Source organism: Streptomyces sp. NPDC026246 (genome assembly GCF_055567995.1).
Map to the genome: position 1 here is coordinate 165,190 of NZ_JBVHPJ010000004.1, position 55,440 is coordinate 220,629.

The window sequence follows — 55,440 nt, forward strand, 5'->3', positions numbered from 1 at the left end:
CAGCTCCACGGCCTCGGCGAGCCGGGCCCGGTCCTCGTCCAGCATGACGGCGTAGGCCGAGAACTCCTGCCCCAGCGTCATGGGGACCGCGTCCTGCAACTGGGTGCGGCCCATCTTCAGCACGTCGCGGAACTCGACGGCCTTGGCGGCGAACGAATCCTGCAGGACCGCCATCGCGTCGAGCAGCCCGCGCACCGCGAACACCGTGGCGACCTTCACGGCGGTCGGGTAGACGTCGTTGGTGGACTGGCCGAGGTTGACGTCCTCGTTGGGGTGCAGGTGGCGGTAGTCGCCCTTGGCATGGCCGAGCAGTTCCAACGCCCGGTTGGCTATGACCTCGTTGGCGTTCATGTTGGTGGAGGTGCCCGCGCCGCCCTGGATGACGTCGACGACGAACTGGTCGTGCAGCTTGCCGGCGCGGATCTCCCGGCACGCCTCGACGATCGCGGCGGCCTTCCGGGGCTCCAGCAGGCCGAGTTCCTCGTTGGCGAGGGCGGCGGCGGCCTTCACCGCGGCCAGCGCGTCGACCAGGTGCGGGTAGGCCGAGATGGGCGTGCCCGTGATGGGGAAGTTCTCCGTGGCCCGCAGGGTGTGCACACCCCAGTAGGCCTCGGCGGGAACGTCACGGTCGCCGAGCAGATCGTGCTCGGAACGGGTGGCGGCGGTCATGAGGGTGAGGGATCCCTTGTCTGAGAAACGGGGTGGGTGGACGTGCGCCCCTTCGGGGGCGCGGGGAACCGCGCGAGCGGCCACGGCAGCCCCGCGGCCGCCGGACCGGAGGGCCCGGCACGTGCTCAGGCGCAGGCGGCACCGGCGGCGGACTCGAGCAGGGGAACGGGCCGCACACGCCCGACCTCCCGCCCACCTCCGAGCAGCGGCTCACCCTCGAACTCCTTGAGCAGCCCGGGGTCGACGCCGGCCCGGACCAGCGCCGCGGCGGCCACCGGCACCCGCGCCCGGTTCGCCCCGTCGGCGATCTTCACCGCGACGGCCCGGCCGTCGGCCAGCGCGGCGACCTGGACGCCCTCGAAGCCGTCCTTGGACAACAGCCCCGGCACGGCCCGCATCAGCGCGGCGACGTCCCGGCCGGAACCGGAGGCCATCTCGGCGTGCTCGCGCATGGCGTCGGCGACGCGGGCCTCGGGCGTGCCCGGGGCTGCCGCGACGATCCGCGCGGTGGCCCGCGCCAGTCCGTGCAGGGAGATGGAGAACAGGGGCGCGCCACAGCCGTCGACACTCACCCGGGCGATGCGCTGCCCGGTGAGGTCCTCGACGATCTCGGCGACGGCCTGCTGGAGCGGGTGGGCCGGGTCGAGGTAGTTCTCCAGCGGCCAGCCGTTGAGCGCGCAGGTGTAGAGCATGGCCGCGTGCTTGCCGGAGCAGTTCTGGGCGAGCCGTGAGGGCAGCCGGCCGGCGCGCACCCAGGCGTCCCGGACGGCCGGGTCGTACGGCAGGTCGGGGACGTTGCGCAGGTGGTCCTCGCCGAGCCCGGCGAGTTCGAGGATGCGCCGGGCCCCGGCGAGGTGGCGTTCCTCGCCGGAGTGGCTGGCCGCGGCCAGCGACAGCAGTTCGCCCTCCAGCGGGAGTCCGGCCCGGACCATGGCGACGGCCTGGACGGGTTTGATCGCCGAGCGCGGGTAGAAGGCGGCCTCGACGTCTCCGATCGCGAGCGTGACCTCGCCGCCGGCGTCGAGGACGACGACGGAGCCGTGGTGGACGCCTTCGACGATGCCGTCGCGTACGAGGTGGGCGACGGGGGCGTGTGCGGGTTCGCGGACCAGGGGTGCGTCCGCGGGGGAACTGCTGAACATCACTGCCTGCTTCTTCTGGAACGGCGCGTCGGTCACGTGCCGGATCCGGTGGTGGACGTGCGGGCGATACGGCCGCGGACGGCGAACCATCCGGCGACCAGGGCTCCGGCGATCAGCGGCAGGCACAGCACGGTGGTGCGTCCGGCGCCGCCGTCGGCGTACATGAGGACCAGGACGGAGGCGAGGAACGCCAGCGTCACGATCTCGGTCCAGGGGGAGCCCGGGAGGCGGTAGCCCGGGCGGGTCAGCTCGCCCTTCTGGGTCCTCTGCCAGAAGAGCAGGTGACAGATCATGATCATGCCCCAGGTGGCGAGGATGCCGAGGGCGGCGAAGTTCAGCACGATCTCGAACGCCTCGGCGGGCACGACGAAGTTGAGGCCGACGCCGAGCACGCAGATGCCGCTGGTGAGCAGGATGCCGCCGTAGGGGACCTGGCTGCGGCTCATCACGGAGGTGAACTTCGGTGCGGATCCGGCCATGGCCATGGAGCGCAGGATGCGTCCGGTGGAGTACAGGCCGGAGTTGAGGGAGGACATGGCCGCGGTGAGGACGACCAGGTTCATCACGCCGCCGGCCGCCGGGACGCCGATGTTGGACAGCACCGTGACGAAGGGGCTCTCCCCGCCGGTGTACTTGTTCCACGGCAGCAGCATCGACAGCAGGACGACGGAGCCGACGTAGAACACGCCGACCCGCCACATGATCGAGTTGATCGCCTTCGGCATGATCTTCTCGGGGTTCTCGGTCTCGCCGGCCGCGACACCGACCAGCTCGACGGAGGCGTAGGCGAACACGACGCCCTGGATGATCAGCAGCATGGGGAGCAGGCCGTGCGGGAAGACGCCGCCGTTGTCGCCGATCAGGGACGGGCCCGGGCTGTGGCCGTCGACGGGGTGCTGGGTGACCAGCAGGAAGATGCCGATGCACATGAAGACGACGAGCGCGCCGACCTTGACGATCGCGAACCAGAACTCCAGCTCGCCGAAGATCTTCACCGAGATCAGGTTCACGGTGAGCACCACGGCGAGCGCGACCAGGGCGATCACCCACTGCGGGACGTCGGAGAACATGCCCCAGTAGTGGGTGTACGTGGCGACGGCGGTGATGTCGGCGATGCCGGTGGTCGCCCAGTTCAGGAAGTACATCCAGCCGGCGGTGTAGGCGCCCTTCTCCCCCATGAACTCGCGGGCGTAGGACACGAACGCGCCGGAGGAGGGCCGGTACAGCACGAGCTCGCCGAGGGCGCGCACGACGAGGAAGGCGAACAGGCCGCAGACCGCGTACGCGATGAACAGCGAGGGGCCGGCGTCGGCGAGGCGCCCGCCGGCGCCGAGGAAGAGGCCGGTGCCGATGGCGCCGCCGATGGCGATCATGTTGACGTGCCGGGACTTCAGGGACTTGCTGTATCCCGCGTCACCTGCGTCGACATGGACGGAACGTTTCTGCACCTCGTCGTGCAGGGACTGCTCGCTCAACGCTCGACTCCGCCTTCCGTGGGTCCGTCCGCCGTGCGCGGTGAGCGCACGATGTCGGTGAGGGTCGTCTCGACACGGTCGAGGTGGTGTGCCATGGCCGCCACCGCGTCGTCCTCGCAGCCGTCGCTCAGCGCCTCGACGATCGCGCGGTGCTCGCGGTTGGACTGTTCGCGGCGGCCGCCGAGTTCGTTGAGGAAGGCCGACTGGCGGGCCAGGGCGTCCCGGATCTCCTCGATGACCCGCCGGAAGACCGGGTTCTGGGCCGCCTCGGCGACGGCGAGGTGGAACAGCGTGTCCATCGCGACCCACGCCGTGGTGTCCGTCTCCCGCTCCATCCGGTCCATCAGATGGGCCAGATGATCGAGGTTCTCCGGAGTGCGGCGCAGAGCGGCGTACCCGGCGACGGGGATCTCGACGTGGCGGCGCACCTCCATCAGGTCGCTGGCCGCGTAGTCGCCGAAGGTCGGGTCCTCGACGGCGCCGGCGACGACGAAGGTGCCCTTGCCGGTGCGGGACACGGTCAGGCCCATGGTCTGCAGCGCCCGCAGCGCCTCGCGCAGCACGGGTCGGGATACCTCGAGGGTGCGGCACAGCTCGGCCTCGGACGGGAGCTTGTCGCCGATGGCGTACTCGCCCCGTTCGATGGCGCCGCGCAGGTGCGCCAGGACCGCTTCCATGGCGCTCACCCGCCGCACGGGCTGTCCGGCTGTCCGGCTGTCTGACAGGTTCACGGGGGAGATACTCCGGGCCGACCGTCCGTGCTGTCAAGAGCGAGGCCCTCAGCTGTTCAGCACACCCGCTCCGAGCAGGCCGAACAGCAGCAGGCCCACGACGATCCGGTAGATCACGAAGGCGTCGAAGGAGTGCTTGGCGACGAACCTCAGCAGCCAGGCGATGGAGGCGTACGCCACGACGAACGACACGGCCGTGCCCACGACGAGCGGTGCCGCGCCGACGCCGGTGCCCAGGGCGTCCTTCAGCTCGTACAGGCCGGCGCCGGTCAGGGCCGGGATGCCGAGGAAGAACGAGAGCCGGGTGGCGGCGACCCGGTCCAGGTCGAGCAGGAGTGCCGTGGACATGGTGGCGCCGGAGCGCGAGAAGCCGGGAAAGAGCAGCGCGAGGATCTGGGAGCCGCCGACGAGCATGGCGTCCTTGAGGCCGGTGTCGTCCTCGCCGCGCTTGTGGCGGCCCGTCCGGTCCGCCACCCACATCACGCCGCTGCCCGCGATCAGCGAGCCGGCCACCACCCACAGCGAGGCGAGCGGCCCCTGGATGAGCGGCTTGGCGGCGAGCCCGACGGCGACGATCGGGAGGGTCGCGAAAAACACCCACCAGGCGAACTTGTAGTCGTGGTGGTACCGCTCCTCGGGGTCGCGCAGGCCCCTCCCCCAGGCGGTGAGGATCCGCGCGATGTCCTTGGAGAAGTACACGAGCACAGCGGCGATGGCACCCACCTGGATGACCGCCGAGAACCCGACCACGGCGTCGTCGTCCACGGGGATGCCCATGAGCCCCTCGACGATCTTCAGATGACCGGTGGAGGAGACCGGCAGGAACTCGGTCACCCCCTCGACGGCTCCGAGGACGACGGCCTGACCGACGCTGATGACGCTCATGGGGTCCCGTTCTGCTCGGGGGCGGGAGCGGAGGGAACCGTCTTACTACACCCGGGCGAGAACCGATCGCAGGGACGCGCCCCTCACAGGCGCACCAGCGCCGCCCCGGCGAAGGCCGCGGCGACGCCCACCGCCACACTCGCGGCGACGTTCAGGGCCGCCCACGCGCGCGCCCCGGTCTCCGCCAGGCGCAGGGTCTCGTAGGAGAACGTCGAGTAGGTCGTCAGCGCCCCGCACAGGCCGGTGCCGAGCAGGAGCTGCAGCTGGGCCCCGGCGCCGGTGAGCAGGCCGAGGACCAGACAGCCGGTGACGTTCACCGTGAAGGTGCCCCACGGGAGGACCGAGTCGTGCCGGGCCTGGACCGCCCGGTCGGTGAGGTAGCGCAGCGGGGCGCCGACCATCGCGCCGCAGACGACCAGCAGCCAGTTCACGGCGACTTCTTACCCTCCGTGTCCGGTGTGCCGGGGCCGTCCCCGCCTCCGCCTCCGTCTCCGTCTCCGTCTCCGTCTCCGTCGTAGCGGATCACCTCGCACGCGTCGACGGTGACGAGCCCGTCGGTGACGAGGTCCCGCAGCTGCGGCAGGAAGGCGCGCACCCGCGGGGCGGTGTCGACGACCACGACCGCCACGGGCAGGTCCTCGCCGAGCGAGAGCAGTCGTGCGGTGTGGATGAGGGAGGAGGCGCCGAAGCCCTCGACGCCGCGGAAGACGGAGGCGCCCGCGAGTCCCGCCGCGTGGGCCCGGTGGACGATCTCCGAGGAGACGGGCCTGTGGCGCCAGGTGTCGTTCTCGCCGACGATCACGGTGAGCCGCAGGGCCGCGCCGGTCGATGCGGTCATGACTGCCTCCTTGCGATTGCGGCGCGGATCGCCGCGTTCCGGGCGGAGCGGGTCGCCGCAGCGGCGAGCCACACCGCCGCGAGGGCGGCGAACGGGGTCGCCGCGAGGTAGGCGAGTCCGGTCGCCGCCCGGCCGTCGTCGATCAGCTCCCGGACATCCACCGCATAGGTCGAGAAGGTGGTGAACCCGCCGAGGACGCCGGTGCCGAAGAAGGGGCGGACGAGCGGGTGGGCCGTGCGGACCTCGGTGATCAGCACCATGAACACGCCGATCACGGCGCAGCCGGCGACGTTCACCCAGAGCGTCGTCCAGGGGAAGGCGCCGTGCGGCGACGGCCAGGTGAGGCTCGCCGCGTACCGGGCGGCGGCGCCCGCCGCCCCGCCCAGCGCCACCACGGCGACCACGGGTCCCGGGACGTGCCGGAAGGACGGCCGGCCGGGGCCGGCCGGGCGGCTCGGGTGCTCCTGAGGGGCTGTCACGGCCGGTGTGTCTCCTACTCGCCGGGGCCCACATGTGCGGGCGTGTGCCGTCGCAAGTAGGGACCGTTGGCGGCTTCAGGCCGCGGTTCGGGTACGGCGGGCCCCACCGCCGCGCCGCGGTGGGCGCCCGCGGCCGCGTTCAGGTTAACCCCGGCCCCGCCACGGGTCACGTCGAGGCCGGCCGCCCCCCGGGGCCGGCCTACCAGCCCTTCTCGAACATCCGGGCCACCTCGGCGATCCGCATGTCGTCCCGGTGGTAGCGCACCACGCCGGCGGACCGGGTCGAGCGCAGCAGGCCGGTCGCCTCCATGAGCCGCAGATGGGTGAGGGCGACCGGCGCCGCCAGCGCGAACCGCTCGGCGACGGCGCCCGCGGTGACCCCGTCGGCGGCGGGTCCGGGCTCCTTGAGCCAGGCCAGGATGCGCAGCCGCGTCTCGTTCGTGGGAGTCCTCAGCATGTCGTGCCCCTGCCCCGCGGCTACGCCCTCGCCGCGCCTTCCCACTGTCTCGCAGCCGCGACGGCCCTGTCCGTCACTCGCCATCGTTGACCGATACCGAACTGCCCCGGCTCACCCCGGAGTTCTGATCACGCGCGCCGGGTGCCCGTGCCACCGGGTCCTGGCCGGCGGCACGCGCACGGGAGAGGTCAACGGCGCGCCAGGGCCAGCACGCTGAGACCGAACATCGCGACCCCCAGCGGGAGATGGACGGACGGCACGTGGGCGATGCCGAGCGCGACCTGCGCCGACGCGAGGAGGAGGAAACCGGTCGCGTGCCCGACGGGCCGCACGGGGCCGCCGCCCGGCTTCCAGGCCAGGACCGCCGCGAGCAGGTACAGCATCGACGCCCCGTACATCACCCGCGCCCCGACGCCGTGCAGCAACTCCCCGTGGGAGGAGGTCAGCAGCAATCCGGCGGAGACCGCCTGGAGGAAGATGGTCAGCGTCTGCAGGGCGATCGCGAACTGCAGGAAGGAGATGCCGCGCGGTGCCGTCGCCTGTGTGGCCATGCCAAGTCCCCTGTTCCGCCCCGTCGTGCAGCAGATCGGTAAGGTCTCACCAGCCCGACGACGCGGGCGCGCGAAAGGTAAGGCGAGCCGGTGGCCGGGGGGCATCCGATGACGGGGACGGACACGGACGGGACGGCCGGTGAACGGCGCCGGCTCCTCAACGTCGCCTACCGCCTGCTGGGTTCACTGGCCGAGGCGGAGGACGCCGTGCAGGAGGCGTACGCCCGCTGGTACGCGATGCCCGCGGGCCGGCAGCGGGAGATCCGTTCCCCCGGCGCCTGGCTGACGACCGTGACCGGCCGCATCTGCCTGGACGTGCTCGGCTCGGCACGGGCCCGGCGCGAACGCTATGTCGGCGCGTGGCTGCCCGAGCCGCTGCCCGACCGGGCCGAGTGGGACCACGGCCGGGCCACCGACCCGGCGGACCTGATGGTCCTGGACGAGTCGGTGACCATGGCCTTCCTCGTCGTCCTGGAGTCGATGACGCCCGCCGAGCGGGTGGCGTTCGTCCTGCACGACGTCTTCCGCTACCCCTTCGCCGAGATCGCCGGTGTCCTCGGCCGGACCCCGGCCGCCTGCAAGCAACTGGCGGCCTCCGCCCGGCGCCGGGTGGGCGCCGCTCCCGCCCCCGCCGCGGCCGGTCAGACGGACGTGGTCCGGCGGGTGCGGCGGGCGTGGGAGGACAAGGACATCGCGGCGCTCGTGGACGTCCTCGACCCGGCCGCCGTGATGACCGCCGACGGCGGTGGCCTGGCCGGTGCGGCGTTGCGCCCGGTCGAGGGCGCCGCCCCCATCGCCCGGTACATGGCCGGGATCGCCGACCGGGCGCCGGGACTCGAACTCCTGGAGCGGTCGGTCAACGGGGTGCCCGGGCTGGTCGCCCGGCGGGCCGGTGCCGTCGTGACCGTCGCGTCGTTCGACGTCGCGGACGGGCGGGCCACGCGGATCTGGGTCGTGCGCAATCCCGAGAAGCTGCGGCCCTGGGCGCGGGCCGGTTAGGCCGCTCTCGACGTCCGGCCGCCGGGGCCGCCGGCGGACGCCGGGGCGAGCACTGCATGCACACTCATGGAACGCGCCTGCCGGTGTTACCGTGCACCTATGGCAGCGACAACGGCCGGTGTGCGGCTCGAAGAACGGTGGCGGGACATCCTGTCGGCGCACGCGCGCACGATGTGCGAGATCGACCGGGAACTGCATCCGCACGGCCTCGGCGCCTCCGACTTCGAGGTGCTGGACATGCTCGTCACCGCGGCACCCAAGGAGGGCGAGCAGTGCCGGGTGCAGAACCTGGTGGGGCGGGTCCATCTGAGCCAGAGCGCGCTGTCCCGGCTGATCGCCCGGCTGGAGAAGGACGGACTGGTGACGCGATCCGTCTGCGTGGAGGACCGGCGCGGGGTGTGGGTGTCCCTGACGGACAAGGGGCGTGCCCTGCACGCCGAAGTGCTGCCGTTGCAGCGGGCCGCACTGGCCCGGACCCTGGGCGAGTAACGCCCGGGCCCGGACGGGCCGGCGCCCCTACGGGCGCGCCAGCAGGGTGCGCACTCCCTCCGAGGTGAGCGTCAGGCGGTGCTCCGAACTGCCGTCGATGGTGAGCGACAGGTCGTCGGCCGGCCACTGAGCGGCCAGGGCGCCGAGCGGTACCAGACGGTAGCGGGACACGAACGGCAGCAGCCCGGCCATCTCCATCTCGGAGGTGAACACGGGCACCACGGGCTCGCCGCCCGGCTGCTCCAGCACGGGCAGCGCCACCGCCGAGGGGTTGGCGGCTTCTCCGTCGCTCGCGTCGTCGGGCACGGGGATGAGCACGTCGCTGTTGGCGAGCGCGTCCAGTGCCGCCGCGTCCTCCGTGTTCTCGGCGAGGACGTCCAGAGCCCGCTGGGCGGGCGTGGGCGTGGGGTCGTTTGCAGGTGTCTCCATGGCAGATTCCCTGGTAGCGGCGGTCGTGCGTCCCGCCCGGGCCATGATCCGTCCCGGGCGCGTTCCTGCTCGCGTACCCGAACGGGCCCGCCGCAACCCTTGCGGATCTCGAGGGTTCGAGGGCCGGACTACGGTCGCCCTGCGGCGAAGGCGCGGCGCCAGGCGGATTCCCGGAGCAGCCGCAGGCCGTTGAGGCCCACCAGGACCGTGGACCCCTCGTGGCCCGCGACGCCCAGCGGCAGCGGCAGGTCGCCGGCGAGGTCCCAGACGACGAGCCCGGCGATGCACACCCCCGCGACGACGAGGTTCTGCACGACGAGCCGGCGTGCGCGGCGGGACAGCGCGACGACGGTGGGTACGGCGGCGAGTTCGTCGCGCACGATCACGGCGTCGGCGGTCTCCAGGGCGAGATCGGACCCGGCCCGGCCCATGGCGATCCCGGTGTGGGCGGCGGCCAGGGCGGGCGCGTCGTTGACGCCGTCGCCGACGACCAGCACGCGGCGTCCGGCCCGCTCCAGTTCCTGGACGGCGGCCAGTTTGTCCGCGGGCAGCAGCCCGGCACGCACGTCGGCGATGCCGGCCTCGGCGGCGACCCGCGCCGCGGCCCGGGCGTTGTCGCCGGTGAGGAGCACCGGGGCGGCGCCGGTGAGCGCGGTCAGTGAGGCGACCGTGCCGGCGGCGTCGGGGCGCAGCCGGTCGGCGATGCCGAGCAGTCCGGCGGGAGCGCCGTCCACGACGACCAGCACCGCGGTGCGGCCGGACTCCTCCAGGTCCGCGGCCGTCGCCGCTGCCGTGTCCGCGAGGCGGGCGGGCGCGCCGACCCGTACCGTACGGCCGTCGACGACGGCGCTCACTCCGACGCCGGGCGTGGAGGTGAAGTCGTGGGCGGCGGGCACGGGCAGGCCGCGTTCACGTGCGGCCGCCACGACCGCCCGGGCCAGGGGGTGCTCGCTGGGCTGCTCGGCGCCGGCCGCCAGGGCCAGCACCTGCCCCTCGTCGAGGCCGGACCCGGGCAGGGTGCGGACCTCGGTGACGCGCGGGCTGCCCTCGGTGAGCGTGCCGGTCTTGTCGAGGGCTGCCGCGTCCACCTGCCCGAGCCGCTCCATCACCACGGCGGACTTCACCAGCACGCCGTGCCGTCCGGCGTTGGCGATGGCGGAGAGCAGGGGCGGCATGGTGGCCAGGACGACCGCGCACGGGGACGCCACGATCATGAACGTCATGGCGCGCAGCAGCGCCTCGGTGAGGTGCTCCCCGGCGGCCAGGGGCACGAGGAAGACGCCCAGGGTGGCGGCGACCATGCCCAGCGAGTAGCGCTGCTCGACCTTCTCGATGAACAGCTGTGTGGGTGCCTTGGTCTCGGACGCCTCCTGCACCATGCGGACGATCCGGGCGATGACCGAGTCGGACGCGTCGCGCTCGACCCGGATCCGCAGGGCGCCCGTGCCGTTGAGCGTGCCCGCGAACACCTCGTCGCCCCGGTCCTTGGCCACGGGCAGCGGTTCACCGGTGATGGTCGCCTGGTCCACCTCACCGGCCCCGTCGAGCACCCGGCCGTCGGCACCGATCCGCTCACCCGGGCGGACGAGGACGGTGTCGCCGACCGACAGCTCGTCCACGGGCACGGTGTGCTCGGTGCCGTCGGGGGCGAGGCGGGTGGCGGTGGCGGGGGCCAGGTCGAGCAGTCCGCGGACGGAGTCGGCGGTCCGGGCCGTGGCCAGGGCCTCCAGGGCGCCCGAGGTGGCGAAGATGACGATGAGCAGGGCGCCGTCCATGACCTGCCCGATGGAGGCCGCGCCCAGGGCGGCGACCACCATCAGCAGGTCGACGTCGAGAGTCCGGTGCTTCAGCGCCTTGAGGCCCTCCCGGCCCGGCTCCCAGCCACCCGACACGTATGCCAGGGCGTACAGCGGTCCCCACGCCCAGGCGCCGGCGCCGGTGAGCTGGAGAGGCAGTGCGAGCAGGAAGCAGGCGGTGGCCAGCGCGGCCCAGCGGGCTTCCGGCAGCGTGAGCAGCCGGGTGCGCCGCCGCGGTGCGCTCCCGGTGCGCGCGGGCTCCGCCCGGCCGGCGGGCCGCGGCGTGAGGGTGGAGGTCATGGGGGTCCTTCGGGCGGGGACGCGTGCGCCCCCACCTTACAGGAACACATGAAGACCCATTCATGCCTTCATACGCCGTCGGCGGCCGTCTGCCTCTGACCGAGGGACGGCCGCCGTGTGCGCGGCTCAGGTGTCGAAGTCCACCGTCAGTTCGTCCGACACCGGGAACGACTGGCAGGTCAGGACGTAGCCCGCGTCGACCTCGGCGGGCTCCAGGGCGAAGTTGCGGCGCATGTCGGCCTTGCCGTCGGTGACCAGGGCCCGGCAGGTGCCGCAGACGCCGCCCTTGCAGGCGAAGGGCAGGTCGGGCCGGGTCTGCTGGGCGCCTTCGAGGATGGAGCGCTCGCGGGGCAGGGCGGAGGTGGTGGAGCGCCCGTCCAGGGTGATGGTGACCTGGCTGACCGGCCCGGAGGGACCCGCCTCGGTGTGCCGGACCTCGCGGACGGGTTCGTCGTCGGCGTAGAACAGCTCCTGGTGGACGCGGTCGGCGGGGACGCCGAGGCCGGTCAGGACCTGCTGGGCGGAGCGGACCATGCCGTGCGGGCCGCACAGCCACCAGTGGCCGGCGGACTCCACGTCGACCAGCGCGTCGACGAGCGCCGACAGCCGCTCGGCGTCGAGGCGGCCGGACAGCAGCTCGGCCTCGCGGGGTTCGCGCGACAGCACGTGGGCCAGCTGGAAGCGCGTCGGGTACAGGTCCTTCAGGTCGGCCAGTTCGTCCGCGAACATCACCGTGCCGGTGCGGCGGTTGCCGTAGAGGAGGGTGACGCGCGAGCGGGGGTCGGCGGCCAGGACGGACTCGGCGATGGAGATCATGGGCGTGATGCCGGAACCGGCGGCGATCAGGACGTGATGGCCGGGGGCCGTGAGGTCGGGGGTGAACGCCCCGGTCGGCGCCATCACCTCGACCTGGTCCCCGGGGCGCACCTCGTGCACCAGCCAGGACGAGAACAGGCCCCCGGGGACGACCCGCACGCCGATGCGCGGGGCCGTGCCGGCGGGTGAGCAGATCGAGTAGGAGCGCCGCTCGTCGCGGCCGTCGATCTCGCGCCGCAGGGTGAGCGACTGACCGGGTGCGAAGGCGAACTCCCCGGCGAGGTCCGCCGGGATGTCGAAACCGACCGCCACCGCGTCCTCGCACAGCGGGCGCACCTCGGCGACCCGCAGGGAGTGGAAGACCGGACGTCGGCGGGCATGCGCGGGCACGCCCGGGGCGGGGGCCGGCTCCATCAGGTCCTCCATCAGATCTCCTTGAGGTACTCGAACGGCTCGCGGCAGGCGAGACAGCGCCACAGGGCCTTGCACGAGGTGGCGGCGAAGCGTGAGGTCTCCTCGGTGTCGGCGCTGCCGCAGCGGGGGCAGGACACCGAGCGGCGGGTCGGCGACAGCACCAGCGGCACCGGACCGGCGGTGTGCGCGGGGGCGGCACCGGGCGGGGCGATGCCGTGCTCGGCGAGCTTGCGGCGGCCCTCGTCCGTGATCCAGTCGCTGGTCCACGGCGGGTCAAGGACGGTACGGATCTCCACGCGCGCGTACCCGGCGTCACGCAGCCGGGCGGCCACCCCGGCGCGCATCTCCGCCATGGCCGGGCAGCCCGAGTAGGTGGGGGTCAGGCTCGCGACGACCGTGCCGTCCTCGGCGAGCGACACCTCGCGCAGCACGCCGAGGTCGGCCAGGGTGAGCATGGGCAGTTCCGGGTCGGGCACCTGCTCGGCGATCCGCCATGCCCGCCGGGCGTCGAGCAGCGTCGTCACCATGTCGCCTCCGGGTGCGCCCGCGCCACGCTCTGCAACTCGGCCAGCAGAGGCGCGAGATGCTCGGTGTGCTCGCCGGAGCGGCCCGAACCGGGCAGGGGCCGGTAGACCGGCATGGGCAGTCCTGCCGCCTCGGTGACCTGGCGCAGGACGGCGACGACCTCGTCACGCACGTCGTGGGCGGTGAACAGCTCGCCGAGGTAGGGCGCCACCTGCTCCTGCGCCCTGCGCATCCGCCGGTGCGACTCCTCGGTGCCGTCGCCGAGGCGCACGGCCCATTCCGCGGCGTACTGCCGGTGGTAGGCCAGTTCCTTCACGCCCTTGGCGGCGATCGCCGCGAGGACCGGGTCGCGGTGGCCGGTGAGCCGCTGGAAGTGCGCGAGCCGCCAGCTGGAGAGCACCAGCAGCCGGACGATCGAGAACGCGAAGTCCCCGTTGGGCAGTTCGGCCAGACGGACGTTACGGAAGTCGTCCGCGTCGCGGAAGTAGGCGAAGGCGTCCTCGTCGCGGCCGGTGCCGTCGACCTGGCCCGCGCGGGAGTAGAGGAGACGGGCCTGGCCGAGCAGGTCGAGGCCGATGTTGGCGAGGGCCACCTCCTCCTCCAGCTCGGGGGCGCGGGTGGTCCACTCGGCGAGCCGCTGGGCCGCGACCAGGGCGTCGTCGGCGAGGTCGACGCAGAGGCGGGCCAGTTCACCGGCGTCCACGCCGTCCGGGACGGTGGTGTCGACGCCGTGCAGGGGGTCCTCGAAGCCGGTGCCGTAGGCCCAGCGGGTGTCGTCCTCGTGTCCCTCGGCGAGGGTCAGGTAGACGTGGTCGTCGCTCATGCCCTCTCCTTCAGATGTGCGGGACGTCGTCGGGGATGTCGTAGAAGGTCGGGTGGCGGTAGACCTTGTCGGCGCTGGGCTCGAAGAAGGGGTCCTTCTCGTCGCGCGTGGAGGCGGCGATGTGCTCCGAGCGCACGACCCAGAGGGACACGCCCTCGTTGCGGCGGGTGTACAGGTCGCGGGCGTGGGTGAGCGCCATGCGGTCGTCGGCCGCGTGCAGCGAGCCCACGTGGACGTGGTTCAGGCCCCGCTTGCCGCGCACGAACACCTCGTACAGGGGCCAGTCCTGCTTGCCGGCGGTCATGCCACCGCTCCCTTCCGCGTCCGGGACGCCTGCTTGGCGGCGTGGGCGGTGGCCGCCTCACGCACCCAGGCGCCCTCCTCGTGGGCCGTGCGGCGCCGGGTCATGCGCTCCTCGTTGCACGGTCCGTCGCCCTTGATGACCCTCATCAGCTCGTCCCAGTCGGGCGTGCCGAAGTCGTGGTGCCCCCGCTCCTCGTTCCAGCGCAGCTCCGGGTCCGGGAGCGTCACACCGAGCTTGTCGGCCTGCGGCACGGTCATGTCGACGAAGCGCTGGCGCAGTTCGTCGTTGCTGTGCCGCTTGATCTTCCAGGCCATGGACTGCGCCGAGTTGGGCGAGGCCTCGTCGGGCGGGCCGAACATCATCAGCGACGGCCACCACCAGCGGTTCACCGCGTCCTGCACCATCTCGCGCTGCTCGGGGGTGCCGCGCATCATCGTCATCAGCAGCTCGTAGCCCTGCCGCTGGTGGAAGGACTCCTCCTTGCAGATCCGCACCATGGCCCGCGCGTACGGCCCGAAGGAGGAGCGGCACAGCGGCACCTGGTTGCAGATCGCGGCGCCGTCCACGAACCAGCCGATGACACCGACGTCGGCGAAGCTCATCGTCGGGTAGTTGAAGATCGACGAGTACTTCTGGCGGCCCTCGATGAGCCGTCCGGTGAGGTCGGCGCGGTCGGCGCCCAGCGTCTCCGCCGCCGAATACAGGTACAGCCCGTGCCCGGCCTCGTCCTGGACCTTGGCGAACAGGATGGCCTTGCGGCGCAGCGACGGCGCCCGGGTGATCCACTCGCCCTCGGGCTGCATGCCGATGATCTCGGAGTGCGCGTGCTGCGCGATCTGCCGGATCAGTGTCTTCCGGTAGCCCTCGGGCATCCAGTCGCGCGGCTCGATGCGCTGGTCCCGCGCGATCGTCGCCTCGAAGTGCTGCTGGAGAACCGGCTCGGCGCCGTCCGCCCCCGCGGGGCTGGAGTGTGTCGTGTCCATCCGTCCCACTTCCCAACCGACCATTCGTTCGGTCCATGCTATCCAAGCCGGGGCGCCTTGGTAAGCCCCCGGCCCTTGACAGGCCCCGTGGCGGCTTGATTACTTGGCGCCAAGCTAACCGAATGGTCGGTCGGGCTACAAGGTGGTGCGAGAAGTGACCGGAACCGCTGACGCGACGACGCCCGCGGAGGCCATGTTCGCCGCGGACCGGGCCTCCCGGGGCCTCGGGATCGAACTGCTGGAACAGGGCGTGGGCACCGCGGTGCTGCGCATGACCGTGACCGGGTCGATGGTGAACGGCCACGGCATCGCCCACGGCGGGTACGTCTTCCTCCTCGCCGACACGGCGTTCGCCTGCGCGTGCAACAGCCACGGTCCGGTGACCGTCGCGGCGGGCGCGGACATCTCGTTCGTCGCCCCGGCGCGCGAGGGGGACGTCCTGGTCGCGAGGGCGGAGGAACGCACCCGGTACGGCCGCAGCGGCCTGTACGACGTGACCGTCCTGCGGGGTGAGGACGTGGTGGCCGAGTTCCGGGGCCGCAGCCGTACCGTCCACAGCACGAGGTCGGAGGAGCCGGCATGACCCGTCACATGCAGACCACGCCGGACACCGCGGTCACGGCCGGACGGCGACGGGGCGAGCCCCTCCCCCACGCCCTCCTGGACGACGCCGAGCGCCTCACCCGTGAGGAACTGCGCGCGCTTCAGCTGGACCGGCTGCGGCGGAGCCTGCGGCACGCCTACGACAACGTCGAGACGTACCGCGAGAAGTTCGACGCGGCCGGTGTGCGGCCCGAGGACTGCCGCTCGCTGGAGGACCTGGCCCGCTTCCCCTTCACCACCAAGGCAGACCTGCGGGACACCTACCCGTTCGGCATGTTCGCCGTCCCCATGGACCGGGTGCGGCGCGTGCACGCCTCCAGCGGCACCACCGGCCGCCCCACGGTGGTCGGCTACACCGAGAACGACCTGTCGATGTGGTCGGACCTGGTCGCCCGGTCGATCCGGGCCGCCGGCGGCCGCCCGGGGCACAAGGTGCACATCTCCTACGGCTACGGGCTGTTCACCGGCGGCCTCGGTGCCCACTACGGCGCGGAGCGCGCCGGCTGTCTGGTGATCCCGGCCTCCGGCGGCATGACCGCCCGCCAGGTGCAGATCATCCAGGACTTCCGGCCCGAGATCATCATGGTCACCCCGTCCTACATGCTCACCCTGCTCGACGAGTTCGAGCGGCAGGGCCTCGATCCGCGGGCGAGCAGCCTGCGCGTGGGCATCTTCGGCGCGGAGCCGTGGACCGAGCAGATGCGCCGCGAGATCGAGGAGCGGACGGACATCCACGCCGTGGACATCTACGGGCTGTCCGAGGTGATCGGCCCGGGCGTCGCCCAGGAGTGCGTGGAGACCAAGGACGGCCTGCACGTCTGGGAGGACCACTTCTACCCCGAGGTGGTCGACCCGATCACCGGCGAGGTGCTGCCCGAGGGCGAGGAGGGCGAGCTGGTCTTCACGTCGCTGACCAAGGAGGCCCTGCCGATCGTCCGCTACCGCACCCGCGACCTGACCCGGCTGCTCCCGGGCACGGCCCGGCCCGCCTTCCGCCGCATCCAGAAGATCACCGGCCGTTGCGACGACATGATCGTCCTGCGCGGCGTGAACGTCTTCCCCAGCCAGATCGAGGAGATCGTGCTGCGTACCCCCGGGGTCGCACCGCACTTCCAGATCCAGCTGACCCGGCGCGGCCGCCTGGACCACATGGCCGTCCGGGTCGAGAGCCGGCCCGGCACCCCGCCGGAGTCGCGCGAGGCGGCGGCGCGGGCGATCGCGCAGGAGGTGAAGGACGGCGTGGGCGTCACGGTCGACGTGACGATCGTCGAACCGGAGACCCTCGAGCGGTCCGTCGGCAAGCTCAAGAGGGTCAAGGACCTGCGCGAGGAGTGAGGGCCGGGCAGGGGTCGAACGGGGAGGTCAGGAGCGGCACCGCACGGGGGCGGGCGACGCCTCGTCGGTCACGTCTGGCCCCGCGTGCCCGCTGCTCCCGCCAGGCAGGTCCGGACCCGCGTGCGCCTCACCCTCGTCGGACCCCGCAGGCTGGGTGTGCACCCCGTAGGCCGTGACCCGCCCGGTCGCCGCGGCCTCCTCCGACCTGGTGTGTGCCTCGGTCGGGGTGGGTGCCTCGGTCGGGGTGGGCGCCTCGGTCGGGGTGGGCGCCTCGGTGGAGGTAGGTGCATGGGTCCAGGCAGGCGCCCCCGACCGGGTGGGTGCCGCGAGCGCGGCAGGTGCCCCCGGCTCGGTGGGGGCCACCGGCTCGGTGGGTGCCCCGGGCCCGGTCGCCGTCCGGGACCGGACCGGTTTGCGGATCAGCAGCAGTGCCGCGTCGTCGTGCAGCCTGCCGCCCACGTGCGCCAGCAGTTCGCCGTGCAGGGCGTCGAGGGTGCGGGCCGGTTCGGGGGTCACGTGCCGCTGAAGTCCTTCGGCCAGCGGGTAGAAGGCCCGGCCGTGGTCGCGGGCCTCGGTGACGCCGTCGGTGTACAGCAGGAGCTGGTCGCCCTCGGCGAACGGCAGTTCCTGCAGGCCGGGCACTTGTCCCGCGAGGGCGCGCAGCCCGAGGGGCGGGGACGGCAGATCCGGCTCGACCGGCATCACGGCCCCCGACGCACGGACCAGCAGCGGGGGCGTGTGCCCGCAGTTCACGATCTCCAGGTGCCCACCCGGCGGATATCCGGCGACGATCGCGGTGACGAAGTCGTCGTGGCCGAGGTTGCGCGCCAGGCTCCGCTCGATCCGCTCCACCACGGCGAGCAGGTCGGGTTCGTCGTGGGCGGCCTCCCGGAAGACGCCCAGGACCAGGGCGGCGGTCCCCACGGCGGGCAGTCCCTTGCCGCGGACGTCGCCGACGATCAGCCGCACCCCGTGCGGGGTGGGTATCAGCGCGTAGAGGTCACCGCCGATCCGGGCCTCCGCGGCCGCGGCGCTGTAGCGCACGGCCACCTGGAACGGGCCGACATGGGGCGGTACGGGCTTGAGCAGTGCGTGCTGGGCGGTCTCGGCCACCGAGCGGACGGCCGCCAGCACCCTCTCCCGCCGCCCGCGCAGGACGACCGCCAGGCCGCCCGCGAGGGTGACCGCCACCAGCGCCGCCAGGACGCCGGTCAGTTCCGGACCGGGGACCCCGTCGCGCGTCCCCAGCACGGCGGCGACCGCCGTGGCCAGCAGGCCGACCCCGGCGACGCCCCGCAGCCCGTTGGTGACGGCGGCGAGGGCGGGCCCGGCGGCGAGCAGGGGGAGCCAGACCTCGCCGGCGTCACCGGCCAGGTCGGCGAGGAGCACGGCGGCGACGACCAGGACGGGCAGGACGGGCAGGACGGCGGCCGGCCGCGCGCGTGGGCGACTGCGGGCCGGTGCCCCGGCACCGGCCACCGCGCTGCCGGACGGCCGTACCGGGCGGTGGTCGCCACCGAGGTCTCGCGCATGGCTCATGTGCTTATCCGTGTCCTTCACCTGTCTGCGGGCGCGGCCGGAGGCGCACCCCCTGGATGTCCGTTTCATCCAGAAAAAGGGGTGGGCCGGGACGGCGGCAAGGAGAGGGTTTTCAGATAGTGAGCGAGAGCCCTCGGGTGATGCGGCTCGCGGTCGGCAGCAGCCGCTCGCGGATCTCCGGCAGCCGGGAGAGCCGGTGCGCCGGGAGGGAGACGCCCAGCGAACCGAGCGTGTCCCCGCTGTAGACGGGGACGGCGACACAGACCGTACCGAGGGAGTACTCCTCGAGGTCCGTGACGGCGGGGGCCAGCGGCGGGGCCTCCAGCCGCCTGAGCAGTTCCGGCAGGCTGGTGATCGTCCGCGGGGTGAGGTCGGCGAGGTGGTGCCGGGCCAGGTAGTCCCGGCGGGCCTCCTCGTCCATCTCGCGCAGCACGGCCTTGCCCAGCGCGGTGGCGTGCCCCGCGTCCTCGAAGCCGACCCACAGGTCGACGCGGGGGGTGCCGGGCCCGTCGACGATCTCGGCGACCCGTATCTCGCCGTCCTCGTAGAAGGTGAGGTAGGCGGCGCTGGCGAGCTCGTCGCGGAGCGCGTTGAGCGTCGGCCGCACACGGTTCAGCAGGGCCTGGGCCCGGCCCGTGGAGCGCAGGGACTGCAGCTTGTCGCCGAGGACGAAGCCGCCGTCGTCCAGCTTCCGCACATAGCCGTCGTGCACCAGGGTGCGCAGCAGGTGGTAGGCGGTGGCCAGGGGCAGGCCGGTCTCGCGTGCCAGCTGCTTGGCCGGAGCGCCGTTCTCGTGCGCGCTCACCGCCTCCAGCAGACGCATGGCCCGCTGCACGGAGCCGATGAGCGTGGGGCCGTCTCGCGCACCCATAGGAACAGCCTGCGCCAGGCCGACACGGCGAGCAAGGTGGACCCCGATACGTGCGCAAGCGATGTCCGAGCGGGCAGAAACGGAACAAAGGCGCGAAACGCCGCAAGGGTCCTTCTCGGCTCTTCCCGCAGCGGCCACCATGCCATGTCATGGACATCTTGCTCGTCGCCAGCGCGTTCAACAGCCTGTCCCAGCGTGTGTACGCCGAACTGTCCGACCAGGGCCACCGCCTGGACGTCGTCCTCGCCTCGCACGGCGCCGACGCGGTCCGGGCCGCCGTGCACGAGTTCCGCCCGGAGCTGATCGTCGCCCCGATGCTGAAGTCGGCCCTGCCGGAGGACATCTGGCAGGAGCACACCTGCCTGGTCGTGCACCCGGGGCCGCCCGGCGACCGCGGCCCCTCGTCGCTGGACCACGCCCTCACCGACGGTGCCCGCGAGTGGGGCGTGACGGTGCTCCAGGCCGGGGCCGCTATGGACGCGGGCGACATCTGGGCGGACGGCGCCTTCACGGTGCCGTCGGCGGGCAAGAGCGACGTCTACCGCAACGAGCTGTCCGACGCCGCCACGGCCGCCGTCCTCCAGGCCGTACGACGCTACGCCGACGGCGCCTTCAAGCCGCGCCCGCAGAGCGACCCGGGCATCCGCGTCGTCTGGCGGGACTTCCTCCGCCAGGAGCAGCGGCGCGTGGACTGGGAGCACGACGACACGGAAACGGTCCTGCGCAAACTGCGCGCCGCCGACTCGCAGCCGGGCGTCCTGGACGAGCTGTGCGGGCGCGAGGTGTTCCTGCACGGCGGACACCCGGAGGACCGGCTGCGTGGACGGCCCGGGGAGCTGCTGGCGACCCGGGCAGGCGCCCTGTGCCGGGCGACCCGGGACGGTGCCGTGTGGATCCCGGAGCTGCGGCCCCGCAAGAGCTCCGGCGATCCGGCTCCGTTCCGCCGCCCGGCGACCTCGGTGCTCGCCCGGTTCCCCGCGCCGCCCGACAGCGGCCCGGGCATGCCCGGCATGACGGACCGCCCGTACTGGCTGCCGGAGATCGCGGCCCGGCTCGAACTGCCCGCGGACCGCACGACCTGGACGGACATCCGCTACCGCCAGCAGGGGGACGTGGGCTTCCTGTCCTTCTCCTTCCCGGGCGGAGCGATGAGCACGGTCCACTGCCGCAGGCTGCTCGCCGCCTACCGGTACGCGCTGACCCGCCCCACCTCGGTACTGGTGCTGGGCGGCGGCCGGGACGTCTTCTCCCACGGCATCCACCTGAACGTCATCGAGGCGGCGGGCGATCCGGCGGGCGAGTCCTGGGCCAACCTGACCGCCCTGAACGACCTGGTCGAGGCCGTGCTGCGCACCACCGACCGGCTGGTGGTCTCGGCCCTCGCCGGCAACGCGGCGGCCGGGGGGCTGATGCTGGCACTGGCCGCCGACGAGGTCTGGTGCCGCACGGGCGCTGTCCTGAACCCGCACTACCGGGCCATGGGCCTGTACGGCTCGGAGTACTGGACGTACTCGCTGCCGCGCCGGGTGGGGGCCGAGACGGCGGAGCGGCTGACGAGCGAGGCGCTGCCGCTGAGCGCGGTGTCGGCCGAGCGGATGGGTCTGGTCGACCGTCTGGTGCCGGTCGCGGCCGAGGAGTTCGCCACGGAGGTGGAGCGTCTGGCCGCCGAGACGATCAACGACGGTGACATCGCCCGGCGCATCACCGCCAAGGCCACGGCGCGGCACGCGGACGAGCTCCACCGGCCCCTGGCCGAGTACCGGCGAGCCGAACTGGCCCGCATGCGGGCCGTGTTCTTCGACCCGCGGGCCTCGTACCACGCGCTGCGGTCCGCCTTCGTGCGCAAGGTCCCGGCCGGATCGGCCCGGCCGCTGGCGGGCGCGGACGGATAGGAGGACGCAGCACGGCCGACGGCCCGTCGGCGCGGGAGCGCGACGGGCCGATGCGGGCGGGGTGGGCCGGGGCGTCACCGGCGCAACGGCGACAGCCGCCCGGCCAGCGTCGGGATGATCACGGCGGCGGCCACCAGGTGGGACACGGCCAGGACGACCTGGGTGGACAGGGCCGTGTGCGGGGCGACGGCGGGGCCCGCGAGGGACAGGACGGTGAGCGCGACGGTGGTCACCGTGAACGTACGGGCGGGCCGCCGGGCCCACCGGGCGAGTGCGACCGCCAGGACGATGCCCGCGACCGACCAGAACACCACCCCGCCGAAGAAGCCGCCGACCGGGATCGGTGCCGCCTCCTTCGCGCCCGGGCTCGCCGCCTCCATGGGAACCCCGGCGGCGCGGGCGGCCAGTGCGAACAGCTCGGTCACGACCGCGCCCGCGAGCGTGGCGAGCAGGCCCACCAGCCAGACCGGACGGGTGGCCAGGAAGCCGGAGACCTTGGCGGGACGGGCCTGCACGGACGGGTTCTGAGAGGTCGTCACAGTCATGTCAGCGTCTCCTGCCGGGGGTTGGGGCTCGGCGAGCCTTGCGCAGGGGTAGACGGCGGGGTCCGCCGGAACTCATCGGTGCGCGCGCAGGCAGTTCACCGGTCCGCCCGTTCATCCGGACGGCGCCGGCCGCCCCGGGCCCCGGCAGCCACGTGAAGGCGTCCGTCAGCCGCCCGGGGGGAATCCACCCGTCGCGCGGACCGAGTGCCGCCGGGAGGGCGGGCCGCTGGGGCCGTACCGTCTGAGGCAGGACGTCCCACCCCCGGAGGCATCGGCACCATGGACCAGCGGCGGCCCCTCACCGACGAGACGCTGAACGCGGCGGCGGACGCGTTCGAGCGGCTGCGCCCGCGGCTGTTCGGCATCGCCTACCGGGTCCTGGGCAGCGTGTCCGAGGCGGAGGACGTGGTGCAGGAGGTGTGGCTGCGCTGGCAGGGCGCCGACCGGGGCGCGGTCCTCGACCACGGGGCGTACCTGGCCAGGATCACCACCCGGCTGGCGATCAACGTGGCGCGGTCGGCGCGGGTCCGCCGCGAGTCCTACGTCGGGCCCTGGCTGCCGGAGCCGGTGGACACCAGCGCCGACCCGCAGCTCGGCGCGGAGCGCGGGGAGGCGCTGGAGCTGGCCGTGCTGCTGGTCCTGCAGCGGCTCAACCCGGTGGAGCGGGCCGCCTATGTGCTGCGGGAGGCGTTCGGCTACGCCTACGGCGAGATCGCGGACATGCTCGGGCTCGGTCAGGCCAATGCCCGGCAGATCGTCTCCCGGGCCCGCCGGCGTCTGGCCGCCGAACGGCGGGAGCCGGTCGACACCGCGCAGCACCGGCGTCTGCTGGAGGCGTTCGTCGCCGCCGCCCGTGACGGCGACGTCGCCGCGCTGGAGGACGTGCTGTCGGCCGACGTGGTCGCCCACGCCGACGGCAACGGCATGCGCGGCGTGGCCAGGCGGGCGGTGGCGGGTGCCGGGCGGGTGGCCAGGGTCACGGCCTTCACCCACCGGTTCTTCCCCGGCGCCGAATACCGCCTGGCCGAGGCCAACGGGCAACCCTGTCTGCTGCTCCTGGTGGACGGGGCGGCCGTCGCCCTGGTGAGCGCGACGGCGGGGCCGGGCGGCATCGACGGGCTGTACTGGGTCCTGGCGCCGGAGAAGCTGCGGGCGTACGAGCGGTCGGCCCGGGGACGGACCGACCGCACGTAGGCCGCCGGTCAGCTCCTCTTCAGCCACTCCTCGAAGCGGGTGGCCGCGAGGTGCGTGCCGTCGTCACCGGTGAGCACGTCGGGCATGCCGGCGAACAGGCCGGCCTTCTCGTCGGTGACGACGGTGCGGCCGTCCGGCTCGGCCGCCAGGGTCAGTTCCCCGAGCCGGTCGAGTCCGTACACCTCGGGGCCGGCGATGTTGCGGATGCCGTGGGACGGTTCGCCCTGTGCCGCCTCGGCGACGGCCGCGGCCACGTCGGCGGAGGCGATGGGCCGCAGCCGTGTGGACGGCAGCCGTACCTCGGTGCCCTGGGTGGACATGTCCATCACCGGAGCGACGAACTCGAAGAACTGCGTGGCGCGCACCAGGCTGTACGGCACGCCGCTGTCGCGCACGGCGTTCTCCTGCGCGACCTTGGCCTCGTAGTAGCCGTAGCCGGGCACCTGGTCGACGCCCACGATCGACAGGGCCACGTGGTGGCGGACGCCCGCTTGCTTCTCGGCGGCGAACAGGGTGCGCGCCGACCGGGTGAAGAAGTCCAGAGCCGGTTCGGTGTCGAAGGACGGCGAGTTCGACACGTCCACGACCACGTCGGCGCCCTCGAGTGCCTCGGCCAGTCCCTCGCCGGTGAGGGTGTCGACGCCGGTGGAGGGTGCGGCGGGAACGGCCTCGTGCCCGGCCTCGCGCAGCAGGGCGACCACCTGCGAGCCGATGAGTCCCGTACCGCCGACTACCACGATCTTCATCACTGTCTCCGTTTCGCTGAAGTGCTGACTCACCACGGAGACAGAGCAGGACGCCGTTCTGTGACAGGCACACCGGTCGCGCCCACCGGCCGACCCGGATCGCCGCACACCCCTTCCCGGCACCGGTACCGACGTGTCATGCTCACGCCGCCACAAGCTTGAACATTGTTCACCTACATGAACAAGGAGCGGACGATGGGCGCACCACGACGCGCGGGGATCCTCGCGCTGGCACTGACGGCGTTCCTCACGGGCGCCGCCCCCGCCGCCTCGGCCCGGCCGGACGCGGCGCACTCCGACCGCGCACCGCACACCACGGTGCTGGACGGCACCCGTCTCGAGCGCACCAGGACCCGCCTCCAGCACGGCGGCGACCCCCGACTGCGGCAGGCGGTCCGGGTGTTGCGGGCGCGCGCCGACCAGTGGCTCGACCAGGGCCCCTGGACCGTCGTCGACAAGCCCCGCCCGGCCCCCGGCGGCGACGTCCACGACTACCTCAGCCAGGCCCCGTACTGGTGGCCCACCACGACGCCGACCGCCGACAACCCCTGGGGCTGCCCCTACGTGCAGCGCGACGGCGAGCGCAACCCCGAGGTCGACTCCGGCACGGACCGCCAGGACCTGGAGAAGACCTTCGACTCCGCCTACGACCTGTCCCTGGCCTGGTACTACACCGGCGAGCGGCGCTACGCCCTCAAGGCCGGGCACGTACTGCGCACCTGGTTCCTCGACCCGTCCACCCGGATGAACCCGAACCTCGACCACGCGCAGTTCATCCCGTGCAAGTACGACGGCCGCGCCATCGGCATCATCGACTTCTCCCAGTCCTACACCGGCGTCCTGGACGCGCTCGCCCTGCTGGAGACCGGCGCCCCGGGCTGGACCCGGCAGGACCGCAGCGCCATGAGCCGCTGGAACACCGACTTCCTCGGCTGGCTCAAGGACAGCGACTTCGGCAGGCAGGAGGCGGCCGCCACCAACAACCACGGCACCTTCTACGACCTGCTGCTCGCCGGCCTGGCCCACGCCACCGGCGACATGGCGCTGGCCCGGCGCACGGTGCTCGACGCACGGGACAAGCGCATCGCCGTGCAGATCGCGCCGGACGGCCGCCAGCCCCAGGAACTGGCCCGGACCAGGAGCTGGCACTACTCGACGTTCACGCTGGTGGCCCACACCAGGCTGGCGGCCATCGGCCGCCGGGTCGGGGTGGACCTGTGGGCCTACCGGGGTCCGGGCGGCCAGAGCCTGTTCAAGGCGGTGGACTACCTGCTGCCCGCCGCGACGGGCGCGGCCGACTGGCCGCATCCGGAGCTGGAGTTCCGCCGTTTCGCGGCCACCGACGTCGTGCACGCGGCCGCCGACGCCGGGGACCCGCGGGCGCGCGCGGCCGTTCCGTCGCTGGAGGAGCCGCCGGGCGGTGATCTGTGGGCGTTGCGCCCGGCGGCGGAACAGCTCGACTCGATCACGGGCTGACGGGCCGGGAGAGGCGACCCGGGGTGAGAGCCGGTGGGGCGGAGACCGGTCAGACCGTGGAGAGGTCGATCGCCCGGTCGACGTCCCGCGGCCGCAGGACGCGCAGGATGCCTTCCAGCAGGTAGTAGTCGGCGTACGGCAGGGAGATCTCCACGCCGTCCTCGGCCGGGCGGTTGCGGGTGCAGCGGGCGACCACCGCCTCCGCCCGGGCCGAGTTCCGGGTCAGGCAGGTCTCCGACAGGGCCGTGAGCAGCCGCAGCGCCACCTCGCGGTACGCGCCGTGACCGGTCGCGGCGGCCAGGTCGAGGAGCCCGCAGGCCATGACCGCGCCGGCGGACGCGTCCTTGACGTCGTGCGGCTGCTGCGGCGCACGGTAGTCCCACACCGGGACGTGGTCCGGGGTCAGCGCGCCGATCGCGAAGTCGGCGAGGCTGCGGGCGGTGGCGAGGAAGTCCCGGTCGCCGGTCCGCCGGTACATGGTGGTGAACCCGTACAACCCCCAGGCCTGCCCGCGCGCCCAGCAGGACGACGGGCTGTACCCCTGGACGGTGTTCGGGCCGATCGGGGCGCCGGTGCCGGGGTCGAAGTCGTAGACGTGCGGGGTGGAGCCGTCCGGGCGCGGGAAGTACCGCCGCGTGGTCCTCGCGTGCTCGACGGCGATGTCCAGGTACCTGCCGTCACCGGTCTGCCGGCTCGCGAAGGCCAGCAGGTCCAGGTTCATCATCGTGTCGATGATGACGCGGCCGGCGTTGTCCGGGCTGTCGAGCGCGCCCCAGGCCCTGAGGAAGCGGCCGCGCGGGTTGTACCGCCGGATCAGCGAGTCGGCGGCGCGCAGGGCGCCCGTCCGCCATGCCTCGTCGCCCGTCAGCCGCCAGGCGGTCACCCAGGAGGGAGAGAAGAGGAAGCCGAGGTCGTGCGTGCCGGTGTCGTACTGGCGCGGGGCGAGCCGGCGCGCCGCGTCCGCGGCCAGGGTGCGGAAGGCGTCGTCGCCGCTGTGCAGCCACGCCATCCAGAGCGTGCCCGGCCAGAAGCCGCCGACCCAGTCGCCGTTCTGCGAGTACACCCACTTCTCGAACTTGGTGCCGACGGGGAAGGCGGTCACCTTCGGGGCGACGGCGTGCAGCTTGTCGACGGCGTAGTCGGCGGCCTCGCGGAGCCGGCGCAGGGTGGGTGCGGGCACGGGCGCTCTGTCGGCGGCCTGGGCCGCGGTCACGGCGCCGTGCGGACCCGGGGCCGCTGCGGCCGGCGGGGCTGCGGACAGTGCTGCGGCACCGGCCGCCGCGGACAGCACGGCACGACGGGAGACACGCATGCGGATCCCTCCAACTGTGGGGCGTGGGAACGGAGTTGACCGAGCGTCGCATGAACGGCAGCAGCCTGTACACCCACGTGAGAGATGTTCATGGCTGTGAACACCGCGTGTGTGGCGAAGGGACGGGCCGGGGCTACCGGCCTTCGGGGGAATTCCGGCCCGGGAGCGCGGTTCGGGGGCCGCCGGGTGGTACGGGCATGTGGTGTCCACGCCTCCCGGTCCGCCCGCCTCGCCCCCGCCTCCCCTGAACGACGCGGAGGAGCGGGTACCGCGAGTGCTGCGGACCGCCGGGGCCTACGCCTGGCGGCTCATCGCGGTCGGCGTCGTCGTCCGGTTCGCCTTCTCCGTGCTCGGCGAGTTCCACCGGGTCGCCGTCGCCGTCTTCCTCGGACTCGTCATCACGGCGGTGCTGCGCCCGGCAGCCGGCCTCCTGGCCCGGTACATGCCGCGCCCGGCGGCCGTCGCCGTCGTCCTGATCGGCGGCATCGTCCTCGTCCTCGGGGCGCTGGCCCTGGTCGGCGAGACGGTGGCGGAGCAGCGCAGCGGGCTGGAGCGGGAGTTCGTGGCGGGGATCGACCGGATCGAACGGCAGTTGGAGCAGGCACCCTTCCACCTTCCGGCCCACATGTTCGACGACCTCCAGTCACGGGTCGGCAAGCTGCTCTCGGAGCACCGCTCCACCCTCATCAGCACGGCGCTCACCGGCGCCGGCCGCCTGGTCGAGGTGCTGACCGTGCTGGCGCTCGCCCTGTTCTGCTCGGTGTTCTTCACCTACTCCGGCGAACGGCAGTGGCAGTGGGTGTGCGACCAGCTGCCCGAGCGGGCACGCCTGCGCTTCTCGGTCGGGGCCGGGGCCGCCTGGCGGACCTTCACCGGTTACACGCACGGCATCCTGCTGGTGGCGGCGACCAACGCCGTCCTCGTGGGCATCGCCCTGTTCGCGCTGGGGGTGCCGCTGGCTGTGCCCCTGGCACTGCTGGAGTTCGTGGCCGCGTTCATCCCGCTGATCGGTTCGCCGATCGCCCTCGCCGTGGCGGCGGTGGTCGCCCTCGCGACCGAGGGCCCGCTGATCGCGCTGGTGGTCGTCGCGCTGATCGTGGTCATCGGCCAGATCGAGGGGCACCTCCTGCACCCCCTGGTGATGAGCTGGGCGGTCCGGCTGCACCCGGTGGTGGTCGCCCTGGCCGTCGTGGGCGGGGCGGTCGCGGCGGGGGTGATCGGCGCGGTGGTGGCCGTACCGCTGGTGGCGGTGGTGTGGTCGGTCTACCAGGCCCTGCGTGGCGGAGCTGGGGAGCCCCCGGCCGCTCAGGGTGGTCACGCTCCACACCCGACGTCATAACTATGGTGTCCCACCACATACGCCCTTGACCTGGCCGTTCCTACGGTGTGGCGACACACAACCGTCCCCGCAGAACGCCAGGAAGTGGTGCCGATGTCGTCGCCCGCGACAGCTCCCCCCGCCCCGTCGAACCTCAAGCGCATCGTCGCCGCCAGCCTCATCGGCACCACCATCGAGTGGTACGACTTCTTCCTCTACGGCTCCGCCGCCGCGCTCGTCTTCAACCAGCTGTTCTTCCCGGACTCCGATCCGCTGGTGGGCACGCTGCTGTCGTTCCTGACCTACGCCGTGGGCTTCGCCGCCCGGCCGCTGGGCGCGCTGGTGTTCGGGCACTACGGTGACCGGCTCGGCCGCAAGAAGCTGCTCGTGCTGAGTCTGCTGCTGATGGGCGGGGCGACGTTCGCGATCGGGCTGCTGCCGACGCACGCCACCATCGGGTCCGCCGCCCCGGTGCTGCTCACCGTGCTCCGCCTGGTGCAGGGGTTCGCGCTGGGCGGCGAATGGGGCGGGGCCGTGCTGCTCGTCTCGGAGCACGGCGACGCGCGGCGGCGCGGCTTCTGGGCCTCCTGGCCGCAGACCGGCGCCCCGGCCGGCCAGCTCCTCGCCACCGGAGTGCTGTCCCTGCTGACCGCTCTGCTGTCCGACGCCGCGTTCGGCAGCTGGGGCTGGCGGATCCCGTTCCTGCTGTCCGGCGTCCTGGTGATGGTCGGTTTGTGGATTCGTCTGTCTGTCGACGAATCGCCTGTCTTCAAGGAGGCACTGGCGCAGGCGGAGGCCCGCAAGGCGGCCGCCCTGCCGACGGAGGAGGAGAAGACGCCCCTGGTCGCGGTGGTGCGCCACCACTGGCGGGACGTCCTGGTCGCGATGGGCGCCCGCATGGCCGAGAACATCAGCTACTACGTGATCACCGCCTTCATCCTCGTCTACGCCACCACCTCGGCCGGCGTGTCCAAGCAGACGGCCCTCAACGCCGTGCTGATCGCCTCCGCGGTGCACTTCGCCGTCATCCCCGCGTGGGGCGCCCTCTCCGACCGGATCGGCCGCCGCCCGGTGTACCTCGTCGGCGCGGTCGGGGTCGGGCTGTGGATGTTCCCGTTCTTCGCGCTGATCGACACCGGCGGCTTCGGCAGTCTGCTCCTCGCCGTCACCGTCGGCCTGGTCCTGCACGGCGCGATGTACGCGCCCCAGGCCGCGTTCTTCTCCGAGATGTTCGCGACCCGGATGCGCTACTCCGGCGCGTCCATCGGCGCCCAGTTCGCCTCGGTGGCGGCGGGCGCGCCCGCCCCGCTGATCGCCACCGCGCTGCTGTCCGAGTACGGCAGCTCCACACCGATCGCCCTGTACGTCATCGCCGCCGCCCTCCTGACGGTCGTCGCGGTGGCGGCGGCCAAGGAGACCCACCGGAGGGACCTGGCGGACGTCACCGCCCCCGACGCCGGCGCCACCTCCCCGGCGAGGGCCGGGACGAAGGCCGAGACGGAGGACGCCCGTACCGTCTGAGGCACCCGGCCCTGACGCCTCCCGCACGCCCGATGCGTGCGGGAGGCGTCAGGGCCGTTCGGGGGCCGAGAGCCGGTGCAGGCGCAGGGCGAGCTGGATCTCCAGGGCGCGCGCCGGGCTCTGCCAGTCGGCGCCGAGGAGCCGGCCGACGCGCTCCAGTCGCTGGGCGACGGTGTTGACGTGCACGTGCAGGTCGTCCTTGGTGCGGGCGGGGCTCATGCCGCTGGCGAAGTACGCGTCGAGGGTGCGCAGCAGCTCGGTCCCACGCCGCCGGTCGTAGGCGACGACCTGGCCGATCGTCCGGTCGACGAAGCCCGGGATGTCCCGGTCGCCGGCCAGGAGCAGCCCGAGGAAGCCGAAGTCCTCGGCGGCGGCACCGTCACCGCGGCGCCCGAGGAGACGCAGGGCGTCGAGACAGCGTCCGGCCTCCGCGTACGCCGCCGCCACCGCGTCGGGGCGGGCGGCGAGGTCCCCGGCGGGCGCGGAGGCGCCGACCGTGACCGGGGCGTGGACCGCCGTGCCCAGGTGGCGGGCGGCCCGGCGGGCCACGGCGGTGGCGGTGTCACCGGGCGCGAGGGGAAGCAGCAGGACCGTGCCGCCGTCGCGTGCGGCGGCCAGGCCGTGACGGGTGGCGGCCAGGTGCGAGGCGGCGGCGGCCAGACGGCGGCGGGCGTCCGCCTCCTGCTCGGCGTCGCTCCCGCCGTCGGCGGCGTCCTCCAGCCGCGCGGCCAGCACCACGTGCACGGCGTCGAGGTCGGCGTCGAGTCGTGCGGCGCGCTCCCGCAGCAGGCGCGGGTCCCGGTCACGGGCGTCCAGCAGGTCGTCCAGCAGCTCGCCGCGCACGCGCTGTTCGGCGTCGGCGGCGGACCTGCGGGCCAGCAGCAGCAGGGAGGTGACCATCGCGGCCCGTTCCAGAGTGCGCTGGTCGACGGGGTCGAGGCCCGGCTGACCGTGCAGGACGAGCGCGCCGAGCAGCTCCCCGCCGGCGGCCACGGCGGCGATCCAGTCGTCCTGGTGCCGCACCGCGTGGCCCTCGGCGCGCGAGGCCTCCACGGGCCCGGCCGGTGCGGCGGCGGCCTCGGTGAACTCGACCGTGCCGTCGAGGATCTCGGAGACCGCTGCTGCCACGTCGTGCACCCCGCCGCCCCGCAGGACCAGCTCGGCGAGCCGGTCGTGCACGTCGGAGGCGCGTTCGATGACGCCGCTGCGGTCCCGGATGATCTCGTTGGCCCGCTCCAGACCGGCCAGGGCCGACCGGGTCTCGGCGAGCAGGTTGGCGGTGTCGATGGCGGCCGCGGCCAGCGCGGCGAAGGAGCCGAGCAGGGCGATCTGCTCCCGCTCGAAGACCCGGGCGCGCCGGTCCGCCGCGAACAGCACGCCGATGACGTGATGCCCGAGGCTCAGCGGCACGCCGAGGATGGCCACGAGTCCCTCGTCCCGCACGCCCGCGTCGATCGTCAGGGTGTGCTGGAAGCGGTCGTCCTTGAAGTAGTCGTCGGTGACGTACGGGCGGGCGGTCTGGGCGACCAGGCCACCGAGGCCCTCCCCCATGCCGAGCCGCAGCTGCTGGAAGCGGGCCGCGACCGAACCCTCGGTGACCCGCATGTAGGTGTCGCCGCGCTCCGGGTCGTTCAGGCTGAGGTAGGCGACGTCCGTGCCGAGCAGCGACCGGGCGCGCTGCACGATCGCCTGGAGCACCGCGTCCAGGTCGCGCAGCCCGGCGAGGTCGTGGGCGGTCTCGAACAGCGCGGACAGCTCGGCCTCGCGCCGGCGCCGTCCCTCCAGCTCCGCACGCACCCGCAGGGCCAGCGGCTTGGCGTGCGCGAGCGCGGCGATCCACTCCGCGGGCCGGCCCTCGGCGCGGGCGAGCAGCTCGGGCTGCTCGTAGGCGTCGGCGGAGGCGCCGCGGGCCAGCAGTTCGAGGAACGGCGTCTCGGCACGCGCCGGGGACGGCTGCGTCCCGGCCGGCGGCAGCGCGGCAGGGGCAGGCCGCACCTCGGCGCGAGCCGGCCGCGCGGCGTTTCCGGCCGGCGAGGTCCCGGCTCGGGACGACGGCGGTGCGGCCGTCCCCGCGGGGCGCCCGGCCGGCTGGTCGTGATCACTGGACATGCCCACAGGATTCACCATGACCGGGCCGTCCCGTCAGCCCTGTGGACAACTCCCGGGCGACCGGCCCCGGCCCTCAGTGGGCGGTCCAGCCGCCGTCGAGCACGAGCGAGGTGCCGGTCACGAAGGACGCCTGCGGTGCGCACAAGTACGCCACGGCCTCGGCGACCTCCTCCGGTTCGATCAGGCGCTTGACCGCACTGTCCTGCAGCAGCACCTCGGACAGCACCCGCTCCTCGGGGATGGCGTGCGCCCGCGCCTGGTCCGCGATCTGCTGCTCGACCAGTGGGGTGCGCACATAGCCCGGGTTCACACAGTTCGAGGTGACTCCATGGGCGGCGCCCTCCAGCGCCGCCGTCTTGGAGAGCCCTTCCAGCCCATGTTTGGCTGCCACATACGCCGACTTGTAGGCAGAGGCGCGCAGCCCATGGACGGACGACACATTGACGATGCGGCCCCAGCCCTGTCCGTACATGTGGGGAAGGGCGCCGCGGATGAGCCGGAACGGCGCCTCCAGCATCACCGTCAGCACCGTGTGGAAGACGTCGGGCGGGAAGTCCTCCAGGGGGCGCACGAGCTGGATCCCCGCGTTGTTGACGAGGACGTCGGTGCCCGCGGCGGCGAGTTCCGCCGCGTCCAGGTCGGTGAGGTCGAGGACGTGCGCTTCGACGGTGCCCGCCAGGCCGCGGCCCTGTTCGGCGAGCCGTTCCAGACCGGCGGCGTCCCGGTCGACGGCTCTCACCTTGGCTCCGGCGGCCGCGAGCCGCAGCGCGCAGGCACGGCCGATGCCGCCGGCGGCGCCGGTGACGAGGGCGGTGCGGCCGCCCAGGTCGAGCGGGGAGGCGTGGGGAGCCATGAGGGCACGGGACGCGGTCATGCCTCGACCCTAGGCAGCGCCCACGCCTCACCACATGTGGTCAGACCCCACACTTCACCCCGCAGAGGTGGGCTCGAACCATGTGGGGCCGTCAGACAGGGCTTGCTTGATCCGGAACAGCCCGAAGTCGTCCAGTGCGGGCAGGGCGTCGATGGCGAACCAGGCCACGTCCAGCGACTCGTCGTCGTTGACCCGGGCCTCACCGCCGACGGCTCGGCAGTGGAAGGTGATGTCCATGTACTGACAGATGTCGCCGTTCCCGTAGGTGACGGGCTGCAGCGCCTGGACCAGGACGACCCGTTCGGCGACGCAGTGCACGCCCGTCTCCTCGTACACCTCCCGGACCGCGCAGGCCGCGGGCTGCTCCCCCGGGTCGGGGATGCCGCCGAGCACGGACCACCTGCGGGTGTCGGCCCGCCGGTTGAGCAGCACCCTGCCCTCGTCGTCGAAAACGAGGGCGGTGACACCGGGGAGCCAGAGCAGTTGGTGGCCGGCCGAGGCGCGGAGCGTGCGGATGAAGTCGGGAGTAGCCATGCCCCGACCCTAAGCGGCCGGCCTCGACGTCCCGGCCGGTTCGGGGCGGTGTGCGCCGGGCGTACGGCTACGCGTCACCGGCGCGTCGCCGCCCGCGCAGGGCGGTGGCGGCGGCCCAGCCGAGTCCGCCGGCCGCGACCAGCACGAGCGCGATCTCCGGCAGGACTCCGAGCCGGGTGGCCGGGGTCTGCGAGGACCGGAGCGGCACCTTCTGCACCAGCGAGTCGGCCACGAACATGCCGGTCTTCCGGGTGATCGTCCCGTCGGGCATGATGAAGGCGCTGACGCCGCTGGTCACCGGCACCGCCACGGTCCGGCTGTGCTCCACCGCGCGGACCCGGGACATGGCGAGCTGCTGGTAGGTCATCTCGCTGCGGTCGAAGGTGGCGTTGTTGGACGGCACGGAGATCATCTGGGCGCCGTCCGTGACCTCGGACCGCACCGCCCAGTCGAAGGCGGCCTCGTAGCAGGTGACCAGGCCGACCTTGGCGCCGTGCAGGGTGAACACGCCCGGTTCGGTGCCGCGGGTGAAGTCCTGGCGGACCATCTCCGTCCAGCTCTTGTTGATCGCGCCGATGAGCGGGCGCAGCGGCAGGTACTCGCCGAAGGGCTGGATCTGGCGCTTGTCGTAGGTGTCGACGGGTCCCTCGGCCGGGTCCCAGAGGATCTGCTCGTTGTACAGCCGGCCGTCCCGTTCGACGACGCCGCCGACCGAGATCGGCACGCCGACGGCCTTGGCCGCTCCGTCGATGACCGCCCGGGCGTCGGCGTTGGCGAAGGGGTCGATGTCGGAGGAGTTCTCCGGCCACAGCACGAAGTCGGGCCGGGCCACCTTGCCTGCCCGGACCTCGGCGGCCAGGCGGTGCGTCTCGCGGGCGTGGTAGTCGAGCACGGCGCGCCGCTGGGCGTTGAACTCCAGGCCGGCCCGGGGCACGTTGCCCTGGATGACCGCCACGGTCACGTGGCCGTCCTCGGCCCGGTCGCTCACCAGGGGCCGCGCCGCCACGGCGCCCACCACGGGCACGGCCAGGCTGAGCAGGCCCACAACCGCCGCGGCCCGCCGCACCTCACCGGTCCTCCGCCGGGTGACGGCCACGTGGACGGCCTCGTACAGGCCGAAGCCGCACAGGGCGACCGCGAAGCCGAGCACGGGGGTGCCGCCCACCGCGGCGAGCGGCAGGAACACCCCGTCCGCCTGGCCGAAGGCGACCTTTCCCCAGGGGAAGCCCTCGAAGGGCACACGCGCGCGTGCCGCCTCTCCGGCGATCCACACGGCGGCGGCCCACACGGGCGCGCCCGGCAGCTTCGACACGGCGGCCACACCGGCACCGACCGCGCCGACGAACAGCGCCTCGATGGCCACCAGGGCGAGCCACGGCCCGGGCCCGACCTCCACCCCGGTCCACACCAGCAGCGGCAGCAGGAATCCGAGTCCGAAGAGGTAACCGAGACCGAGTCCGGCCTTCCACCCCCGGCCGCGCAGCACCCAGCCGAGCACGGCGAAGGCAGGCAGGGCCAGCCACCACAGGGTGCGGGGCGGGAAGCTGACGTAGAGGAGCAGTCCGGCGAGGGCGGCTGCGGCGGCCGGGACGAGACGTGCGAGCCGGCGGCTCCACGTCCGGGCGCCGGGCGCGACACGCGGCTCCAGCCGGTCCGACTCGCCGACGGATGTTGCGGTGACGGTCACGTCCGGAGTGTACGGCGTGTCGTGTCGCAGCCGACAGCACAGTCCACGGCGCCCGGGAGGCACACCATCCCGCAGATCCTTGGCCCCTCGCGGGAGCATCCGGCCCCCGGGGGCCGGCACGACGAGATCACCGACCCCCCGCCGACGTCCCGCGCCCGTGCGGGCCTCCTGCCGCCCCGCCCCGTCTCGTGTCCGCGGCACCGGTCTTGTTCATTTCGTCACGGCGCATCCCCAAATCCTTCACCAGCCATTACCGTGTGCCGAAGCCTCCGTCGTGCGGCCCGCAGCGGTCGTCCGGACGAGGTCTTCACAGGTCAGGGGCTAGGGGCGCCGGGGGGCGTGCGGGGTGGGTTCCAGCGGGATGGCGTCCGCGTCCGGTGCGGGCGCGGACGGTGAGAGACGCAGCGCGGCGGACGCCGCCGGTGTGGTGGTGCTCGGGGCCTGCGCCGGCTGGTCCCTGATCACGGCTGCCGCGCACGACGGCCGGCCCGAGGGCGTGCTCCTCGCGGTGCTGGCGGTCGCGGCCGGGTACGCGGCGGGCCGGATCGGCGGAGCCGTGGTGCCGGTCGGCGCGCCCGTGGCCGCGGCCCTGGCAGGCGTCGCGCTGACCCTGGCCGTGCCGCACCTCGCCCCCGGTCCGCAGATCGGCGCGCCCCTGGGACACGCCGGGGCCACCGCCGCCGTGCTGACGCTCTCGGCCGGTGCCGCGTGCTGCGCCGCCTGGGGAACCTCCCGCCCGGCCGTGCGGTTCGCCCTGCGGCTGCTCGCGGCCGGTGCCGCCCTGCTTGCGGCCCTCCTCGGCTCCACCGTCGGGTGCGTGGCCTGCGCGGCCGTGCTGCTCTGCTCGCTGGCCGCCGGCCGCACCCCGCACCGCGGTGCCGCCCTGGCCGTGCTGGCCGCGGTCGCCGTCCTGGTGACGGGGCTGACCTGGTCGGTCGCCGCGCGGGCCGTGCCGAGCGGTTCGGGCGGTGCCGTCGAGGAGCGGCTCACCCCGCACCGGGTGGAGCTGTGGCAGGACGCGTGGCGTCTGCTGGCCGAGGAGCCGGTCCTGGGCGCCGGGCCCGGCCGCTTCGGGGAGCTGAGCGCGACGTCGGCCCACTCGCTGCCGTCCGACGGCAGGCCGCACTCCGCGGCACTGCAGCAGGCGGCCGAGCAGGGCGTCGTCGGCGTGGTCCTGCTGGTGGCGGCGTTCGGCTGGGTGCTCTACGCGCTGTGGCGGGGTCCGCGTCCCACGCCGGTGGCGCTCACGGCGGGCGCGGCCCTGACGGCACTGGCCACGATCGCGGCGCTGGGCAACGCGCTCAGTTTCACCGCCGTCTCGGTGGGTGCGGGCCTGCTGGCGGGCATGGCCACGGCGCGCCCCCTGCCGGCCGGTCCGGCGAGCCGTACGGCGGAGCCGCGCGCACAGGACGCGGGACACGCGGCCGCCTGACGGCGCTGCGGGTTCCGGCCACGGCTCCCCATCGGTCCCGCTGCGCGGGCTCGGCCGCGGACTCGCGGCCGAGCCCTCACACGTCAGTGCGCGGCCGCTCCCGGCTTGCCGGGTCGCAGCCGCTCCTCGATGACCCGCACGGCCGCCTCCGCGTCGTCGACGGTGACCGTGAACGTGTGGCCGTCCCACAGTTCCAGCACCACGCCCTCGCCGCGCCGCACGACCACCGCCGTCCCCATCTCCGGCCGCCACCGGTAGCCCCAGCCGCCCCAGTGCCGAGGAGTGACGTGCGAGGTGTACGTGGCGCCGACGACCTGGGAGAGGGGGATGCGCCGACGGGGCAGTCCCATGTGGCCGCAGCGGACCTCCAGGTGGTCCTCGTCGACGCGGAGGGCGACGTGCACGAAGGCGAGCGTCCCGAACAGGACCAGCAGACCGGCGGCGATGCACCCGACGACGGCCATCACGAGCGGGGCGATCCCGGACTTCCACGCCGAGTCCACGGCCAGCGCGATGCCCAGGGCGAGGCAGGCGGCACCCGCGAGCGCCAGCAGCCACTGGACCCGGTTGGTCGCACGACCGGTCCAGACGTCGGGGTACCGATGGGTGGCGTTCTCGCCGTGGGGGTGGTCCCTCATGCCATCGAGGTTACTCAGGTTTCGCTGGGTCGGTACCTGGTGGCGGAGGGTGACTGCGCCGGCCGGGGGTCCTGTCCGCGCAGCGCACCGCGCCCCTCAGCGCGCGGGCGTGACCGCCTGCAGCAGTCGGCCCTCGGCGTACGCCAGGGCGGGCCCGGGCAGTGCGCCCTCGCGGCCGCTGAGCAGCACGGTGAGGGTGCCGTCGGGCGCGGCGTCCGGGGCGGGCTGTTCCCCGAGCCGGCGCAGGGCCTGGGCGGCCACGGCACCGGCGGAGCCGTGCAGCACCAGGGGCGGGCGGCCGGGACGCTGGACGGCGGCCCGGATGCGCTCGGCGACCAGTTCGTAGTGGGTGCAGCCCAGGACGACGGTGGTCACCTCCTCGGGCGTGAGGGCGGCGGCGGCGGAGACCGCGGTGTCGATCGCCGCCTCGTCTGCGTGTTCCACGGCCTCGGCCAGGCCCCAGCAGGGCACCTCGGTGACGGGCACCCCGCCGGCGAAGTCCCTGATCAGGTTCCGCTGGTAGGGGCTGCCGGTGGTGGCCGGGGTGGCCCAGATGGCGAGGTGGCCGCCACCGGCCGCGGCCGGCTTGATCGCGGGCACGGTGCCGATGACCGGGAGCTGCGGTTCGAGGCGGGCGCGCAGGGCGGTCAGGGCGTGCACGGTCGCGGTGTTGCAGCCGACGATGAGGGCGTCGGGGCGGCGTGCGGCAGCCGCTTCGGCGACGGCGAGGGCGCGACCGGTCAGGTCCTCCGGCGTCCTCGGGCCCCACGGCATGCCGTCCGGGTCCAGGGAGAGCACGAGATCGGCGTCGGGGCGCAGCCGCCGTACCGCGGCGGTGGCCGCCAGCAGACCGATTCCGGAGTCCATGAGCGCGATCTTCACCCGATCACGATAGACGATGAGCCGCTTCGGGCCGGTGCCGTGGGGCAGACTGCGCGCGTGAGCGCCGTTGTGTGGACTGCCGCTGGATCACTGCTCGCCTGGTTGTGGCTGCTGCTCTGCCAGGGCTTCTTCTGGCGCACGGACGTGCGCCTGCCGCCGCGGCGGGACCCGGAGGTGTGGCCGCCGGTGTGCGTCGTGGTCCCGGCCCGTGACGAGGCCGCCGTGCTGCCCACCGCGCTGCCGTCGCTGCTGGGGCAGGACTATCCGGGGCGGGCGGAGATCTTCCTCGTCGACGACGGCAGCACGGACGGCACCGGCGAGCTGGCGCGCGGGCTGGCGCGGCGGCACGGCGGGCTGCCGCTGACCGTCGCCTCCCCCGGGGAGCCGCCCGCGGGCTGGACCGGCAAGCTGTGGGCCGTCCGCCACGGGATGGCGCTGGCACGCGCGCGTGATCCCGAGTACCTGCTGCTCACGGACGCCGACATCGCGCACGCGCCGGACAGTCTGCGCGCACTGGTGGCGGCGGCCGGCTCCGGCGGGTTCGACGTCGTGTCGCAGATGGCGCGGCTGCGGGTGGAGAGCGTCTGGGAGCGGCTCGTGGTGCCGGCGTTCGTGTACTTCTTCGCGCAGCTCTACCCGTTCCGCCGGATCGGCCGGCGGGGCACCCGCACGGCGGCCGCGGCCGGTGGCTGCGTGCTGCTGCGGGCGGACGCAGCCGCGCGGGCGGGGATCCCGGACGCCATCCGGCACGCGGTGATCGACGACGTGGCGCTCGCGCGGGCCGTGAAGGGCGCGGGTGGCCGGGTATGGCTGGGGCTGGCGGACCGCGTGGACAGCGTGCGGCCGTACCCGCGGCTGCACGACCTGTGGCGGATGGTGTCCCGCAGCGCCTACGCCCAGTTGCGGCACAACCCCGTGGTGCTGGCGGGGACGGTCGCCGGGCTGGCGCTGGTGTACCTCGTGCCGCCGGCCGCCCTGGCCGTCGGTGTGGCGGCGGGCAGTACGGCCGCTGCGGTCGCGGGCGGCCTCGCCTGGCTGATCATGGCGGGGACGTATGTGCCGATGCTCCGCCATTACGGGCAGCCCTGGTGGCTCGCCCCGCTGCTGCCGTTCACCGCGTTCCTCTATCTCCTCATGACGGTCGACTCGGCGGTGCAGCACTACCGGGGGCGCGGTGCGGCCTGGAAGGGCCGCACCTACGCGCGCCCGCAGGCCGTGCCGGACGAGGGCTGACGGCTTCCCCGGGCCGCCACGTCCTGTCCTGTCCCCCGGGGCGTCATTTCCTGCCGGGGGTCCAGTTCATGCCCCACCCGTAGGCGTAGTCGACGGTCCGTTGCGGGCTGACGCCCCGCTCGGGCACCAGGTAGCGCGCCTCCCGCTGGACGACCAGGTCCCCGCCGGTGTTGGTGATCAGCGCCAGCGCGCACACGAGGGAGGGGACCGTGCACTCGTCGAGGGAGAAGTCGATGGGCGCCCCGTGCTGGGGCCGGAGCGTGACCGTGGCGTGCAGGTCGGCGAAGGAGCGGGCGCCCTCGTAGATGGTGACGAAGACGAGGATGCGCCGGAAGAGGTGCTTGTGGTCGAGATTGACGGTGAGGTTCTCGCCGGACGCCGCAGCGCCGGTGCGGTCGTCGCCGTCGAGGTGGATGAACGGCGGCCGGTCGAGTGCCCCGAAGGCGTTGCCGAGGGCCTGGACGACGCCCTTGCTGCCGTCGGCGAGTTCGTACAGGGCGCACAGGTCGAGGTCGAGGTCGGAGTGCAGGGCGGTGGGGCGGCCGAACTTGCTGCTCCATCCCGAGAACTGCTTGCGCACCTCCCAGTTGAGGTTCACGTGCAGGGCGCCGGAGGTGCCGCCCTGCTTGGTGAGCGAGACGGAGGGGGCGTTCTTGGTGAGCGTGACCTTGGTGAGGCGGACGGGCTCGGGCGCCGGGGGCGCGGCGGGCGGGGGCGGGGTGGTGGGCGGCGCGGTCACCGGTGGTGCGGGAGGCGAGGGCGCGGCGGCAGCAGGGGCGGGGGCCGGGGCCGCCTGCTGGGGCTCGTCCACCGTGATGCCGTAGTCCGTGGCCAGTCCCTCGAGGCCGCTGCTGTAGCCCTGTCCCACGGCACGGAACTTCCAGGCGCCCTGGCGTCGGTAGAACTCGCCCAGCACGAAGGCGGTCTCGGTGCCGGCGCCCGGGTTGTCGAAGCGGGCGACGGTGGTGCCCGCGCCCGCGTCCCGGACCTCGATGTACAGGCCCGGTACCTGCCCGAAGGTGCCGCCGTCCGCGGAGGCGGCGAGGACGATCGTCTCGATGGCGGGCTCCACGCGCGCGAGGTCGACGAGAAGCGTGTCCGTCACCTGACCGGCGGCGTCACGCTTGCCCTCGTGCCGGACGGCCCCGGAGGAGTGCGCGGGCTGGTTGTAGAAGACGAAGTCCGCGTCCGAGCGGACCTTCCCGCCGACCAGCAGCAGGGCGGAGGCGTCGGCGTCGGGGACTCCCGGGCCGCTGCGCCAGCCCAATTCGACCCGCAGTTCCCCGGTGGGCACCGGAGCGTTCGACCCCTTCGTCATGTTCATGTCCGCCCCCATTGCCGATCATTGCGCCGGGCACATCCCGGGCGCCCGTCGAGTTCCGTCCGCACAACCTATTCCTGATCGCCGCGAACTCCCATGCACGCTCGTGGAAACACTGAGGGTCAACCGCCGGTAACCCGCCTGGAACTCGGCCTTTACACGACCCACCCGCCGTTCGGCGTCCTTTTTTGCCGAGTTCGCTCGCATTGGGGATCCCGGGTCACTGCGGGCACGCAAAACAACCCTCTTATCGGTCTCCCCAACCAGCACATCGTGGGCTTAACTTATGTGCCATGACCTCCCCCCGCTCCACCTATGGCGGCGGCTACTACTCCGCCTCCTTCCCGGACACCCCGATCTACGACAGGCTCGTCGCCGAGCGGGGCACCCCGCAGATCGCCCCGATCCGGGTCCCCGCTCAGTACGACATGCCGGGCGGCAACCTCCCCGCCCTGCCCTCGGCGCTGCCCGCCCTCCCGGCAGCCCCCTCCCAGCACGCCTACGGCTATCCGCAGGCGCAGCAGCCGGCCCCGCTGCAGCAGGCGCCCGCGGCGTACATCCCGCAGCAGGCCACCGCACCGCGCGGTTATCCCGGCCCGCATCCGCAGCAGCCGCGCCCCGTGGCGCCCGCGGGGTACGAGGCGATGCGCCCCGCGGCTCCGCGGCCCGCCCCGGCGCCCTACCAGGACCCGTACCAGAGCCAGCAGTACCGCGGGTACTGAGCCGCCCCCTGGGCCGTCGGCGCCTGCTGGCACGATGGCCCCATGGGGAACGCTCACCTGCACTCGATCCACGTCCACCCGGTCAAGGCGGTCCGGGGCCTCGCGCCCGGTGAGGCCGTCGTGGAGCCCTGGGGGCTGGCCGGCGACCGGCGCTGGGCCGTGGTGGACCACGGGGGAAAGGTCCTCACCCAGCGCCGGCTGCCCCGCCTCGCCCTCGCCGCCGCCGAGTTGCTGCCCGGTGGCGGCGTCCGGCTGTCCGCGCCCGGGATGGAGCCGCTGACGGTGCCCGTCCCCCGGGCCCCGGGCACGGTGGCGATGGAGATCTTCCGCGACAAGGTCGAGGCGGTCCCGGCCGACGGCACCGACGCGCACGCCTGGTGGAGCTCCTACCTCGGCGTCGGCGCGCGCCTGGTGCACATGGACGACCCGGCGACGCGCCGCCCCGTCGCGCCGGAGTACGCACGTCCCGGCGACACCGTCTCCTTCGCCGACGGCTTTCCGCTGCTGCTCACCACCACCTCCTCCCTCGACGCCCTCAACACGTCGATCGCGCAAGGGGAACACGCGCTGGAGGGCCCGCTGCCGATGGACCGCTTCCGGCCGAACGTCGTCGTGTCGGGCACGCCGGCCTGGGCCGAGGACGGCTGGTCGCGACTGGCCGTCGGCGAGGTGGAGTTCCGCGTCGCCAAGCCCTGCGGGCGCTGTGTGGTGACCACCACCGACCAGGGCACCGGCGACCGCGGCCGGGAGCCGCTGCACACCCTCGGTCTGCACCGCCGCCTCGACGGCAAGCTCGTCTTCGGGCAGAACCTGGTCCCGCTGTCCCGGGGCACCCTCCGCGTCGGCGACCCCGTCCGGATCCTCGCGTAGCGGTCGCGCGCCGCTCGGGCCGGGCCTCCCGGGCGGGACGGGAACCGGCCCCGCGGCCCGGGCGTTGGCCTTGTGTGAGAAATTCATGAGAGGGCCCGGCGCGGGGTGACGAGGAGAGCCTTCCGCGCGCGGGACCGGGCGTGGACGGCCGCGCGGGGCCGTCCCGGAGCGGGAAGGGGGTGCGGGCCGTGCGAGCGATCAGCGGACTGTGGCGCTGGCGGCGCAACCCGCTGTGCCGTCCGACCGATCTGGCCGAAGCCTGGCTCGCGTTGACCGCCCTGCTGCTCATCCTCGTGGCCGCGCCCGTGGCCGGCGCGGTCGCCGGGGGCGCCGCCCAGGACGCCCTGCAGCGCTCCGTCCGAGCCCAGCACGAAGCCCGCCACGCGGTGACGGCGACCGTGGTCCGCGCGCTCGACCGCTCCCTGCTGGACGCCGACCCGGAGACCTCCTCGGGCCGCGACCTGCGCACCCGCGTCCTCGCCGAGTGGACGGCACCGGACGGCACGGCGCACCGCGGGACCGTCCTGGCGAGCCTCAGGGACCCGGAGCAGGGCGAACGCTTCGCGATATGGACCGACCGGCACGGCCTGCTGGTGGCCCGCCCCCTCGACGCCGCGACGGCCTCGACGCACGCGGTCCTCGCCGGCGTGGGCGCATCCCTGCTGACGGGCGCCGTCGTCGAGGCCGGCAGACGGGTCGTCGTGTGGCGCATGGTCCGCCGCCGGTACGCGCGTTGGGACCAGGAGTGGGACAGGGCGGGCCCGGACTGGGGCAGGACGGGCACCGGCAGCTGACGGCCTTCCGGCTCCGGTCAACCCACCACCCGCGCGCACGCTACGGTGGTCCGGCCGAACCCGTTCGGCACAACCCGCGCGCGAGCGAGCAGGAAGGGCGCGCCGGTGCCGATACCGCGTGCGCGACCGGGCCCCCGGGCCGGGCCCGGTCGCGGCGGCACCGGAGGAGGCGTCCCGAAGGCGAACGAGCCATCAGTACGACCGAGGTGGGGGCACAGCTACACCATGGCACAGGGCACGGTCCAGGTGACGCACACCGGTACCTCGCGGTGGCGGCGCCGCACGGGGGAGTACGCATCGCTCGCCGCGGCCCTGGAGGCGGCGGCCGACGGGGACGTGCTGACCGTCGCGCCGGGCACCTACCGGGAGAACCTCGTCCTGCAGCGCGCGATCACCCTGCGCGGGCCGGACAACTCCCCGGGCTCGGTACGGATCGCCCCCGTGGACGGGGTGCCGCTGACCGTGCGCGCCTCCGCCGTGGTGCACGACCTGCACGTGGAGGGCCAGGACGCGACCGCCCCGGCCGTGCTGGTGGAGGAGGGCACGCCGGAGCTGCGGGACGTACGGATCGTGACGCGGTCGGCGGCCGGGATAGAGGTGCGCGGCAGCGCCCGGCCGACGGTGCGCCGCTGTGCGGTGGACAACCCGGCGGGCGTCGGCATCGCCGTGGTCGACGGCGCGGGCGGGGTGTTCGAGGAGTGCGAGGTCGTCGCGGCCGGCCAGGCCGGAGTAGCCGTGCGCGGCGGCGCCCACCCCCGTCTGGAGCGCTGCCGTGTGCACCACGCGTCGGGGCCGGGGCTGTCGGCGACCGGGGAGAACTCCGCGCTGGAGGCGGTGGGCTGCGAGATCTACGAGGTCCGCGGCAGCGGGGTGCAGATCACCGGCCGGGCCACGGCCCACCTCACCGACTGCGACGTGCACCGCACGGCGGCCGACGGGGTCACCCTCGACACGGACGCGGTGCTGACCCTCGCCGACTGCCGCATCCACGACATCCCGGAGAACGCGGTCGACCTGCGCTCGCGCTCCGTCCTCACGCTGACCCGCACGACGGTGCGGCAGTTCGGGCGCAACGGCCTGTCGGTGTGGGACCCGGGCACCCGTGTGGACGCCAACCAGTGCGAGATCTTCGACAGCACGGGTGACTACCCGGCGGTGTGGGTCAGCGACGGCGCCACGGCGGTCCTGGAGTCCTGCCGCGTGCACGACGTGCCGGACGCCCTGTTCGTGCTGGACCGGGGCTCGCGCGCCGACGTCGTGGACAGCGACCTGTCGCAGGTGCGCAACACGGCCGTGTCGGTGAGCGACGGCGCGACCGCGCAGCTCGACGACTGCCGCATCCGGGACGCGGCCACGGGCGCCTGGTTCCGCGACCACGGCAGCGGCGGCACGCTGAGCAACTGCACGCTGTCGGGCACCCAGACCGGAGTGATCGTCACCAAGGGCGCCGATCCGGCGGTGGAGCGCTGCACGGTCGACTCCCCGGCGGAGGCCGGCGTCTACGTCTCGGCCGGGGGCCGGGGCAGCTTCCTGAACTGCCGGGTGACGGGCAGCGGCGGTTACGGCTTCCACGTGATCGACGGCAGCCGTACGACGTTGCGCAAGTGCCGCACGGAGCGGTGCGCGCGGGGCGGCTACGAGTTCGCCGACAGCGGCGCCGACCCGGCGTCCGCGGCGGGACCGGTGGTCGAGGACTGCACGAGCGACGAGAGCGCGGCCCTGCGGGCGTCCGCGGTGCCGGAGACGGCGGTGCAGACGGCGGAGCACTCCCCCGGTCTGCTCGGCGCGGTCCCCGGTCCGCGCGCCGAACCGGCGGCCCCCGCCCCGGCTGATCAGGCACCGGCCGAGCGGCCCGCCCGCAGCTCCAAGGACGTCCTCGGGGAACTCGACGCGCTGGTCGGCCTGGAGAGCGTCAAGCGGGAGGTGCGCGCCCTCACCGACATGATCGAGGTGGGCCGGCGCCGGATGCAGGCCGGGCTCAAGGCCGCGTCGGTCAAGCGTCACCTGGTCTTCACCGGCTCCCCCGGCACCGGCAAGACGACGGTGGCCCGGCTGTACGGCGAGATCCTCGCCTCCCTCGGTGTGCTGGACAAGGGCCACCTGGTGGAGGTGTCCCGGGTCGACCTGGTGGGCGAGCACATCGGCTCCACGGCGATCCGCACGCAGGAGGCGTTCGAGAAGGCCCGCGGCGGCGTGCTGTTCATCGACGAGGCGTACGCGCTCTCCCCGCAGGACGCGGGCCGCGACTTCGGCAAGGAGGCCATCGACACGCTGGTGAAGCTGATGGAGGACCACCGCGACGCGGTCGTGGTGATCGTCGCGGGCTACACCGCCGAGATGGAGCACTTCCTGTCGGTCAACCCCGGTGTCGCCTCCCGCTTCTCACGGACCATCACCTTCAGCGACTACGGCCCGCAGGACCTGCTGCGGATCGTGGAGCAGCAGGCGGAGGAGCACGAGTACCGGCTGGCGCCGGGCGCCGCGCAGGCGCTGCTGACGTACTTCTCCGACCTGCCCAAGGGCCCGGCGTTCGGCAACGGCCGTACGGCACGGCAGACGTTCGAGGCGATGGTGGAGCGGCACGCGAGCCGGGTCGCCCAGGTCGCCGAGCCCACCACCGACGACCTGACACTGCTGTACGCGGAGGACCTGCCCGAGGTGGTGTGAGCCCGCGCCGGCCTAGGCGGCCGGCGGCTCGGGGGTCTCGCGGGGCGGGGGAACGGCCGGCGTGAGCCGGCTCAGCAGCTTGTGCCGCTCCTCGGCGAAGACCGGGTCGGCCCGGTAGTCGGAGTGGCCGAGGATCGGCGCGGGCAGCGGCAGCCGGGCGGTGCGGCCGTAGGCCAGGGGGTCCTTCAACGGGGCGTGGTCGACGGCGGGTCCGCCGTCGCCGGACAGGCGCACCGGGCCGCCGATGGGGTCGGTGAGCCGGTACAGGTTGCGCCAGCAGTCGACCTCGCGGTGCAGGGAGCCGAGCGCGGCGGGCCCGAAGTGCGCCGGGAACCAGCGGCCGTACAGCCGTTCCAGCGGTGAGCCGTAGGTGAGCAGTGCGACCCTCCTGCGGGCGGACGGGGCCAGTTGCCAGGCCGCGGCGGCGGCGAGCACGCTGCCCTGCGAGTGCCCGGAGATGACCAGGCGGCCGCCGGTGGCCCGGGTCCAGGTGGCGATGCGCCAGGTGAGGTCGGGCACCGCGCGCTCGGCGTAGCAGGGCGGGGCGAACGGGTGGGCGGCGCGCGGCCAGAAGGTGCCGACGTCCCACAGGATGCCGATGGTGCGGCGGGCGGCGGCGTCCTTGTAGGCGCGCCGGCCCCAGGTGACGAACAGGATGAACCCGAGGCCGATGAGCCAGGAGCCGAGGGCCTCGGCGGTCTCGGCGGCGCCGTGGACGACGGGGTAGGTGCCCCGTGCGGCCTCGCCGGGCGTCCGGTCGGTGACGAGCGCCCCCACGAGGGCGCCCGCGCCGAGGAGCAGGGTGACGCCCGAGACGACGGCGACGACGCGGGGTCCCCGGTCGGTGAGCGAGGCCATGGCGCGGATGTAGGCGATACGGCGGGTGCGGGCACGGTCCTGGACCTCGTCGGGGTAGTCCCGCGCCACGGCGTCCCGTTCCTCGCGGGCCAGGCGCCAGGCGCGCCGGGCCAGCCAGCCGACCAGCCCCATTAGCACCACCAGCAGGGGCGGGATGACGGACGCCTGCCAGGTCAGCAGCACCGGCGGGCCGGCGATCACCGTGCCCGTCCCGTCCAGCCAGTCGGCCACGCGCTGGGACACGCCCCCGGACATCACCCCGCCCAGGGCGCAGGCGAGCATCGCCACGGCCGGCCCGCCCAGGCCCCGCAGCACGGCCCGGCGGTCGGGGTCGGTGCGGTGCAGGGCATGGGCGACGACGGCGAGGCAGATCACGAGCAGGCCCTGGACCAGGGCGATCATGCCGAAGGTGGTGTCACCGGGCAGTCTGCCCTCCGACCTCCACCCCGGGCGCTCCCAGCCGGCGTAGAGCACGGTGAGGGCGAGCAGGGCCAGCGCGACGGGCGGCAGGCGCCGAACGTGGCGCTCGTCGAGTTCCCGGTCGAGGCGGTTCTCGCTGCGGCCCCGACGGCACACCACCCAGACCACGGCGAGGGCGCACGCGGCGAGCGCCGCCTCCAGCGCCATGCCGAGCAGGTGCAGCACGGCCGGGCCGCCGGGCTCGCGGTCGTGGCGTGCGGCGGCGCTGCCGACGGCGGCGGCGACCGTGACCAGCCCGGCGGCGGTGTGCGCGGCGCGCAGCCGGGCGACCAGCCGGCGCCCGTACCAGAAGCCGGGCCGGGCGAGCGCGGTCGGTCCGCTCTCCTCCTCGGGCTCCGGGGCGCGTGCTGCGGGCGTGTGGGACTCGTAGTCGTTCCAGGTGCGCCGGGACAGGTACCACAGCAGGACGGTCAGGGCGGTGGGGACGGCGGCGGCCAGGGCGAGCCGGCGGCCGGGGGCGCTCCACCAGCCGCCGTCGGAGACGGTGGGTGACAGGAAGCCGAGCCAGCTGTGGCGGTCGGCGCACGCGGTGGTGCCGGCGCACTGCCACGCCGCGAGGTCCAGGGCGACCTCGCAGGCCGCCGCGACGAGCAGCACCGTCAGGGTCAGCGCCGTGAGCCGCACCAGCAGGCCGTACAGCCGGACGGTGCGGCGGCGGCGGCCGTGCGCGGTGGGGCGCATCCAGTGGGCGAGGTTGACGACCATGAACGGCAGCAGCAGGAGCCACAGGGCGCGGATGCCGTTGCCGGAGGTGAGGTTGCACCAGACGTAGGCCTCGGGCACCGGTTCGTCGCGGCGGCGGCCGGGGGTGTCCTCGGCGTCCACGTCGTCGGCGCGCCGGAAGACGGCGGCCGTGTCGTCGCCGGTGACGCGCACCGTTCGCGGGTCGTTGAGCATCTCCTGCGGCGTGGTGCCGCCCACGCCGTGGACCAGCAGTTCCAGGGCGGTCTCCCCCGCCCGCTCCGCGGGGCCGCCGGATCCACCGGGTCCGTCGGCCGAGGCCTGTTCCTGCGCACGTTCCACTGATACGCACTTCCCCGTGACGCGCCGTCGGCTCTGTCCGTGCGGGCACAGGATCTCCACTCCCGCGGCGCCCTACACCTGCTGTCACGGAATCTCCCCGTTCCGTGACGCGGGTGACGCGGAGGAGGTGCCCTCGATGACGTGAATGCGACCAGTGGTCGGTGGCGCCGTCCGGACACCGCCGTGCGAGGATGGGGCGTCCGCGCACCGGAGCCCGGGGGAAATGTCCTGGTGGGCGGGGATGCGCGGAGCATGACGGACGGCACTGAGGCGAAAGGACCGGAGCGTACGTGAGTGAGAATCAGAACCTCCTCGCGGAGCAGCGGCGATCCCTGATCCTCGACGAGGTGCGCCGCCGGGGCGGTGTGCGGGTCAACGAGCTCACCCGCAAGCTCGGTGTGTCGGACATGACGGTCCGCCGCGACCTCGACGCGCTGGCCCGCCAGGGCGTGCTGGAGAAGGTGCACGGCGGCGCGGTCCCGGTGATCGAGGCGAGCACCCACGAGCCGGGCTTCGAGGCCAAGTCGGGCCTGGAGCTCACCGCCAAGGAGGACATCGCGCGGGCGGCGGCGAAGCTGGTCGCGCCGGGCGCGGCCATCGCGCTGTCGGGCGGCACGACGACCTACGCGCTGGCGCAGCAGCTGCTGGACGTGCCCGACTTGACGGTGGTCACCAACTCGGTGCGGGTCGCGGACGTCTTCCACGCGGCGCAGCGCACGTCGGGTCCGCGGCAGGGCGCGGCGACGGTGGTGCTGACCGGTGGTGTGCGTACGCCCTCCGACTCGCTGGTGGGGCCGGTGGCCGACCAGGCCATCGCGGCGCTCCACTTCGACCTGCTGTTCCTGGGTGTGCACGGCATATCGGTCGAGGCCGGGCTGTCGACGCCGAATCTCGCGGAGGCGGAGACGAACCGGCGGCTCGTGCAGTCGGCCCGGCGCGTGGTGGTGGTCGCGGATCACACCAAGTGGGGCAAGGTGGGGCTGAGTTCGTTCGCCGCGCTGGAGCAGATCGACACCCTGGTGACGGACGCCGGGCTGCCGGACGAGGCCCGCGGAGTGGTCACGGAGCGTCTGCGGCGGCTGGTGGTGGCCGGCGAGCCGGAGCCCGACGGGGACCAGGACGCCTGACCGGCCGGAGGCGGAAGCGCCGACCGGCCAATGCGAAGGACCTCCGGCCGGTGGGGGCGACGGACGGCTTCCTGGTCAAGCGGAAGGCCCAGGCCGGGTGGAGCGACGGACAGGTCCCCGGTCATACGGAAGGCCCTCGGCCGGATAGAGCGACGGACAGCTCCCCGGTCATACGGAAGGCCCTCGGCCGGATAGAGCGACGGACAGCTCCCCGGTTGTGCGGAGAGCCCACCAGCCGACAAGGCGACACACCGCCCATCGGCCACGCAGAAGACCCGACCGGGTAAGGCGGCGGACAGTTCCCGGTCGCCCGGAAGGCCCCCGGCCGACAGGGCGACACACCGCCCACCGGCCACACCGAAGGCCCCCGACCGGGTAGCGCACGGACAGTTCCCTGGCTGCGCACCAGGCCCTCCGCCAGCCGGGCGACCGACGGCCACGCGTCACGCGGAGGCCCCCGGGCCGATCGCAGGCGCCGGCGTCGCCCCGCCGGCCGCCCCCGCCCCGCCCGGGGCACCCTCACCGGAGCCGGCGTGCGCCCCGCGTGCGCCCCTCCGGCGCCCCCGGCACGCCGGAGGGGCCGGCCCGTCTCAGCAGGGCCAGACGCCGGTCTCCAGCAGCGAGTCGATCGCCTCGCTGTACGGCGCGACGTCGAGCCCTTGCGCAGCCAGCCAGGCGTCCGAGTAGTACTTGTCGAGGTACCGGTCCCCCGGGTCGCACAGCAGGGTCACGACGCTGCCCCGCCGCCCCTCGGACACCATCTCCGCGACGATCTTCAGCGCGCTCCACAGGCCCGTGCCGGTGGAACCGCCCGCCTTGCGGCCGATGACCCGCTCCAGTGCCCGTACGGCGGCGACGCTGGCCGCGTCGGGCACCTTCATCATCCGGTCGATCGCGCCGGGCACGAAGCTCGGCTCCATCCGGGGCCGGCCGATGCCCTCGATGCGCGAGCCGCAGTCGCACGTGACGTCCGGGTCGCCGGTGGTCCAGCCCTCGAAGAAGCACGAGTTCTCCGGGTCGGCGACGCACACGCGCGTGTCGTACTGCATGTAGTGCACGTAGCGCGCCAGGGTCGCCGAGGTGCCGCCGGTGCCCGCCGTGGCGACGATCCAGGCCGGTTCCGGGAACCGCTCCAGGCGCAGCTGGCGGAAGATGGACTCGGCGATGTTGTTGTTCCCGCGCCAGTCGGTGGCACGTTCGGCGTAGGTGAACTGGTCCATGTAGTGGCCGCCGGTCTCGGCCGCCAGACGGGCGGACTCCTCGTACATCGTGCGGGGGTCGTCCACGAAGTGGCAGCGGCCGGCGTGGAATTCGATGAGGCGGATCTTCTCGGCGCTCGTCGTGCGTGGCATGACGGCGATGAACGGGACGCCGATCAGCTTCGCGAAGTACGCCTCGGAGACGGCGGTCGAGCCGCTGGAGGCCTCGATGACGGGCCGGTCCGGCCTGATCCAGCCGTTGCACAGGCCGTACAGGAACAGGGAGCGGGCCAGCCGGTGCTTGAGGCTTCCGGTGGGGTGGGTCGACTCGTCCTTCAGGTACAGGTCGATGCCCCACTGCTCGGGCAGGGGGAACTGCAGCAGGTGCGTGTCGGCCGAGCGGTTGGCGTCGGCCTGCACTCTGCGGACGGCTTCTTTCAGCCACGCGCGGTAGGCGCCGTCACTGTGGTCGACGTCGAGGGTCACGCCGGTGCGGATCTGCTGGGGGGTGCTCACGAGGGTGCTCCTAACGCTGCGCGCCGTCGACGCGTCGCGCGGCCGACACCTCGATCATAAGCACCCGGCGCACGCTTCTCACCTGCATAAACGCATCTTTGAGCCCCCCAAAGCGCCCCCTGGGGCAGGGCCGGTGCAAGGGGGCGCGCACACCCGGGGGCGCATCGGCGGGTGTGCTGCGGGCGCCCCCCGGCCAGGGTCTCGCGGGCACTGGTGCTCGACGCCGGGCAGGGGCAGACTGCACCGCGGGACCGGGACTCCGGGCGGGGTGACGGCGGGGATGTCGACCGCCGCGGGCACTGCGCCGGAACCGCGGTCCCGGGCACGGCGCACCACCGGAACTCGGGTGCGCCGCGGCCGGAGACGGGGACACACCGGACGGGCACACTGGATCGCGAACGAGCCCGTACCGCACTCCGCGTGCAGCGGGGGCGGTGCGCCGAGACGCACAAGGGGGCGGGTGGCATGGCGGAGCCGGAGTTCAGCGCCACGGGCGTGCGGATCGGAAAGCGGCTGCGCTCGCTCACCCGGGCCGGCCAGGTCCGGATCAGCGACGGCCGGCTCGAGTTGCTCACCAGCTACGGCAGCGAGATCGACAGCGCTCCGGTCCAGGCCGTCCGCGCCTCCAAACCCTGGTTCGGTCCCGATGACCGGGCCACGGCGGATCTCAACGGCAATCGGTACCTGCTCACCCTGGGCGATCACGACCCCGCCCCGGGCGAGCCGGGACCGCCGGCCGCACGGCGTTTCATCGAGGCCGTGCGCCGGGCGTCGGGGCGTGACGACTGAGATGCACGCGAGTTGCGGTACCTCACCCCTTGCGCCACTCTGGTCTCACGTCACTCTGGGTTTACCGGCGATAACGCTGCGAACCAGCCCGCCGGCCACGACAGCGGGCGAGAGTGCCACGAAGACGCCCTGCTGGATCCGAACTCCGTGTTCTTCCGGACCTCACGTCGGGGAGTCGCAGCCGTGATCAGCATTCCGAGCAGGCACTGCACGGTGGAGCTTCAGGCCCTGCCGTCGCGGATCGGCCAGGTCCGCAGAATCGTATCTGCGCAATTGCGCTACTGGCATCTGGACCCCTTGATCGACCGGGCCTCGCTCGGTGTGACCGAGCTGCTGTCCAACGTCCACCGCCACGCACAGCCGGACAAGACGTGCACCGTCGAGATAGAGCTGCTGCTCGACCGGCTCACCGTCTCGGTACGCGACGGCGACCCCCGGATGCCCGTCGTCGACGACGCCGAACCGCTGGCGACCTGCGGACGCGGGCTCGCCATGGTCGCCGCCATGAGCGAGAGCTGGGGCGTCCGGCCGGACGGCGAGTCCGGCAAGGTCGTGTGGTTCACCCTGCCGACCGCCTCCACCGCCCTGGCCACGCCGTCGCGCCGGACGCGCCACGCCGTCAAGGAGAAACCGGTGCGCAGGTTCGCGGAGGTCGGGCACTCCACCGACGGGCTCCTGCCCGACCATGCTCCCGCCCGGTCCGCCGTTGCCGGTTGACCGGGCGGTGACCACCGTTCGCACGACGGCCGCCGGGTGGCGTACGCCGCGTACCGGTTGACGCGCCCCGCCGGGCGCGCCGCCGGGGCGTGCGCCACCCGGCGGCGGCCCTCGACTCTGTACCTACTGGTATGTACAGTAGCGGCCGTGAGCACTTCTGAGCGGCTGATCGAGTCGACCCGCGAACTGCTGTGGGAGCGCGGGTACGTGGGCACCAGCCCCAAGGCGATCCTGGCGCGGGCGGACGCCGGGCAGGGCAGCATGTACCACCACTTCAAGGGCAAGCCCGACCTGGCGCAGACCGCCATCCGGCGTACGGCCGAGGAGATGCGCACCACCGCCGCCGACATCCTCGACGGCCCGGGCACGCCCTACGAGCGTGTCGAGGCGTATCTCCGGCGGGAGCGGGACGTGCTGCGGGGCTGCCCGGTCGGCAGGCTGACCATGGACCCGGACGTCATCGCCAGTCCCGAACTGCGGGCCCCGGTGGGCGAGACGCTCGACTGGCTGCGCGGGCGCATCGCCGGGATCGTCGAAGAGGGCAAGGAACAGGGCCAGTTCGCGTCCGCCCTGGACGCCTCGGAGATCGCCGCCGCCGTCGTCGCGACGGTGCAGGGCGGTTACGTCCTCGCCCGGGCCTCCGGCTCCCCCGCCGCGTTCGACGCGGGGGTGCGCGGACTGCTCTCCCTGCTGACACCGCCGACCCCCTGAGGACTGCGCCGTGCACGCCATGCAGTACGAGCTCACCCTGCCCGCCGACTACGACATGGGCATCGTCCGCGACCGGGTGGCCCGCCGGGGACACCTGCTGGACGACTGGGACGGACTGGGCCTCAAGGCCTACCTGATCCGCGAACGCGGCGTGCGCGGCTCGGCCGTCAACCAGTACGCGCCCTTCTACCTGTGGAACACCGTCGAGGGCATGAACTCCTTCCTGTGGGGCGGCGGTTTCCAGGGCGTCAGCGACGACTTCGGACGGCCCTCGGCCCTTCAGTGGACGGGCCTGGCGTACGAGGAAGGGGCGGGCACGCACGCCCGATTCGCGGTGCGCCGGCGGCACGCGTTCCCCGCCGGGGAGCCCCTGGCCGAGGTGGCACGGGACGCGGCGGACGAAGCCCGGCGGCTGGCCGCGCAGGAGGGGACCGTGCTCGCCGCGGCGGCCGTCGACACGAGCCGCTGGGAGCTGCTGCACTTCTCCCTCCGGGAGCACGCGGCGGCCGGCGCCGGCGACGAGGTGTTCGAGGTGCTGCACCTGTCGGCGCCCGGACGCGGACGGCTGCCCCGGGGCCGTCAGTGGTGACCACCGTCCGGACGGTCCTGGGGGACGTGTCCCCCGGCGACCTGGGTGTGTGCGACGCCCACGACCACCTGTTCTTCGGCACCCCCCGGCTGCCCGGCCAGGAGCTGCGCAGCCTCGCGGCGGCGCGGGCGGAGCTGACGGCGTTCCGGGAGGAGGGCGGCGGGACCGTCGTGCAGTGGACTCCGTACGGGCTCGGGCGGCGGGCGGCCGATCTGCCGCCGCTGTCCCGGGAGACGGGCGTGCACGTGGTGGCGGCGACCGGCCTCCACCAGGCGGTGCACTACGACGAGGGCACCCTGGACCGGCTCCGGGGACGGCTGGCCGAGGTCTTCGTGGCCGAACTCACCGAGGGCATCGGGACGTCGGGGGTGCGAGCGGGGCTGATCAAGGTCGCGGGCGGCTTCCACGCCCTGGACGCGCACGCCCGCTGGACCATGCGGGCGGCGGCCGAGGCGCATCACGCGACGGGCGCGACGATCGCCGTGCACCTGGAGCTCGGCACCGCGGCGCCGGACGTGCTCGACCTGCTGTGCGGGGACCTGGGCGTGGCACCGCACCGGGTCGTGCTCGGGCACCTGAACCGCTCCCCGGACCCCGTGGTGCACCGGCAGGTCGCGGAATCCGGCTGCTACCTGGCGTTCGACGGCCCGTCACGCGCCCACCACGCCACGGACTGGCGGATGCCCGACGCCGTGCGGGCCCTCGCGGACGCCGGGTTCGGCGACCGGCTGCTGCTGGGCGCGGACACGACGACGGCCGCCGCCCGTTCGGTGGACGGCGGCCCAGGGATGCCTCACCTGCTGCGCCGCGTCCGGCCCCGGCTCGTCCACGCGGTGGGCGAGGAACTGGTCGGGCGCATCCTCACCGAGAACCCGGGACGGGCGTTCGCGGTGCCGTGGCACTGAGCACCGCGCACGCCCGTCCGCCTCAGCCGCCGGGCTGGTCGCTGTCCTTCATCGAGCCCCAGCCGTGCCAGCGGTCGACCTCCACCCAGGCGCTGACCCGCGGCCGTTCGCGGTCCGGGTAGGGCCCGCCGGTGTAGTGCCGGGCGAGGAGGTCGATGTCCGCCAGGTCCTCGTCGTCGTAGATCTCGGTGACACGGCCGATGAGGGTGACGTGGGTGTACCAGTCGTCCCCGGCGAGGACGGTGAGGGTGACGCGCGGGTCGCGGCGCAGGCGCTTGAGGCGGACGCGGCCCGCGTCGAGGTTGATCAGCGCCCGGCCGTCCTTCCAGGCGTACCAGGTGGCGGTGGTCACCGGTGCACCGTCGGAACGCAGTGTGGCCATGACACACGGGTTGGGCCGGGCCAGCAGGGTCTCGGCCTCGGGCGGCAGCGGCGGCTTGGACATGCGGGAACCTCCTGGGTCTCTCAGCGGGAGTGGTCGTCGAAGCTGGCGAAGTAGGCGGCGGCCATGTCCTCGTCGGCGTGGCCCTGCGCCGCGGCCCGCTCCAGCCGGGCGGCGGTGGCCTCGGCGACGTCCAGGCGGACGCCGTGGTCCGCGCCGGCCCGGGCGATGAGGCGGGCGTCCTTGGCGGCGGTGCCGACCGCGAACTGGGGCGGGGTGAGCCGGTCTTCGAGGATGAGGCCGGACTTGGCGCGCAGATAGCCCATGTCGAGGGGGCCGCCGGCGATCAGGTCGAAGAACGCGTGCGGGTCGACGTCCAGCGCCTCGGCGAGCGCCAGGCTCTCCCCGGCGGCGGCCGTGACGGCGAGGACCCAGCTGTTCGCGACGAGCTTCAGCCGGGTCGCGCTGCCCGCCGCCCCGTCCTCGCCGGTCCACACGGTGCGGGCGCCCACGGCGTCGAACACCGGCGTCACCGTGTCCCGGCCCTCGGCGGGCCCGGCCGCGAGCACGGTCAGCTGCCCGTCCTCGGCCGGCTTCCGGGTGCCCAGGACCGGCGCGTCGTAGAAGAGCAGCCCGTGCTCACCGGCCAGGGCGGCCAGACCGGCGACGGCCTCGGCGCCCGCGGTGGTGGACTGCACCCAGGCGGTGCCGGCGCGCAGGCCCGGTGCCGCCTCGCGCACGGTCGCCTCGGTCACGGGTCCGTCGTGGAGCATCGTGAGGACGACGTCCGCGCCCCGGACCGCCTCGGCGGGAGTGCCGGCGACGTGCGCGCCCTCGGCGGCGAGCGGTTCGGCCTTGGCCCGGGTGCGGTTCCAGACCCGCACGGTGTGCCCCGAGCGGGCGAGGTTGCGGGCCATCGCCGCG

53 protein-coding genes and 1 pseudogene (2 of these 54 cut by a window edge) are annotated in these 55,440 nt (G+C 73.8%); 21 read left to right on the forward strand and 33 right to left on the reverse strand.

Going from position 1 to position 55,440, the window contains the following annotated elements:
* The 10 genes from aspA to ACZ4M5_RS12725 form a co-directional block, all read right to left on the reverse strand.
* On the reverse strand, positions 1 to 669 hold the 5' portion of the coding sequence (gene aspA / locus ACZ4M5_RS12680; RefSeq protein ID WP_467735864.1) for an aspartate ammonia-lyase. The gene continues 741 nt to the left of window position 1, outside the view; the window shows 669 of its 1,410 coding nt (coding positions 1-669); its start codon is at positions 667 to 669; its stop codon lies off the left edge, out of view.
* Positions 670 to 794: 125 nt separating this feature from the next.
* A complete protein-coding gene (locus ACZ4M5_RS12685; protein WP_467736543.1) occupies positions 795 to 1,811 on the reverse strand; it encodes an asparaginase in 1,017 nt (338 codons plus the stop codon).
* A gap of 32 nt (positions 1,812 to 1,843) precedes the next feature.
* On the reverse strand, positions 1,844 to 3,286 hold the full coding sequence (locus ACZ4M5_RS12690) for an amino acid permease (RefSeq protein WP_467735866.1): 1,443 nt from the start codon (positions 3,284 to 3,286) through the stop codon (positions 1,844 to 1,846).
* On the reverse strand, positions 3,283 to 3,963 hold the full coding sequence (locus tag ACZ4M5_RS12695) for a FadR/GntR family transcriptional regulator (protein ID WP_467736545.1): 681 nt from the start codon (positions 3,961 to 3,963) through the stop codon (positions 3,283 to 3,285). Before ACZ4M5_RS12695 ends, ACZ4M5_RS12690 begins: the two co-directional genes overlap by 4 nt.
* Positions 3,964 to 4,065: 102 nt before the next feature.
* Positions 4,066 to 4,902, reverse strand: a complete 837-nt coding sequence (locus tag ACZ4M5_RS12700; protein WP_467735868.1) for an undecaprenyl-diphosphate phosphatase — start codon at positions 4,900 to 4,902, stop codon at positions 4,066 to 4,068.
* 83 nt (positions 4,903 to 4,985) lie between these two features.
* Positions 4,986 to 5,333: a fluoride efflux transporter CrcB gene (gene crcB, locus ACZ4M5_RS12705; protein WP_467735870.1), complete on the reverse strand. Its 348-nt coding sequence runs from the start codon at positions 5,331 to 5,333 to the stop codon at positions 4,986 to 4,988.
* The gene (locus tag ACZ4M5_RS12710) at positions 5,330 to 5,740 is read right to left on the reverse strand and encodes a DUF190 domain-containing protein (protein ID WP_467735872.1); all 411 of its coding nucleotides are present in this window, start codon (positions 5,738 to 5,740) and stop codon (positions 5,330 to 5,332) included. The genes crcB (ACZ4M5_RS12705) and ACZ4M5_RS12710 overlap by 4 nt, the downstream gene beginning before the upstream one ends.
* Positions 5,737 to 6,219 carry a fluoride efflux transporter CrcB gene (gene crcB, locus ACZ4M5_RS12715; RefSeq protein ID WP_467735874.1) on the reverse strand — a complete coding sequence of 161 codons (483 nt, stop codon included), beginning with the start codon at positions 6,217 to 6,219 and terminating at the stop codon, positions 5,737 to 5,739. Before crcB (ACZ4M5_RS12715) ends, ACZ4M5_RS12710 begins: the two co-directional genes overlap by 4 nt.
* Before the next feature lie 199 nt (positions 6,220 to 6,418).
* Positions 6,419 to 6,676 (reverse strand): ArsR/SmtB family transcription factor, encoded by a 258-nt coding sequence (locus tag ACZ4M5_RS12720; RefSeq protein WP_467735876.1) that lies wholly within the window; start codon positions 6,674 to 6,676, stop codon positions 6,419 to 6,421.
* Between the two features lie 188 nt (positions 6,677 to 6,864).
* On the reverse strand, positions 6,865 to 7,227 hold the full coding sequence (locus ACZ4M5_RS12725) for a hypothetical protein (protein WP_467735878.1): 363 nt from the start codon (positions 7,225 to 7,227) through the stop codon (positions 6,865 to 6,867).
* Between the two features lie 108 nt (positions 7,228 to 7,335).
* Between ACZ4M5_RS12725 and sigJ the strand changes: the two genes are divergently transcribed.
* The gene (sigJ, locus tag ACZ4M5_RS12730) at positions 7,336 to 8,226 is read left to right on the forward strand and encodes an RNA polymerase sigma factor SigJ (protein WP_467735880.1); all 891 of its coding nucleotides are present in this window, start codon (positions 7,336 to 7,338) and stop codon (positions 8,224 to 8,226) included.
* A 99-nt stretch (positions 8,227 to 8,325) separates the two neighbouring features.
* Complete coding sequence (locus ACZ4M5_RS12735; protein WP_467735882.1) at positions 8,326 to 8,715, forward strand: MarR family winged helix-turn-helix transcriptional regulator; 390 nt, start codon at positions 8,326 to 8,328, stop codon at positions 8,713 to 8,715.
* A 27-nt stretch (positions 8,716 to 8,742) separates the two neighbouring features.
* Here ACZ4M5_RS12735 and ACZ4M5_RS12740 read toward each other — a convergent pair whose 3' ends face one another.
* The 7 genes from ACZ4M5_RS12740 to paaA all read right to left on the reverse strand — a co-directional run bounded on the left by ACZ4M5_RS12740 (position 8,743) and on the right by paaA (position 15,105).
* The gene (locus tag ACZ4M5_RS12740) at positions 8,743 to 9,144 is read right to left on the reverse strand and encodes an SseB family protein (RefSeq protein WP_369194046.1); all 402 of its coding nucleotides are present in this window, start codon (positions 9,142 to 9,144) and stop codon (positions 8,743 to 8,745) included.
* A 128-nt stretch (positions 9,145 to 9,272) separates the two neighbouring features.
* Positions 9,273 to 11,240: a heavy metal translocating P-type ATPase gene (locus ACZ4M5_RS12745; protein WP_467735884.1), complete on the reverse strand. Its 1,968-nt coding sequence runs from the start codon at positions 11,238 to 11,240 to the stop codon at positions 9,273 to 9,275.
* 126 nt (positions 11,241 to 11,366) lie between these two features.
* On the reverse strand, positions 11,367 to 12,482 hold the full coding sequence (paaE, locus tag ACZ4M5_RS12750) for a 1,2-phenylacetyl-CoA epoxidase subunit PaaE (RefSeq protein WP_467735886.1): 1,116 nt from the start codon (positions 12,480 to 12,482) through the stop codon (positions 11,367 to 11,369).
* Positions 12,482 to 12,997, reverse strand: a complete 516-nt coding sequence (gene paaD / locus ACZ4M5_RS12755; RefSeq protein ID WP_467735888.1) for a 1,2-phenylacetyl-CoA epoxidase subunit PaaD — start codon at positions 12,995 to 12,997, stop codon at positions 12,482 to 12,484. The genes paaE and paaD overlap by 1 nt, the downstream gene beginning before the upstream one ends.
* Positions 12,991 to 13,818 carry a 1,2-phenylacetyl-CoA epoxidase subunit PaaC gene (gene paaC / locus ACZ4M5_RS12760; protein WP_467735891.1) on the reverse strand — a complete coding sequence of 276 codons (828 nt, stop codon included), beginning with the start codon at positions 13,816 to 13,818 and terminating at the stop codon, positions 12,991 to 12,993. The genes paaD and paaC overlap by 7 nt, the downstream gene beginning before the upstream one ends.
* A gap of 10 nt (positions 13,819 to 13,828) precedes the next feature.
* Complete coding sequence (gene paaB, locus ACZ4M5_RS12765) at positions 13,829 to 14,122, reverse strand: 1,2-phenylacetyl-CoA epoxidase subunit PaaB (protein WP_333930090.1); 294 nt, start codon at positions 14,120 to 14,122, stop codon at positions 13,829 to 13,831.
* Positions 14,119 to 15,105: a 1,2-phenylacetyl-CoA epoxidase subunit PaaA gene (gene paaA, locus ACZ4M5_RS12770; protein WP_467735893.1), complete on the reverse strand. Its 987-nt coding sequence runs from the start codon at positions 15,103 to 15,105 to the stop codon at positions 14,119 to 14,121. The genes paaB and paaA overlap by 4 nt, the downstream gene beginning before the upstream one ends.
* Positions 15,106 to 15,298: 193 nt before the next feature.
* On the opposite strand from paaA, the gene paaI reads away from it, so the two are divergent.
* Together paaI and paaK are read left to right on the forward strand one after the other, a co-directional pair.
* Positions 15,299 to 15,688: a hydroxyphenylacetyl-CoA thioesterase PaaI gene (paaI, locus tag ACZ4M5_RS12775; protein WP_467736547.1), complete on the forward strand. Its 390-nt coding sequence runs from the start codon at positions 15,299 to 15,301 to the stop codon at positions 15,686 to 15,688.
* Positions 15,685 to 17,043, forward strand: coding sequence for a phenylacetate--CoA ligase PaaK (paaK, locus tag ACZ4M5_RS12780; protein WP_467735895.1), 1,359 nt, complete (start codon positions 15,685 to 15,687; stop codon positions 17,041 to 17,043). The genes paaI and paaK overlap by 4 nt, the downstream gene beginning before the upstream one ends.
* A gap of 354 nt (positions 17,044 to 17,397) precedes the next feature.
* Here paaK and ACZ4M5_RS12785 read toward each other — a convergent pair.
* Both ACZ4M5_RS12785 and ACZ4M5_RS12790 read right to left on the reverse strand, forming a co-directional pair.
* Positions 17,398 to 18,582, reverse strand: a pseudogene (locus ACZ4M5_RS12785) (PP2C family protein-serine/threonine phosphatase); the annotation flags it as partial.
* 112 nt (positions 18,583 to 18,694) lie between these two features.
* The gene (locus ACZ4M5_RS12790; protein ID WP_467735897.1) at positions 18,695 to 19,453 is read right to left on the reverse strand and encodes an IclR family transcriptional regulator; all 759 of its coding nucleotides are present in this window, start codon (positions 19,451 to 19,453) and stop codon (positions 18,695 to 18,697) included.
* A gap of 149 nt (positions 19,454 to 19,602) precedes the next feature.
* On the opposite strand from ACZ4M5_RS12790, the gene ACZ4M5_RS12795 reads away from it, so the two are divergent.
* Entirely contained in the window at positions 19,603 to 21,345 is a 1,743-nt protein-coding gene (locus ACZ4M5_RS12795; protein ID WP_467735899.1) for a hydrogenase maturation protein, read from the forward strand.
* A gap of 74 nt (positions 21,346 to 21,419) precedes the next feature.
* On the opposite strand, the gene ACZ4M5_RS12800 is transcribed toward ACZ4M5_RS12795, so the two are convergent.
* Positions 21,420 to 21,890, reverse strand: coding sequence for a DUF6069 family protein (locus ACZ4M5_RS12800; protein ID WP_467735901.1), 471 nt, complete (start codon positions 21,888 to 21,890; stop codon positions 21,420 to 21,422).
* A gap of 279 nt (positions 21,891 to 22,169) precedes the next feature.
* Between ACZ4M5_RS12800 and ACZ4M5_RS12805 the strand changes: the two genes are divergently transcribed.
* On the forward strand, positions 22,170 to 23,084 hold the full coding sequence (locus ACZ4M5_RS12805; RefSeq protein ID WP_467735903.1) for an RNA polymerase sigma-70 factor: 915 nt from the start codon (positions 22,170 to 22,172) through the stop codon (positions 23,082 to 23,084).
* An 8-nt stretch (positions 23,085 to 23,092) separates the two neighbouring features.
* On the opposite strand, the gene ACZ4M5_RS12810 is transcribed toward ACZ4M5_RS12805, so the two are convergent.
* Positions 23,093 to 23,830, reverse strand: coding sequence for an SDR family oxidoreductase (locus tag ACZ4M5_RS12810; protein ID WP_467735905.1), 738 nt, complete (start codon positions 23,828 to 23,830; stop codon positions 23,093 to 23,095).
* A gap of 195 nt (positions 23,831 to 24,025) precedes the next feature.
* Between ACZ4M5_RS12810 and ACZ4M5_RS12815 the strand changes: the two genes are divergently transcribed.
* Complete coding sequence (locus ACZ4M5_RS12815) at positions 24,026 to 25,306, forward strand: alginate lyase family protein (protein WP_467735907.1); 1,281 nt, start codon at positions 24,026 to 24,028, stop codon at positions 25,304 to 25,306.
* A gap of 49 nt (positions 25,307 to 25,355) precedes the next feature.
* On the opposite strand, the gene ACZ4M5_RS12820 is transcribed toward ACZ4M5_RS12815, so the two are convergent.
* On the reverse strand, positions 25,356 to 26,618 hold the full coding sequence (locus ACZ4M5_RS12820) for a glycoside hydrolase family 88 protein (protein ID WP_467735909.1): 1,263 nt from the start codon (positions 26,616 to 26,618) through the stop codon (positions 25,356 to 25,358).
* Positions 26,619 to 26,892: 274 nt separating this feature from the next.
* Here ACZ4M5_RS12820 and ACZ4M5_RS12825 point away from each other — a divergent pair, with 274 nt between their 5' ends.
* Positions 26,893 to 27,957 carry an AI-2E family transporter gene (locus tag ACZ4M5_RS12825; RefSeq protein ID WP_467735911.1) on the forward strand — a complete coding sequence of 355 codons (1,065 nt, stop codon included), beginning with the start codon at positions 26,893 to 26,895 and terminating at the stop codon, positions 27,955 to 27,957.
* Between the two features lie 93 nt (positions 27,958 to 28,050).
* Positions 28,051 to 29,457, forward strand: a complete 1,407-nt coding sequence (locus tag ACZ4M5_RS12830; RefSeq protein WP_467735913.1) for an MFS transporter — start codon at positions 28,051 to 28,053, stop codon at positions 29,455 to 29,457.
* Positions 29,458 to 29,505: 48 nt separating this feature from the next.
* On the opposite strand, the gene ACZ4M5_RS12835 is transcribed toward ACZ4M5_RS12830, so the two are convergent.
* The 4 genes from ACZ4M5_RS12835 to lnt form a co-directional block, all read right to left on the reverse strand.
* Positions 29,506 to 31,566: a helix-turn-helix domain-containing protein gene (locus ACZ4M5_RS12835; RefSeq protein ID WP_467735915.1), complete on the reverse strand. Its 2,061-nt coding sequence runs from the start codon at positions 31,564 to 31,566 to the stop codon at positions 29,506 to 29,508.
* Positions 31,567 to 31,639: 73 nt separating this feature from the next.
* Complete coding sequence (locus tag ACZ4M5_RS12840) at positions 31,640 to 32,440, reverse strand: 3-hydroxybutyrate dehydrogenase (RefSeq protein ID WP_467735917.1); 801 nt, start codon at positions 32,438 to 32,440, stop codon at positions 31,640 to 31,642.
* A gap of 54 nt (positions 32,441 to 32,494) precedes the next feature.
* Complete coding sequence (locus ACZ4M5_RS12845; RefSeq protein WP_467735919.1) at positions 32,495 to 32,974, reverse strand: NUDIX hydrolase; 480 nt, start codon at positions 32,972 to 32,974, stop codon at positions 32,495 to 32,497.
* 67 nt (positions 32,975 to 33,041) lie between these two features.
* Positions 33,042 to 34,661, reverse strand: a complete 1,620-nt coding sequence (gene lnt, locus ACZ4M5_RS12850) for an apolipoprotein N-acyltransferase (protein ID WP_467735921.1) — start codon at positions 34,659 to 34,661, stop codon at positions 33,042 to 33,044.
* A 361-nt stretch (positions 34,662 to 35,022) separates the two neighbouring features.
* Between lnt and ACZ4M5_RS12855 the strand changes: the two genes are divergently transcribed.
* Positions 35,023 to 36,093, forward strand: coding sequence for an O-antigen ligase family protein (locus tag ACZ4M5_RS12855; protein ID WP_467735923.1), 1,071 nt, complete (start codon positions 35,023 to 35,025; stop codon positions 36,091 to 36,093).
* 83 nt (positions 36,094 to 36,176) lie between these two features.
* On the opposite strand, the gene ACZ4M5_RS12860 is transcribed toward ACZ4M5_RS12855, so the two are convergent.
* Both ACZ4M5_RS12860 and ACZ4M5_RS12865 read right to left on the reverse strand, forming a co-directional pair.
* Positions 36,177 to 36,731: a hypothetical protein gene (locus ACZ4M5_RS12860; protein WP_467735925.1), complete on the reverse strand. Its 555-nt coding sequence runs from the start codon at positions 36,729 to 36,731 to the stop codon at positions 36,177 to 36,179.
* Between the two features lie 96 nt (positions 36,732 to 36,827).
* Positions 36,828 to 37,613 (reverse strand): glutamate racemase, encoded by a 786-nt coding sequence (locus ACZ4M5_RS12865; protein ID WP_467735926.1) that lies wholly within the window; start codon positions 37,611 to 37,613, stop codon positions 36,828 to 36,830.
* Positions 37,614 to 37,652: 39 nt separating this feature from the next.
* Here ACZ4M5_RS12865 and ACZ4M5_RS12870 point away from each other — a divergent pair, with 39 nt between their 5' ends.
* On the forward strand, positions 37,653 to 38,846 hold the full coding sequence (locus ACZ4M5_RS12870) for a glycosyltransferase (RefSeq protein WP_467735928.1): 1,194 nt from the start codon (positions 37,653 to 37,655) through the stop codon (positions 38,844 to 38,846).
* A 43-nt stretch (positions 38,847 to 38,889) separates the two neighbouring features.
* Here the strand turns inward: ACZ4M5_RS12870 and ACZ4M5_RS12875 are convergent, their stop codons facing one another.
* Entirely contained in the window at positions 38,890 to 40,164 is a 1,275-nt protein-coding gene (locus ACZ4M5_RS12875) for a TerD family protein (protein WP_467736549.1), read from the reverse strand.
* Between the two features lie 296 nt (positions 40,165 to 40,460).
* Between ACZ4M5_RS12875 and ACZ4M5_RS12880 the strand changes: the two genes are divergently transcribed.
* From ACZ4M5_RS12880 to ACZ4M5_RS12895, 4 genes are all read left to right on the forward strand, one after another.
* Positions 40,461 to 40,889, forward strand: a complete 429-nt coding sequence (locus tag ACZ4M5_RS12880; RefSeq protein ID WP_467735930.1) for a DUF6643 family protein — start codon at positions 40,461 to 40,463, stop codon at positions 40,887 to 40,889.
* Between the two features lie 42 nt (positions 40,890 to 40,931).
* Complete coding sequence (locus ACZ4M5_RS12885) at positions 40,932 to 41,759, forward strand: MOSC domain-containing protein (RefSeq protein WP_467735932.1); 828 nt, start codon at positions 40,932 to 40,934, stop codon at positions 41,757 to 41,759.
* Positions 41,760 to 41,947: 188 nt separating this feature from the next.
* Entirely contained in the window at positions 41,948 to 42,553 is a 606-nt protein-coding gene (locus ACZ4M5_RS12890) for an Rv1733c family protein (protein ID WP_467735934.1), read from the forward strand.
* Positions 42,554 to 42,778: 225 nt separating this feature from the next.
* Positions 42,779 to 45,220, forward strand: coding sequence for a right-handed parallel beta-helix repeat-containing protein (locus tag ACZ4M5_RS12895; protein ID WP_467735936.1), 2,442 nt, complete (start codon positions 42,779 to 42,781; stop codon positions 45,218 to 45,220).
* Between the two features lie 12 nt (positions 45,221 to 45,232).
* Here the strand turns inward: ACZ4M5_RS12895 and ACZ4M5_RS12900 are convergent, their stop codons facing one another.
* A complete protein-coding gene (locus ACZ4M5_RS12900) occupies positions 45,233 to 47,581 on the reverse strand; it encodes a hypothetical protein (RefSeq protein WP_467735938.1) in 2,349 nt (782 codons plus the stop codon).
* A gap of 290 nt (positions 47,582 to 47,871) precedes the next feature.
* Here ACZ4M5_RS12900 and ACZ4M5_RS12905 point away from each other — a divergent pair, with 290 nt between their 5' ends.
* Positions 47,872 to 48,708, forward strand: coding sequence for a DeoR/GlpR family DNA-binding transcription regulator (locus tag ACZ4M5_RS12905; RefSeq protein WP_467735940.1), 837 nt, complete (start codon positions 47,872 to 47,874; stop codon positions 48,706 to 48,708).
* Between the two features lie 590 nt (positions 48,709 to 49,298).
* On the opposite strand, the gene cds1 is transcribed toward ACZ4M5_RS12905, so the two are convergent.
* Positions 49,299 to 50,423 (reverse strand): L-cysteine desulfhydrase Cds1, encoded by a 1,125-nt coding sequence (gene cds1 / locus ACZ4M5_RS12910; RefSeq protein ID WP_467735942.1) that lies wholly within the window; start codon positions 50,421 to 50,423, stop codon positions 49,299 to 49,301.
* Between the two features lie 465 nt (positions 50,424 to 50,888).
* On the opposite strand from cds1, the gene ACZ4M5_RS12915 reads away from it, so the two are divergent.
* The 5 genes from ACZ4M5_RS12915 to ACZ4M5_RS12935 all read left to right on the forward strand — a co-directional run bounded on the left by ACZ4M5_RS12915 (position 50,889) and on the right by ACZ4M5_RS12935 (position 54,134).
* Positions 50,889 to 51,212: a hypothetical protein gene (locus ACZ4M5_RS12915; protein ID WP_369194016.1), complete on the forward strand. Its 324-nt coding sequence runs from the start codon at positions 50,889 to 50,891 to the stop codon at positions 51,210 to 51,212.
* 183 nt (positions 51,213 to 51,395) lie between these two features.
* A complete protein-coding gene (locus tag ACZ4M5_RS12920; protein ID WP_467735944.1) occupies positions 51,396 to 51,929 on the forward strand; it encodes an ATP-binding protein in 534 nt (177 codons plus the stop codon).
* Between the two features lie 147 nt (positions 51,930 to 52,076).
* Complete coding sequence (locus ACZ4M5_RS12925; RefSeq protein WP_467735946.1) at positions 52,077 to 52,640, forward strand: TetR/AcrR family transcriptional regulator; 564 nt, start codon at positions 52,077 to 52,079, stop codon at positions 52,638 to 52,640.
* A 10-nt stretch (positions 52,641 to 52,650) separates the two neighbouring features.
* On the forward strand, positions 52,651 to 53,229 hold the full coding sequence (locus ACZ4M5_RS12930; RefSeq protein ID WP_467735948.1) for a DUF4865 family protein: 579 nt from the start codon (positions 52,651 to 52,653) through the stop codon (positions 53,227 to 53,229).
* On the forward strand, positions 53,226 to 54,134 hold the full coding sequence (locus tag ACZ4M5_RS12935) for a phosphotriesterase family protein (RefSeq protein WP_467736551.1): 909 nt from the start codon (positions 53,226 to 53,228) through the stop codon (positions 54,132 to 54,134). The genes ACZ4M5_RS12930 and ACZ4M5_RS12935 overlap by 4 nt, the downstream gene beginning before the upstream one ends.
* Positions 54,135 to 54,156: 22 nt before the next feature.
* Here ACZ4M5_RS12935 and ACZ4M5_RS12940 read toward each other — a convergent pair whose 3' ends face one another.
* Positions 54,157 to 54,579: a PPOX class F420-dependent oxidoreductase gene (locus ACZ4M5_RS12940; RefSeq protein WP_467735950.1), complete on the reverse strand. Its 423-nt coding sequence runs from the start codon at positions 54,577 to 54,579 to the stop codon at positions 54,157 to 54,159.
* 20 nt (positions 54,580 to 54,599) lie between these two features.
* Positions 54,600 to 55,440, reverse strand: partial view of an NAD(P)-dependent oxidoreductase gene (locus ACZ4M5_RS12945; protein WP_467735952.1) — the 3' portion only. The gene runs 47 nt beyond the window's last position; the window shows 841 of its 888 coding nt (coding positions 48-888); the start codon falls outside the window, past its right edge — the gene reads right to left on this strand; its stop codon occupies positions 54,600 to 54,602.

Coding starts and splice junctions, on each gene's coding strand:
- ACZ4M5_RS12695 (WP_467736545.1), bottom strand. CDS start 3,963: ATGGAAGCGGTCCTGGCGCACCTGCGCGGCGCCATCGAACGGGGCGAG.
- paaK (WP_467735895.1), top strand. CDS start 15,685: ATGACCCGTCACATGCAGACCACGCCGGACACCGCGGTCACGGCCGGA.
- paaI (WP_467736547.1), top strand. CDS start 15,299: ATGTTCGCCGCGGACCGGGCCTCCCGGGGCCTCGGGATCGAACTGCTG.
- paaD (WP_467735888.1), bottom strand. CDS start 12,997: ATGGTGACGACGCTGCTCGACGCCCGGCGGGCATGGCGGATCGCCGAG.
- ACZ4M5_RS12830 (WP_467735913.1), top strand. CDS start 28,051: ATGTCGTCGCCCGCGACAGCTCCCCCCGCCCCGTCGAACCTCAAGCGC.
- paaC (WP_467735891.1), bottom strand. CDS start 13,818: ATGAGCGACGACCACGTCTACCTGACCCTCGCCGAGGGACACGAGGAC.
- ACZ4M5_RS12835 (WP_467735915.1), bottom strand. CDS start 31,566: ATGTCCAGTGATCACGACCAGCCGGCCGGGCGCCCCGCGGGGACGGCC.
- ACZ4M5_RS12940 (WP_467735950.1), bottom strand. CDS start 54,579: ATGTCCAAGCCGCCGCTGCCGCCCGAGGCCGAGACCCTGCTGGCCCGG.
- ACZ4M5_RS12855 (WP_467735923.1), top strand. CDS start 35,023: ATGGCGTCCGCGTCCGGTGCGGGCGCGGACGGTGAGAGACGCAGCGCG.
- ACZ4M5_RS12815 (WP_467735907.1), top strand. CDS start 24,026: ATGGGCGCACCACGACGCGCGGGGATCCTCGCGCTGGCACTGACGGCG.
- ACZ4M5_RS12885 (WP_467735932.1), top strand. CDS start 40,932: ATGGGGAACGCTCACCTGCACTCGATCCACGTCCACCCGGTCAAGGCG.
- paaE (WP_467735886.1), bottom strand. CDS start 12,482: ATGGAGGACCTGATGGAGCCGGCCCCCGCCCCGGGCGTGCCCGCGCAT.
- ACZ4M5_RS12875 (WP_467736549.1), bottom strand. CDS start 40,164: ATGACGAAGGGGTCGAACGCTCCGGTGCCCACCGGGGAACTGCGGGTC.
- ACZ4M5_RS12685 (WP_467736543.1), bottom strand. CDS start 1,811: ATGTTCAGCAGTTCCCCCGCGGACGCACCCCTGGTCCGCGAACCCGCA.
- ACZ4M5_RS12725 (WP_467735878.1), bottom strand. CDS start 7,227: ATGGCCACACAGGCGACGGCACCGCGCGGCATCTCCTTCCTGCAGTTC.
- ACZ4M5_RS12820 (WP_467735909.1), bottom strand. CDS start 26,618: ATGCGTGTCTCCCGTCGTGCCGTGCTGTCCGCGGCGGCCGGTGCCGCA.
- ACZ4M5_RS12795 (WP_467735899.1), top strand. CDS start 19,603: ATGGACATCTTGCTCGTCGCCAGCGCGTTCAACAGCCTGTCCCAGCGT.
- sigJ (WP_467735880.1), top strand. CDS start 7,336: ATGACGGGGACGGACACGGACGGGACGGCCGGTGAACGGCGCCGGCTC.
- ACZ4M5_RS12860 (WP_467735925.1), bottom strand. CDS start 36,731: ATGAGGGACCACCCCCACGGCGAGAACGCCACCCATCGGTACCCCGAC.
- ACZ4M5_RS12745 (WP_467735884.1), bottom strand. CDS start 11,240: ATGACCTCCACCCTCACGCCGCGGCCCGCCGGCCGGGCGGAGCCCGCG.
- ACZ4M5_RS12710 (WP_467735872.1), bottom strand. CDS start 5,740: ATGACCGCATCGACCGGCGCGGCCCTGCGGCTCACCGTGATCGTCGGC.
- ACZ4M5_RS12840 (WP_467735917.1), bottom strand. CDS start 32,440: ATGACCGCGTCCCGTGCCCTCATGGCTCCCCACGCCTCCCCGCTCGAC.
- ACZ4M5_RS12790 (WP_467735897.1), bottom strand. CDS start 19,453: ATGGGTGCGCGAGACGGCCCCACGCTCATCGGCTCCGTGCAGCGGGCC.
- ACZ4M5_RS12740 (WP_369194046.1), bottom strand. CDS start 9,144: ATGGAGACACCTGCAAACGACCCCACGCCCACGCCCGCCCAGCGGGCT.
- paaB (WP_333930090.1), bottom strand. CDS start 14,122: ATGACCGCCGGCAAGCAGGACTGGCCCCTGTACGAGGTGTTCGTGCGC.
- ACZ4M5_RS12720 (WP_467735876.1), bottom strand. CDS start 6,676: ATGCTGAGGACTCCCACGAACGAGACGCGGCTGCGCATCCTGGCCTGG.
- paaA (WP_467735893.1), bottom strand. CDS start 15,105: ATGGACACGACACACTCCAGCCCCGCGGGGGCGGACGGCGCCGAGCCG.
- ACZ4M5_RS12800 (WP_467735901.1), bottom strand. CDS start 21,890: ATGACTGTGACGACCTCTCAGAACCCGTCCGTGCAGGCCCGTCCCGCC.
- ACZ4M5_RS12735 (WP_467735882.1), top strand. CDS start 8,326: ATGGCAGCGACAACGGCCGGTGTGCGGCTCGAAGAACGGTGGCGGGAC.
- ACZ4M5_RS12810 (WP_467735905.1), bottom strand. CDS start 23,830: ATGAAGATCGTGGTAGTCGGCGGTACGGGACTCATCGGCTCGCAGGTG.
- ACZ4M5_RS12700 (WP_467735868.1), bottom strand. CDS start 4,902: ATGAGCGTCATCAGCGTCGGTCAGGCCGTCGTCCTCGGAGCCGTCGAG.
- ACZ4M5_RS12895 (WP_467735936.1), top strand. CDS start 42,779: ATGGCACAGGGCACGGTCCAGGTGACGCACACCGGTACCTCGCGGTGG.
- ACZ4M5_RS12805 (WP_467735903.1), top strand. CDS start 22,170: ATGGACCAGCGGCGGCCCCTCACCGACGAGACGCTGAACGCGGCGGCG.
- ACZ4M5_RS12845 (WP_467735919.1), bottom strand. CDS start 32,974: ATGGCTACTCCCGACTTCATCCGCACGCTCCGCGCCTCGGCCGGCCAC.
- ACZ4M5_RS12880 (WP_467735930.1), top strand. CDS start 40,461: ATGACCTCCCCCCGCTCCACCTATGGCGGCGGCTACTACTCCGCCTCC.
- ACZ4M5_RS12915 (WP_369194016.1), top strand. CDS start 50,889: ATGGCGGAGCCGGAGTTCAGCGCCACGGGCGTGCGGATCGGAAAGCGG.